Below are 57671 nucleotides of genomic sequence, written 5' to 3'. Positions count from 1 at the left end.
TTGGCATGGTAGAGTGCTTTATCTGCTTCATTTATTGCACTCTCAATTGTCGTTTTATTACATTTAATATTTATTACGCCAAAACTTGCCGTTACATTAATTACTTTATCGTTAAAATGAATTGGGTAACTGGCCAGTGCACTTCTTAGTTTTTCGGGAAGATCTTTAGCTGACGATTCGTCGTTTCTTGCTATTAATAAAGCAAATTCTTCGCCGCCAATGCGGCCAAATAAATCACATGGGTTTATGCAGTTTTGCATTATTTTTGCAGCTTCTACTAAAACTAAATCACCACCTGCATGTCCAAATTCATCGTTTATTTTTTTAAATTTATCTATATCCCAATAAATTAAGCTGACGTAGTTATAATTATTAAGTTTATCTTTTAGTTGCTCTTGGCTTTTATTATAGAATCCACGCCTATTTAAGCAGCCTGTAAGTTCGTCGCTCATTGCAAGATGGTTCATTTTTTCAGCTAAATCTGATGCCATCATAAATATTATGAATACGGCCATGCCTACATGTGCAGTAGGGACAGTAATAAAATTAATTAATGTATACAGCGCTATATATTCTTCATTTACTTGGCTGCCTTGCAGTAACGCTATGCTTGCTGCAACAAATAAAAGTAATCCACATAGCGTATAAGTAATACTAGCGCCTATTTCGGCAGGAAGTGATTTTTGTTTATGCCTGAAAATAATAACTGCATTGAGTACAAGTAAAATCACATCATAATACACATACAAGGACATAAATAAGCCAACATGCACATATATAGCTGTAAAATAATAGACAGCAGCAAGAGTAACTATTGCTGAGATAATTAAATAGCGAATTTTTATACCCGAGTTTACCCTAATGCAATGCCCCCACGTACCTAGCAGTACTGAACCTACAGAGAAGCTACTTCCTAACATCCAATATAATGTGTTTGAGTTAAATAATGGTTCTGCCAACATTGTTGCCCATTGGCATGCAGAGAATGCAAATGCGATTGTCCAAAGCATGGCATATTGCTTTTTACCTAACGTATACCACGACATTAAAAATATCACAGACCAAATAATACTGGTGAAAAAGAGGGTAACTAATATATAAAAAATAGGATTCATGTATTTTTATTCTTGTTTGCGTTAATTTTACTTTAGTAGATGAAAGCGGTTTATTCGACCTAACGCCGGTTATTAGTTAGCTAAATTGTAAATAGATATGTATGCAATCATTTCTTAAGTTGTGTATTTGAATAGTGGTATATCCCTTGCTGTAATAACTGTTGTTTAGAGCTTTAAGCTTATATGGCTTTGCTTTGTTTATAATTTTATTCCTAACAGGTATTTAAATTACAATTATTAGTAATTTTTACACGTTTATTTATTTGCTTAATTAAAGAATTCAGCTAGGGCTTATTTATTCTTCTAGGTTAAATTTGTAGCTGTACGTTTAGGTTTTAGGTAAAGCAGAGTTTATGTTGTGTGGCTATCTTCATAAGTGCTTTATAAAAATAAATATTAAACATACGCAGCCCTTTATATAGAAAAATTTAACCCTGAAAGGTCAAAAGGCCCCCGTTTTTAGTAAAGGAAATTACAATGCATTTTTCATCCAAAATATTTCACGACAAATACCTTAAAGGTGTAATAGCGCTGGTTGTGTTACTTATACTAACGCGAATAGCCGCGCCTTATGTAGTTCAGCACTACGTAAATTATCAGCTAAAACACACACAAGGTGTTACTGGGCATGTTGGTGACGTAGATTTGTTTTTATATCGCGGTGCCTACGCAATTGACGACGTTGAAATTTATGCTGTTGATGCAACTTCAGCTCCTAAGCCTTTGCTGAGTATTCAAACTCTCGATTTTTCACTTGCGTGGTCAGCCCTTTTAAAAGGGAATTTAGTAACAAACATGGCGTTTACGCGCCCTAAAATAGTTATTTATGATAAAGACCCCAATGCTTCTGAGCAAAATAAACAAGTAAAAGACGAAACTACTTGGGTAGGTCTCGCCAATAATTTAGTACTGTTTTCTATTGATACCTTAACAATTGAGCAAGGCAAGTTAACTTTAGTTAACTCAACGAATAGTGGTGAAAAACCCACTTTTATATCAAATATCAACGCTCGAATTGAAAATATAACCAACGCGCAAAACCTATCAAAAACACTAGTGACTACTCTAAGCGTAGAAGGTGCATTAATGGGGGAGGCCGCATTAAAGTTTGATGGCAAATTAGATCCCTTTAGCAAACAAGCCAATTTTGATTTTAACGCAGAGGTACAGCGTTTCTCTGTTAAAAACCTCGATACTGTATTTAAGGTATACACGCCTTTTGATATTGAAGCGGGTGGCATTGATGGCGCTATGGAATTGGTGGCTAAAGACAATAACTTAAATGGTTATGTAAAAGCGGGCGTTCAAAACTTGAGTGTGTTCTCGTGGCGCGAAGATATAGAAAAAGATGACGATGGAATATTTACGGCCATATTTGAAGGCAGTGTTGATTTACTGGGCTCTATACTCGAAAACGATGAGTCTAAACTTGTTGCTGCACGTATCCCTATAGAGGGGCAATTAGATAATACGGATGTTTCGACTTTTCAAGCTGTGATTTCGGTATTAGAAAACGCATTTTTTGATGCGTTTAAAATGAAAGTAGATAACGTTATTTCTTTTGAAGATACGGATGAAAAATCTGATAACGAGGAGAATTAAAGCTCTTTGGTAATGTTCGTTTTAGTTAAATACTTAAGCTGCACCCACTTTTTAAACTTTAAGTGGGTGCTTTAGTACTTTTCTCAGATTAGTTTTTGCGGTTACTCAATAGCTCTTTAAGCTCAGCAATTTGGGATTGTAGTTCGTTTACTTGCCCTTGCGTTGCAGGTAATGAGTTGTCGTCTGCGAGCTCTTCTCGCGCTTTGCGGTGCTCTTCACTCATTACTTCTAAAATGGCACCTACCATCATATTTAAAAATACAAATGCGGTTAAAAATATAAACGTAAGGTAATAAATCCAGCTTAGTTCGTACACCGCCATTGTTTCATACATTATGTCGGTCCAATCTTCAAATGTTGCCACCCTAAACAGAGTAAGCATGGAGATTGAAACATCTTGCCAAAGTACGGGGTTTATTTCAGCAAACATCATGCTGCCCATTGCAGCGTATATATAAAAAATAACAAACATTAATAGGGCTATATAACCCATTTGTGGAATGGCTTTAAGCAATGAATTAACTAATAAGCGCAGCTCTGGGATCATCGATACCAATCGCAGTACTCTAAATATGCGAAGTAATCGAGCAATTAACATAGTAGAGCCAGCAGCAGGATATAAACTGCCCAATACTATGATGGTGTCGAATATGTTCCATCCTTTAGAAAAAAAATGTTTTATGCCTTTACTTGCAATAAAGCGGATTACTAGTTCAATTAAAAAGAATGCGGTAATGCCAACGTCCATCCAATTTAGAGCAAGCTCTACGGTAGGATGTAGTGAGTAAGTGTGCGCACCTACTGTCAGGGCAGAAACAATAATTACAGCTATAACAAATGATTGAAATATCTTGCTTTTGTCTATACGCTGAAACAACTTTTGTAACTGCGACATCATAGAAATAGATCCTTTGGAGATTAAGATTTTATGGCGCTAATATACAATAATATTGTAATAATTTAACGCTTTTTCGATATAGAAAGTGTAAGGAAATTTAATGTTTATCAATAAACTAAAAAGTAGCGCATTACTTATTGTTGGATTATGTGTTTTAGCAGGTTGTAGCTCTGATGCGCGTTTTCATGAAGTTCAATCGGCGCGCCTTGATGAGTGTAACTATAAAGCTGACAAAGAATATTACGAATGCTTAGATAAACAAGATTCTAACTACGAAGAGTTTAAAAAACAGCAACAAGCAGAAACTAAATAAGTAACCTTTATATTATGACTAAAACTCAAAAGCAGCGCGATAAGCACATTAGACTAGCACTTACTAATGCATGCGAAGCAATAAAAGAAAGCGTAATTGGTTTTGATTATCTAACGCATACCATTGATTTAAATAATGAGGCCAATACGTTAAAAGTACAATGCTATTTTAATGATGATATAGCCCTTGAAAGTGCAAAACCGCAACTTAACGAATTAACAAATATAATACTCAAAGAGCTTACTAGTATTAAGTTGAACGCAAAACCAGCACAGATTTCATTTTCCGCCAATTAACAGAGCTTTTGTTGGTTTGATAGCACATGGACGTTATAATTAGATAAATTATTTTTAGGGTTTAAATTATGGCTGTTCCTACGCGTTCGCAAATTTCACCAGGTACCACAGTAAATATTGTATTAAAAGAAGATCAACGCAGCGGCACATTAACTGAGGGTGTGGTTGAGCGCCTTTTAACAAAATCACCAAATCACCCACACGGCATTAAAGTACGTTTAGAAGATGGTCAAGTTGGCCGAGTAAAAGAGATTTTATAATGGCAGCGTTAACAGAACAGGCTTTTTGGGAATTAGTAACAACGCCTGATTTAGGGCTCGATCCGCAAAGTGTGAGCGATAACCTAAAAACTAAACTTAATGATTTAAGCGATCAGCACCTTATTGATTTTGATAAGCACTTTGGCATACATATGCGCAAGTGTTTTACCTGGGATTTATTTGGTGCCGCTTTTGTGATGGCTGGATGTAACGACGATTACGGTTTTAGCGAGTTTAGATGTTGGTTAATTTCGCGTGGTAAAACAGTTTTCGAAAACGCTTTAGAAAATGCTGATTCGTTAGCGCAGTGTACACCTGTTTATTACTTAAATGAGCAGCCTTACCCGTATATTGATGAGTATGATTTAATAGCCGGTTTATTATTTGAAGAACGCAGCGAAGACGAATTACCGTTTATTCCATCAGGCAGCGATGAACCCAAAGGCAAACGTTTTAAAGACAAACCTAAGTTTTTAAAGCAAAGCTACCCGTTATTATTTGCAAAGTACTGGCAATAAAATAAATAGTAATTTGTGCGCTATTTAAACAATTTAATGAGTTTAATTTCCCTACAAGTAAGCGCATTGATATAAATCGTTTTGTTGTTTAAGTACGTATTAACTAAAGTACTTAACAGCAAAATGGTTTGTAATGCAGTATCTAGGATGAATCTTTGTGGATTTAAATGTGTTCAATCTAAGGGATTTATTTGTGGCACGAGGTTTGTAACCTAATGGGATCGGTAATTGCTCTTGCGTTATCTTACTGGCTTACACACATGAAAGAATCAGTATAGTCGAGCAAAGCTACCTTAGCTGCTCGTGTCTTAGTTCCTGAATACGACTTCTCTCCTTTTATAGTAAATCTCTGTTATAGTTGTTAAAAGTTATAAAAGCTAGGTGATTAGGCATTTTGCTATTATTTAACACGCTGACTCACGAGGATACACCCACGAAATGAAATATTTAACACTCGCTTTATTAACTGTCGCTTTTACAAGTGCAAATGCTTTTTCTGAGCCGAGTAATAAAACACGATTTATACCGCTTTTAAAGTCAAAATTTGGAGCCTACGAAGTTGTGTCGAGCAACTCAGGGTTATGCGTTAACAGCAATTTGAGTTTGACAGATGAAAGTGATTTAAGTGCTGGTTTTAAACTTGGTGAGCAAATTGTATTTGGATCGCTCCACAATGGTACCCGAACCATTAAAAAACCAAACTTTTGCTTTATAACCAGCACTCTTAAATATAAAAGTGATGGCCTTGAAAACGGCTTAAGAATGAGCCGTTGTGAAAGCCCTGCAAACGAAAAAACAATCAGTCAAAGTATCAAATTTTTAGCTGATAACACACTCAAATACACATTGAGCGAACCCAATGTAGAGTGCACATTTAAAAAAGCTGATGAGAGTAAATAAAGCATCTAGTAAGTAGTAAGTAGCAAATCATTCGCAGTATATTTTAGGGATATCGCGCCAACGCGTAGTGTACTGCGGCGACAAAAAATCACGGTTCATGTGCCACCGGTCATTTAATTTACTACTTGCAAGGCTTAGCATTCCTTTTCCGTATCGATTGTTAATTGTGTCTAAGCATTGCATAAGTTTCGGATTATCAGGGCTTTTATTAAATAAGTCATTTTGCTGAAACTGTTCTGATATTAGCTCTACCGCACCCACACCACATTTATAAAACCGTATACCGGGTTGGTAAATCTTATTAAATACCTCAGATACAGCATTAGCCATCACGCAGGTGTCGTTAGTGGGTGAGGGGAACTTATAAACAAAAGACTTTTTATAATATTTATTTTCGTGCGCGCCACTGGCTGCAAAAATATAAAGCTGGTGAGTGAGCGAGTGTTGCGCTCTTAATTTATTAGCCACTGTGGTTACATGGTTAATTAGCGCTGTTTTAAGTGCTGTTGGCTCACATATGCGCTCTCCAAAACTACGGGTTGAATAAATCTCCCGCTTATCTTGTCGTACATCATCCCAGTTTAAACATGTTATTCCGTTAAGCTCGCTTACTGTACGTTCAACCACCACACTAAATGCACGGCGCATTGCTCTAGGGTTTTGCTGAGCAAGATCCCAGGCGGTGTGTATATTCATTATTTTAAGCTTTTTAGCTAGCCGCCGACCTATTCCCCACACATCTTCGCAGCTCATTCTTTGTAAAATAGCTTGGCGAGTTTGTTCGCTATTTATTACAGCTACACCATTAAAACCACTGAGCTTTTTAGCGGCATGGTTAGCGGCTTTTGCTAAAGTAGGAGTCGGGCCAAAACCTACACCTACAGGAAGCTTTGTTTCGCGCCATACTGTGCGCCTTATTGTATGACCGTATTCATGCCAGTCTTTAATTAATGATGTGTAGCCATCAAAGTGCAAAAACGATTCATCAATACTGTATATGTGCTGTGTATCGCAAAAGCGAGCGATGATATTCATCATTTTGTCGCTTAAATCAGCATAAAGCTCGTAATTGCTAGAGCGAATAACAACGTTGTTTTGCTCAAGTAAATGCTTAACTTTAAAGTACGGGCCAAATTTAGGAATATTTAAGCGCCGAGCAATAGGGCAAATAGCGCATACACAGCCATCGTTATTGGTAAGTACAACCACGGGTTTTGATCGAATAGCAGGGTCAAATACTTTTTCGGCGCTGGCATAAAACGACACAGCATCAACTAAGGCATACATTTTAGTAACTCTGGGCTTTGCCTGTGCATTCTTATTGATAGCGTTACTACGCCTTCGAGCTGAAACTCGTCTGCAGAGGTGAGTTGTACAGGCTTATGTAAAGAAGACGCTGAAAGCAGCCGTGCATTGGTTTTATCAAGCAGTTTGCATACAAAAAGACCATTTAAGTTAGCAACAATAACGTCACCATTTTCTGCAGGCTCTGCACGGTCGATAACTAATAAGTCCCCTTCAAAAATTCCGACTTCTTGCATAGAGTTGCCCGATGCTAGGCCAATAAAGGTAGCATTTGGGTGCTTTATTAAAAGCTCATCAAGGGTTACACCTAGCTCGGTGTACTGCGCTGCGGGCGATTCAAAACCACACACGCCTGCTTCTATATAAATGGGAATGACAAACATAACACAACCTAAAACGCATATACTGTATAAGTGTACAGTATATGCGTTTTGTGTAAGTTATGCCAAGAAATGTATAACCGATCAATCCATATTTTTGATCATTTGCTGTGCGATATCTAAAAAGTCTTTGATTTGCTGAGGTTTTAAGTTTTTACACATTTGATTATTTATTTTCTGCTCTGAGGCTAATAACTTATCAAAAAGAACTTTGCCTTGCTCTGTGAGCGACAAAATAAAGCAGCGCTTATCGTGCTCACTTGCCTGTTTATTTATTAAATTTAAGCCAATAAGATCTTTAATTAAACGTGCTATTTGCGCTTTGTCGCGCTGCGTTTTAGTAACAATATCGTTAGCCGTACAGTTATTTACGTTCGCGATAATATGTATGCAGCGTACGTGCATAGCATTTATACCAAGTTCGCCTGCGTTAATTGCTTCACGAATTGTGACGCGGTAATTTTGCATCAATTCAAACAGCGTATTTGATAAAGGTGTATTCATAAAACTCTCAATGTAGTTGACAAAGTCAATTAACTTGTTATAGTTGATTTTATCAACCAATGGGGCGTTGTGCAATGTCTGCTTTTATAGCAGCTAATTATTATACCAATCTGCTTATATATGGGGTCTATTTAAGGTTAAGAAAATTACGCTAGAACTAGGCTAAAATTTTTGTATCTAGTTGTTCTAAATAAAAAATTTTAACAACGTTATAGTGAAATTTAATTAATTAAATTGATCAAAGATTTATGCAAGTTGGTATTAAAGTCCAAGTTTTGTAAAATGAGGTAATGTATGGGTAAACAAATTCGCAAAGCTAACATATTAAGTACGCAGCAAATCACACCACATCTACAACGCATTGTTGTAGGCTCTGATGATTTTAACGACTTAACCTCACAGCACATTGGTAACTATGTAAAAGTACTGATCCCAAAAAATGGTGAAGTAGATTTTAACTTAAAAACAGCGTGTATGCGATCTTACACAATAAGGCATGTAGATGCACAAACAGGCGCGTTAACACTTGATTTTGTTATAAATATGCACCAAGGTCCGGCAACTGACTGGGCTAAAATTGCAAAAGTAGGTGATGAGGTAGGTATTGCAGGCCCAGGCCCTAAAAAGCTAGATAATTATGGGCATTCGCATTATGTGTTGTTAGGGGATTTAACTTCGGTAAATGCAATAAAGGGGTATATACAGCAATTACCTTTATTTTCAAAAATTGATGCCTTTGTACATGCGCCCACTGAGCAAGACATTATTGATTTAGAAACAAGCCGCGATGTTAATTGGCTTGTTACCGACAACGCTGACGAAGCGCTACTAAGCGCGCTTCAAAATTTGCACATTACAGCAGAGCCTCCTATTGTATTTATGGCATTGGAAGCTGGGCTTGTTCGTAAAGCAAAAGCACTGCTAACAGAGCAATTTAATATACCACGCGGTAATATTGTTTCCTCAGGGTATTGGAAAAAAGGCGTGGATTCAGAAGGCTATAAAAAGCTGCGCCAACGTGATGCACAGCTTGCTTGAATACCTTAGAGCAAAATAACATATACCTATTTTGCTCTAATACCACTGCGTAACTTGAATTGACCTAATAGGAGACCCATTTAAGTGTTTTATGCTAATGATGTAATACATTGTTAGCATGCATTTTTAGGAGCTGCTATTTTGTTAAATTCCATTCCTTTTTCGTTATTAGAACTTGCCCCCATGATCAAAGGGGACAGCGTTACTAACACTCTTCATAAAAGTACTAAATACGCTCAACGTGCTGATGAGCTTGGCTTTAACCGTTTTTGGCTTGCTGAGCATCATAATATGCCAGGTATAATTTGTGCGGCCACTTCAATTTTGGTTGGTCACATTGCAGGTAATACCAAAAAGATACGCGTTGGGTCAGGCGGTATTATGCTGCCAAACCACTCCCCATTAGTTGTTGCTGAACAATTTGGTACATTAGAGAGCTTATATCCAGGGCGAATAGATTTAGGGCTAGGGCGTGCCCCAGGTAGCGATCCTGTAACGAGTCGTGCATTAAACAACGATATGAGCCGCGCAGAAAATTTCCCAGGTGAGGTAACTGAACTGCAAACATTGTTAGGTCCTTACAATGGTACGCATCCTATACGTGCTATACCGGGGGAGGACACAAACGTTCCGATTTGGTTATTAGGCTCGAGTTTATTTAGCGCGCAACTAGCGGCGCAAAAAGGGTTACCGTATGTATTTGCAGGGCATTTTGCACCGCGCTTTGTGCACGATGCAATAGCGTTGTATAAGCGCGAATTTAAAGCATCAAGCGTACTTGATAAGCCATACGTAATGCTTGCACTGCCTTTAGTGGCTGCAGATACCGACGATGAAGCGCAATATTTATCGACTACTTCTAAGCAACGTGTACTCGAACTTATACGCGGTAATGAGCTGTGGCTAAAACCGCCTGTTGAAAGCATGGACGGGTTGTGGAGCGAACAAGAACGCGCTCATGTAGAGAACTTTTTAAGTCTAAGCGTAGTAGGCGGACATGTAAGTATTAAACACAAGTTAGAGATGATAGCTAAACAGCTAGAAGTGGATGAGTTTATATTTACCAATGATGTATTCGATAGTGAAAAACGCCACCGTGCACTCGAAATTTTAATGGAAATAAAACACTAAAATATAGTTAGTTAAGCAAGCGTACACTCTGGGCTTGTTAATATACAGACATCATCAAAAGTTAAACTTTTTTAACTTATTTTATTAACTTTAAGTGATGTCTGTATTTGTTATTTAAATATTCAAAGTAAATTTGATTGCTATTTTTAGTAAATATTTTGCTTTATATACCGTTCTGTTTTTTCAATTGAACTGATTTAAACAATCAATTTTAAGATATCACTTTTGTTTTTTATAATGTAGCTATTAAACCAGACATCATAAAATTAAAGGCAGGTACACCGTGAACTCTCTAAACACCGCAACAGCTAATTCAGTTAACAAAACAGCGCAGCCAAAAGTTGCTCTGATTGCTGAAGGTGGCGGGCAGCGAGGGATATTCACAGCTGGCGTACTTGATGCTTGGTTAGAGCAAAGCTATGACCCTTTTGATTTATTCATTGGTACTTCAGCGGGTTCGCAAAACTTAACTAGCTACTTAGCGCGCCAAAAAGGCTACGCTAAACGCCTGATCAGAGGGCTTTCGCGTAATAAGCGTTTTTTTCAGCTTGGTCGTGGATTAGTGGGTAAGCATATAGTTGATTTAGATTGGTACTTTGACAAAACCACTGAAGTAAACAGAGCTATAGATTTCAAAACAGCGAAAACTAGTTTAGGTGAGCGTGAACTACTTATAACAGCCACAAATGCACGAGACAGAAAAGCTTATTACTTATCGCCTACAGGTGATAGTGGTCAATGGCGTGATTTGTTAAAGGCTTCTAGCGCACTTCCGTTTTTATACAAACAAGGTGTAAAGTTAACACCTTGGTTAAACGCAAAAGCAGCGAATGAAACACATATTGTTGAAGAGCAAGCACAGAGCGATTTTTATCTAGACGGCGGTTTAGCCGCTCCACTCCCCGTGCGTGAGGCTTACAACCGAGGTGCTCGTAAAATTGTTGTAATAAGAACGGTTGACGCTAATTTTCAAGCGCAATCTGCATGGGTACAAAAGCTAAGAACATTTGCTATAGCATCGGGCTATTGTCCAAAAACATTAGACTACTTAATACAGCACGAGAAGGCTTATTTAGATGAGCTTGAGTTTATTGCAAATCCACCAGATGATGTAGAAATAATCCAAATTTTTGCAAACGAAAAACTGCATAGCAAATTATTAGGTAGTTCTAATAACGATTTACGTTTTGATCATAAATTAGGCTTAGCTGCAGGTCGGTCTTATTTAGCGCAGCAAAGCCAATTTGAGATCAGCAATACGCATAACTATACGCAAAGCGAATATAGTTACAATTAAACCAAATTCTTATACCTAGATTGCAAATAGTACTGCAACTTAAAATTGCAGTACTATTCTTCATTTAAATGACACCCACCTAAATTTGTATGTTTATTAAACCCTAGATTCTGGCGCTTCAATTCTTTAAAACTATAAATGGGTGTCATTCTAAATTTTTAAATTAGCTAAAATTATTGTGAACACTTAAATAATATAAATGGGTGTCATTTTAAACCTAAAAATAAACCTAAGTTGATGAGAGTAATATGCTCGTTTCACTATTTAAAATACCGTCTATTTCTCTTACTTGCCTAAGTACTCCATCAAACTCACTTAAATTCGCGGCCTGTATCTCTGCTACCAAATCCCAAGCACCATTGGTAGTGTGCAATTTTGTAAGTTCGGGTATACCACGCATAGTTTTAATAACTTGAGAAGTTGATTTACCAATCACTTCCACCATCATAATTGCACGAACGGCTTCGGTTTCTATGTGTTCATGCACTCTTATAGTAAACCCCAAAATAGCGCCTGAACTCACTAATCGATCTAATCTATTTTGCACTGTCCCGCGTGACACATTTAAAGAACTTGCTAAAGCAGAGATAGAGGCGCGACCGTCTTTTCGTAATTCAGCAATTAAAGCGTTATCAAGGGAATCGTAAATATAAGGAGTCATAAATCAAACCTTTTAGAGCATGGCCTACTAAAATACACAATTTGTATATACCTGCATAGCAAAGTGATAAAAATTAATAAAGTTTGTATAACTAATTGCCATATTAAATAGCATGCGGCCTCGCTAAACTTGTTTTAAATTAACTAATACATTTATTTAAGAGGTTTCAACATGAGTCATTTTATAGCACAGCCAAAACAAGGCGTTCCGTTTGTTAGCGTTCAGGCAATGGCTAAGCTTATAAATAGCTTAGGTATCGAAAACGTTTTGTTAGAGCTAACACATAAATTAGAAACCGACTTTGCCCGTTGGAAAGAGTTTGATAAATCACCTCGCTATGCAGCACACTCACCAGAGGGTGTAATAGAGCTAATGCCTGTGAGTGATGGCCAGATGTTCAGCTGTAAATATGTAAACGGTCACCCAAAAAACACCTTTCGAGAACTTCAAACAGTCGCTGCATTTGGTATTTTAGCCGATGTAGATAGTGGTTATCCGGTAATGATCAGCGAAATGTGCCTACTAACAGCGCTACGTACAGCGGCTACATCGGCGCTGGTGGCTAAGTATTTAGCACCAAAAAACTCAACAACACTTACATTAATTGGTAATGGGGCACAGTCTGAGTTTCAGGCACTGGCATTTAAAGCTGTATTGGGCATAACACATATTCGTTTATACGATATAGATGCAAACGCGTCTAAAAAAGCATTTACTAATTTAAGTGCTTACGGGTTAAACGTAACTATTTGTAATAGCGCACAGGAAGCTGTGCAAGGTGCGCACGTTATTACAACCTGCACTGCCGATAAAACCAATGCTACAATTTTAACAAACGACATGATCCCACAAGGTGTGCACATTAATGCCATAGGTGGCGATTGCCCAGGTAAAACAGAGTTAGATGCTAAATTACTCGAGCGCGCTAATGTATTTGTAGAGTACGAGCCACAAACTCGAATAGAGGGCGAAATACAACAAATGAGTGAAAGCTTTGTTGTAACTGAGTTTCATAAAGTCGTTAATAAGCAATCGCTTGGCCGTACTAGCCAAGACGAATTAACTATTTTTGATGGTGTAGGCTTTGCGAGCGAAGACTTTACAGCGCTTGTATTTATACGCGATCAACTTATTAAAAGCGGTGAATTTACATTGCTCGATTTAATTACACAGCAAGCCGATCCGCGCAACTTGTTTTCGGTACTTAATACAGAGCAAACATCAGCACAAGAGCACGTAGCATGAGCCACGTAAATCAAGCTCCGAGTGCGGTTGTTATGGTACGTCCGCATCACTTTACGTCTAACCCACAAACAATGCTCGACAATGCTTTTCAAAGTGAATGCTTAGCACCAAATCAAAGTGAACAAGCATATAGCGAAGTCACAAATGCAGTAAAATTATTAAAAAATGAAGGGGTAAAAGTTCACCTTTTTGAAGATGAGCAAACACAGACTCCCGACTCTGTGTTTCCAAATAATTGGTTTTCTACTCATCAAAGTGGGGAATTAATAATCTACCCAATGTTTGTAGAAAACAGAAGGTTAGAATATCGAAAAGATATTATTGATTTTTTAACGGATCACTATAAAGTGACGGTTGTGACTGATTATGCGCATTTAGCGAAAGAAAATTCATTCCTAGAAGGCACGGGCTCACTGGTTCTCGATCATCAATATAAACTGGCTTATGCAGCAAAATCTAAAAGAACAACTCAATCGGTTGTTAATACAGTTTGTAATTTGCTCGCATTAAAACCCGTTATATTTAATGCATATGATGAAAAAGGTACAGCGGTATATCACACTAATGTATTAATGTGCGTTGCAACTGAGTTTGTAATGGTTGGCTTAAACATGGTGCCAAGTGAGGAGCGTAAAGCGCTAGTTACTCATTTTTTACAAAGCCACCACGAAGTAATTGATTTATCACTCGATCAAATTAATAACTTTTGTGGCAATGCTATTGAGCTACAAGGTAAAAATGGTCGTATTTTAGCCTTATCGCAAACTGCGTTTAATGCACTTACACCGGCACAAATAACAGTTATACAAAAAACGGCTAAGCTTGTGCCATTACCAATACCTACTATTGAGTCGGCTGGTGGCTCAGTTAGGTGCATGATTGCAGGAGTTCATTTGCAAAATAAATAATGTATAGTTTTAAGGCAGCTTAGCTGCCTTATTTGCATTAAATTTTTAGTCGATGTCGTAAGCAAATGCCGTTATACCCAAAAAAGGGTATTAATATAAAAAATATAAGAAGGAATTAGCAATGTTCGATACCGTCGTCAAAAGCGTAAACAACCTTTTGTGGGGAGAAGGTCAGGTACTTATTTATATACTCTTGTTTACAGGGATATGGTTTTCAGTACGACTAAAAGCAATTCAAATACTTAAATTTAAACATATGTTTAGCCTTTTAAAAGGCAGTAGCAAATGTAAAAAAGACGACATTTCATCATTCCAAGCATTGTGTACAGGGCTTTGCGCACGAGTAGGCACTGGTAATTTAGCCGGTGTGGCTGTGGCAATTTCACTTGGCGGCAGCGGTGCAATATTTTGGATGTGGGTAATAGCCATATTGGGTATGGCTACAGGCTTTGCCGAAAGTGTACTTGGGCAAGTATATAAAGTGCGCGATAGTGGCGGCGAGTTTAGAGGGGGCCCTGCGTATTATATTCAACAAGGTTTGGGTAGCCGGGCGTTTGCAATTGTGTTTGCTGCGTGTTTGTTTTTAGGTTACGGCTTTACGTTTAGCGCAATGCAAACGAACACAATTACCGACGCACTTAATTACGCGTTTGAAGTTCCTACATTTTATTCAGGCCTGGTTATTACCGTGCTAGCCGGCTCAATTATACTCGGTGGCTTTAAAGCAATTGCCCGGTTTGCAGAGCGTGTTGTACCAATAATGGGCATTGTGTTTGTACTTGCTGCGGTAATTATTACGATTATAAATTTCACGCAAGTACCCGCCATGCTTAAAGATATATTTTTATCAGCGTTTGGTTTACAAGAAGCAGGCGCCGGTGCAATGGGCGCTGCCATTAAAAACGGTATTCAACGTGGTTTATATTCTAATGAGGCCGGTGCAGGTAGTGTGCCGCATGCTTCAGCAAGTGCCAGCCCTATTCCTAATCACCCTGTAACGCAAGGTTACATACAAATGCTAGGCGTATTTTTCGATACAATCGTACTGTGTAGCTGTACCGCGGTGATCATTTTATTAGCCGATATAGACATAAGCGGCGAAATGGAAGGCATTCGTTTAACACAAAGCGCCATGACTGCTCACTTAGCACAAGGTGGTGTTTATTTTGTCGCAGCTGCTATTACCTTATTTGCTTTTACATCGGTGGTGGCAAATTACGCCTATGCAGAGAGCAACTTGCACTTATTTAAGCTCGACAACAAAGTAGGGCGTGGCATTTACACTTTGCTTTATTTATCAATGATGTTGTGGGGCGCGTCGGCCACATTAAAAGAAGTATGGGATTTAGCCGATATTGCCTTAGGGTTAATGACAGTGGTTAACGTTATCGCTATTATACTGTTAACGCCGACTATTTTGTCTGTTACGAGCGATTACCACGCACAAAGAGACAAAGGTTTAGAGCCCGAATTTAAAGTAAAAGATGTAAAGGTACAGGGCAAATGCGAAGACGGCATTTGGGATTAACTCACGTATTTTAAGCACACTTAACTATAAAAAGCGGTTTTATGTCAACATAAAGCCGCTTTTTATTTTGCATAAGTATTCACTTTCAGTGTTGTAAAAATAACTGAAAAAACCAAAATTAAAGGCATAATTTTTTAGATGATCGAGATTCACGCAGGGAAAACAGCGGCTAAAATTATTAACGAACAGGGCTTTAAACCTGAACTTTTCACCTCTTTTTTAGGTGCAAGTGGCGGTCCTAAATGGTTTACATTATTTGGGTTAGATAAATATATTTTTGGTGAATTTTTTAAAAACCGTACCCAACCACTTAATTTAATTGGCTCATCTGCCGGCGCTTTTCGCTCTGCGTGTTTTGCACAAAACGATCCCGTTGCTGCCATTGAGCGATTAGCAAAATCGTATTCGCAAACTAGGTACTCAAGTAATAAACCAACACCAAATGAAATAACAATAAAAGCGCGCGCATTACTTGAAGATGTTTTTGGCGATAACGGCGTAACCGAAATTATAAATAACCCAACATTTAAAGCACACTTTATAGTGGCAAAATCAAATGGCTTTATTGCCAGCGAAAATAAATTAATACAACTACTGGGTTTATCAAAAAGTTATATGCTAAATCGCGTTAACCGAAAATTATTAGGTTCGCAGTATGAGCGTTTTATATTTGGCCCAGCAACAAGTGACTTATCAATTACCGACAGCTACAATTTTAAAACGCAAAACATAGCGCTTACTCAAAATAATTTAAAAGATGCATTACTTGCATCGGGCTCTATACCACTTGTTATGCAAGGCATAAAAAATATTGTAGGCTCGCCGGAAGGAATATATCGCGATGGCGGAATAATTGATTACCACTTTGATTTAAAAATTAATAATCCAGGACTTATTTTATATCCGCATTTTAATAGCGAGCCAAAAGCAGGGTGGTTCGATAAAAATTTAAAACGCAAAGTATCACCACTTAATTACGATAACGTTGTGATGATTACTCCATCAAAAGAATTTATAGCCGGCTTGCCTTACGGGAAAATTCCAGACAGAAACGACTTTACCGAGCTCGATGCAGACACGCGTATAAAATATTGGAATACCGTGTTTAGTGAAACTGAAAAGTTAGCTGAGGCGTTTGATAAAAAGTTAAACGACAAATAAATATAAAATAGACTATACAGATAAACTATTATTTTAGAAATCAATGAAAAGTTGGATGCCTTAATATATTAAGGCACAGATATATGTATAGATAAAAGTTCTTTTAAAACCGGAATATTATCTCTAATCCAATTTAAGTTTTCGGAAATATTCTTGCTAGTATCTACATCCATGATTAAAGAACCATTTTTATAAGGAGCTCCTCTATATCCACGAATTGCGACAAATCGTTTATGAAAATCATCTAATAAGTCATAAACACCAGAAGACTTTGGGAAAAGGAAAAATGAAGAGTTATAGCTTGTATTGAAATCATTAAATGTTTCTTGTTTGACTGTATTTTCCAGAGTTTCTTTGTAGAGCTTCATCGTAGTATCAAATACATCAAATCTTTTGTTGAAAAGATCTAGCTTAAGTTTGTGATGCTCGACATCATATTTTAATTTATTAATATTATATTGTTTAAAAGAAATATAGCCTACTAGTGTGGGGACTATTATGAGAGAAACGTTTCGAAGTATTTCAAGGTAATAGTTAAAATCACACAATATAGATCAGCCTTAAAGGATTAATAATATTCTGAGTATAAGTGACACTAGAGGACATAGTAAATAGTTTATTTTTAATGGTACAACTCTAGCCCATAAATTACGGTATGGAAAAACATAGTAAATCATAAAAATATTTATTTATGAATAACTTAGCGCTACTGTCCTTGTTGACAGTTTGGCTTAGGTATACTTTTAACCTTCATAAAGAAGTGTAATTTATGGTTTATTAGAGGTACAGTTTACTGATAAAATCGAGCTATATTAAGGTAAAAAAGGATTTATATGTCTTTTAAAGGAACTCGGTGGTTTTACGAAGATTCACCAGAAGAACTTAGTTCATTAGACGAGTTATGTGAGCATTTGCATTCATTGTTGTCATCATCGACTGTAGTTGACGATGACCGTGATCCCGATGGGCCCATTCTAATAGAGATGAAACATCTAGTCGAACGTCTAGGTAGTTTAAAAATTGAAATTTATTCCGATGAACATCCACCCCCGCATTTCCATGTAATAACACCTAATTCAAAAGCATCGTTTAGACTTGATAATTGCGAGCTGCTTGAAGGAAACTTACCTAATAAGTATAAGAGAAAAGTTGAATATTGGTTTTATGAAAAAAACGCAAAAAAAGCTTTAATTTCATTTTGGGATAAAACAAGACCTACTAATTGCACTGTGGGGAAATATGCTATACCTGATTGAAATAATAATTTATTAAACTTTCATAAATCATAATTAGAAAAACTAAAGGAAGATAAATATTGAACCCGTTAAAAAAAAGCAAAGCAAACTTTAAAAGAAAGGTTGCTAATAAAACAGGTATACCAACAACTAAATCTGGTAGAACGAGGAAAGCAAATAAATTAAAACAGTATCTTATATTAGGGGTTATTATATTTTTACTATATAAATTTAATACCTGATAAATTTAAAAGAGTTAGGGTTATATTCAGTATTAGTAATATAACAACTGTCAGTTTTATTTTAAGCTACGTTGAAGTTCTGACAGTTGAGTTCGCTATTCCTTAATTAATACTCAGCTACCAGTTCTATCCGATATTTCACCGATAATATTTAGTAATTGATCTTGAAGGTCAGATAAATATAAATCTTGTGTTTTATTATTAGCTTTCAGTGTTTTATACATCGCTTCGGATTTCCTTGCTGACCACTTATAACGCTGAACTAGCTGAACATCCGAGGGTTTAACTTTCCCCCAAGGAGTAGACATTGTATGATCTTCCATTGATATTTTACAGTCTGCCCATGCTCCTTTTTCAGGTAAATATCCACGATAAATAATAGCGACTAGTTTTTCTACTGGCGGGCTCGCCTTTCCAGCTATAACGTATCGTCTGATTTGTCGCTCACTCACACCTAGTTCATTCGCCGCTTTTGCATAGTCGTAGCCGAATAGTGAGAGTAACTGTTTGTGAAATTCCGATTTAAACATTGTGATTTTGTTCCTATTTATTAAACACAATGAAGATGTTACTTAAATGTAAATGTGCAATATATGTAAATTTTCGCTCCCCCCCTATTAGTATACGGGGGGAGGGGTTATTCTTAGCATCATCGTTATTCGAATTTCCGTATTGGTTTATCAAAGGCGCAAGCGCGGGATTAGTGTAACTAATTAGCTCGTTTACGCTTCGCTTAGATACGGCCAACAGGCAACTGAGGAATATTAACATTATTATGTGGCCTTTCATGAAACAAGTTTCATAGGTTCGTACGAACACTAACCTTTGGTTCGTATAATTGAAGTGGATTATTGCGTAAAATAAAAAGATTACGAAATAAGTTACATACCAGATAATCAAGCCGCTACGCTCAGGCTTCGCTTGGCGGCTTGATTTTATTGGTTATAAAGAAGTTAATAGAGAGGTTGTTTCAATATCGTCTTTTTCCTCAATAGGTTTGTCATAGGGGTTAGGACTGCATAAAGCACGATATGAAATAGCACTATTTTTTATTACTACATTACATGGACTAAAGTACTGAATAGTAAAACCCATACTTGCTAGTTCATATGAGTCGATGCTAAATACACCATACTTATCAGTGATAAATTCAAATATGTATTCACGGTGTGTTCGCTCTGGCCGTTTAACTTGTTGGATACCAGTAACAAAAATATCAGTAGCACCATAAGGTAAATTTAGAAAAACAGGGTTACTATCAGCAATCTGAATATCAGCATTATTACTATTAGAACTAGTATCTTTTTTAATACTTTCCAAATTTTGATTAGTGGGTTTTTTATCAGTTTCCACAGAAGTTGGAGAACTGGAAAAATACCATAACCAATACAATATGCACAAAAAGATAGCAGTAACTGGAAAGGCAAAAATAGGACTGAAAAGGAAATTTTTACCTTGTCCTTTTGTAATACCGCCCGTGGCTGTTGACTTGTAGCACTTGTGAACTTCAATTGGGATTTTTTTCCAAACGATCGTACTGGATTTGTTTGGGGTTTTTCCATCAAGTTTAGGGTTGTGTTCAAAGATTCGGGGCCTTCGGTTGTAGTATGGAATTGCTGCAAGTCCATCGAAGTATTTATGCGCGTATGCGTATTGGCTGACGTTTCTAATGTATTTATGCACACTGGTAATATCTGGGGTACAGACGATAATATCCCAATTGTATTTTCTGTGTCGCATGAAACACTCTTTAAGTGTTTTGGGGTAAATAATGTGGCCATGTTCGTTGAATAACTCCCTTCCTAAATCATCAGTATCACCACTGGTTAAATTTTCAGGTTTGAACTTTTCCAGTTGCTCGTAATGGTATGAATACCAGTTATCGGGTATCAAATCTTTATAGTTATTTATATGTTTGTAGTTACAAGACTCAGGTTTAAATGTAGCTTCTGTTGGATAAACGTCTTGTACTTCGTCTATCAAAACTAAAGCGCCAGTTGGCATCCAGTGATACCAGTTGCGCCAAAGTTTTTGACCTTCTTCATTTTGTGAAGATAATCGCCATAATTGTGCTGATTCAGGGAATGTTTCTTGAAGCTGAGTTTCAATTTCTTCAATAGGGAGTATGCCCTCAATATTAGTTACAACTAATCGACCTTTTCTTAAAGCCGGTAATACCTCGAACCAAGTTGCACTAGCAGATTTGAAAGAACCTGGCGCACCGTGAAAAATTGATGAAGCCATTTTAGATAAACCTCAAAACGTAACGAGCTATAAGGGCTTGAACAATAATGTTCACACCATCAAAAAGGCGCATATCAACAAGTGCTGCTTGAACATCTAAGGGTAATGCATTTGCAGCCGTAGCGATTTTAGAACCTATTTGAAAATTTTCAGCAACAGCTTTTGCAATACCCCAAGCAAGTTTTGTTGTTTCAATTTGAGCATTAATTTTGAAAAGCGTTACTTGAGTAATTACCCAATTTGATAATCGCCTTAAAAAGCTTGGTACATCTTGTTCTAAGAAAGACCATACATCAGTGAAGAAGTACCCGATTGCTTGAGCCGTTCCAGCTAAACCTTGATAGTCATCGGCCATTACACCAAACGAAGAAATTAAAATTAATAAAGTAAAAATTAGCTTATTCATTCTTTATTGCCTCCAAGTAATATAAATAGGGCAGTAATAGACGCTGCTAATAATATTGCAGGTGCTATTAATTTAAAAAAATTAGAAAAACGTGAGACGCCTAAATCAACTTCAACACCTTTTATTACTTGTAACCTTTCCTCGTAATCAGCTGATATATTCGGATCAAAAGTAAATAATGTTTCAGACTCATCTTGAATTTGAGCTAAATAATTTTCAAACTCTAAGTTCTTTTCTTCTATTTCTTCTTTAAGCTCATTAATTCTTGAATTAACAAATACAGTTGAAAGGCCTTTATCTTTTCGTCCTGCACTAATACCGAAATCTAAAGGCTCAGTATTATCAGCTGTTCTTTTGGTATTTGCTGCAATCTCAGCTAAGGCTTGATTATCAACGTTTCCCCCAGAGGAACCCGAACCACCATTAGCAATGTCACTTAAATAGTTATTACTAATTTGTATTTCAGAAGCTATTCTATTTAATCTTTCATCATTAGAGTTACTAGCTGAAATCTGATTTTTATTAATCGCATCTAAATTTATATTTGTTGTATTAACACCATCAATCACTTCTGTTTTTACTTCAGTGTCTAATTCTTCAGGGATTGGTTTGTCTTCTGGCTCTTCAGTTTTATCTGGCTCTGTTGGTTCTGTGGGGTCAATTGGGTCAGTTGGTTCTGTTGGGTCAGTAGGTTCACCATCCGATTCACCTGTACATTCATCTGGTTCACGAGCGCCAAATGAAGCGGGGAAATAATAACCGCCATTTTCGTCAGTTTCAATTTCACATTGACGACCTGATTCGACGTTATAGCAAACAGTGTGTGTGCCAGCTCTAAAGGAGAAAGTAAAAGGATCATTTTCAGTAGCAGGTGGGCAATCATTATCAAAATTAGATGGTACTTTTGCACAGTCGAAAGGGGGAATTGATAAGTCGGTAGGTTCATCAGCTTTATAAACTGGTACAACGTGAGCAGGGTAACCCTCAGGAGGACAAGTAAATGTATATGCTTTTGGCTGGGGTGAAAACTGTACGGTATACCTTGAACCTTCTTTTTGAACATAACCGCCAGCTACAGCACTATAAGTTTGATAATTTTCATGTAGCTTGTATGCGTAAGCATTAGTGTTAAATACGCATTCATAATAATAGTTAACATTATTTCCAAAATCAGGTTTAAAGCTTTTTTCTGCTAAATCTTCACATGCTAAACGGTTTGAATCAAAAGCTGATATTGCTGAACATCCAGCACCACCAAAACCGTTGATCTGTACTGTAGAAGAACAAAATTCCTCAGCTACGTTAGGTGATTTTAAATCAGTTAAGTCGGGTAATCTTGGAGCATCAGCAGATGCAAAAAAAGCGCTTATTAGCGCCAATAAAAATATTAGTAATCGCATATAAGCGCCTTTTAGAAATAGGCGGTTTTACCCGCCACTGTTAACTGGTTCTTACGCCACTTGAAAAGCCCTCGACAAAGCACCAAACAAGAAAAGACGCTAAACCAATTGAAGTAACCATTTTAGTTACGTAACTTTGAAACAATCATGCCGATAGCAAAACCAATAGCAGCAACAGTAATTACACCTGTAATAATCGCTGTATAGTTAGTCGTACCATCAGTTACAGCAGCGTTTATTGCTTCTGAATGATCAGCGGCAAAAGCAGATGTTGAACCAATAAACGAAGTTACTAAAAGACCAGCTTTAGCGCGTTTTGTAGCTAAGATATTTTTTAAATTTTTCATTAGGGTATTCCTTAAAAAGTTAAGTTTTTCCCATCACTCGTACTACACGACCGATGCAATGAGCAGTTATAAAAGCGACTAATGCCGCTGTATTTATTAGGCCGAAAGTGGCCAAGTCAAAAGCAAATAATTCATTAAGAACATTTACTAATCCGTTTTGCTGTAGTTCTAAGAACTCAGCTTGAGAAACAATGATGTAATCACAATCAGTACCTGAAACAGCTTTTAAAGTATTTTTTGCATTGATAACTACACATTGAGACATAATTATTTAACCAGTTGAACGTCTGAAACAATGTTACGAGACATGTTTTCTGGGTCAGGTTGTAAAACTAAATCAACTTCGCAGATGCCATTTTCAGAGGTTATTTTTTTAAACTTGTTGTACAGTTCTTGGTTATCCAGCATCGAAACACTTTTAGGTTCATAACCACATTTTTGAATATTGTGGTCGCCTTGAATAAAATCTTTCTCTTGTACCAAGTACGAAACAGACGAAAAAGCGTAATGCTTTGGTGCGCCCGACTTACTCGAAACGCCTTTACCAGTTGCGGCAGATAATAAAATTACTTTCATGTTGTTAACTCCATTTGGTTGGGTGGGGTAATACAGGCCTTATTAATAGAGTCGGGTATATCCCAAGGATTTAGGCCTTTGGTTAATCGATTTATAATTTCATCACTTGATAGTTCTTGTATGTGACGCAAGTAATTTACAAATTTACTGTAAGACTGAATGCAGTAACGCTCTAAACGTTCGGCAACTAAAGCCCCGTTGTTTTGTCTTTGTCTGCTGGTTGTTTTAATTTCAAGACGCTCAGCAGTAATAAAAGTAAAAGCGGGATAGGCAGCAGCAAAAACGGCATCGGTATTGAGAAGTGCATCCAATGAGATAACACGGTCAATACTGCGAAGCTCAAGCTCAGCACGAACCCAATTAGGCTGTGATTCACTTTCCATCTGTTTACCTTTTTCATACATACGTGCCATTTTTCCATTTTTTCGGCTTCCTACGTATAAAGTGTTACCGCCATTAGCTACACAGTCGTAACGCTTTTGCCAACCGTGTTTTTTCTTAAATTCCGCTTGTTGTTGGTCTGATAATTTTTGTAATTCACCAGTTTGGATAAATGAGAAAGAGGGCGCTTGATTGGTTTTACAAAAGCCGCCTTCTTCTAAATTTTGGAAGTAATCAAGAACAGTTCTGCTACCTTCATAATCATCGTAAGCAATATCTAAACGAGTAATTTTTACATTAGGCATTTTTTGTAACATTGAGTGAAGTTTAGGAATATCTAAACCAGCACAACCAGTGCCTGTAAATGAAATCATTATGCCGCCATTATTCGCACCCCAAGCAATAACGCCAGAGTTAATATCGTGGCGATATAGCGTGGCTGATTTTTCATAAGTAAACATACCACCAGTGTTATCACGATAAGACCAACTCAAAGTATCACTAGTTAAACGGTCTGCTTCGGTTGCTACTTCTGTATTTAAGAGGTGCATGAATTTAGAAATGTCACCTTCAATTAATGATGTTAAAGTTTTATAACGCTTTGTTTTTCTGACAATATTCTTAAGAAAATGTTTTCTTTCATCTTCTGGAATCTCTTTTATTGAACTGTATTGGCGGTACTTTGAAGAGCCTGCAAGATTACTTTCAAATAGCTCGTTATAGTAATAATCAGAGTTAAAAATTACAGTTTCACTTACATCAATCTCTAAATCATCAGTGGCAATAAGTGAGGTATGGGTATCAGTTACAAAGTCATCTGTAGGATTATTGGTGAACATTTCAGCACATAACATTGCGTTATAAGCTTCTTTGTAAGAAGAAAAGTCACCATTATTAAAAGCTAACTTAGCATCAAAGCGACATCGAGCAACTTCATTTGGAGAAAAAACGATTGTTAAATAATCTATTTTTGTGATGTTTTGAATTGGATTTTTAAAATTCTGGTTCATAGTCGAACACTCCAGAATCAAAAAGCTCTTGCCAATTACTATCGTCTACATCAATTATTTCAAAAGTTTCACCGTTACAGTAGTCAATGCAAAAAGCCATTGCTTCTGAACGTGATGAATACATAAGCGGGTGTTCAAGTTTATTGAAACCTAATGCGTATTCATCTGTGCCTTGAATGTATTGAAGATAGAATTTCAATTCGTAAATCCCTGTATACTGACAAACTGTCGTTCTTGAATGTTACGAGATTGTAGCGTTCGAGTTTGACAGTTGTCAAATATTTATTTATCACGTTTGACAGTTATAATTAACAGAGTGAGGAGATTGCTATGAATTTTAGTTACGAACTAATTGAAAAATATAAAGAATCCAAGAGTTATAGTCAGGATAAACAAGTTATCGCTGATTTTTCAGAATTTAACTCTGGGAACATGTCACAAATAAAAAAAGGTAAGCGCAGTTTAACCGCGAACCAGTGCATAGTAATAGCTAATGCTATAGGTATGGATCAAAAAGAAGCACTTTTGAAACTTGCTATCGAAAAATCGAAAAGCACAGAAGAAGGTAAAATTTGGTCTGATATTGTAAAAAAGATTAGTGCAGCATGTGTAGCGCTAACACTAGTTGCAGGATTAGCGAATGCACCAACTGAGGACGCATTTGCGTAATAGCGATAGCCCATAAATTACGTTATGTTAAATTGCATGAATTTTAATAAAGCGAGCGTGATTATACAAACCAGCTCGCTTTTAGGAGAGTAATTTGGAGGTTAATTAAGCTCTGAATCAACCCAAAACTTGGTACCTTTTAATACAGCTTGTAGTGCAAGGCCATTTTCGGTTACAGAATATACAGTCACTTGATCTGCAATCGCTTCGGCAACCAGTGCACCGCCTTTATCTTCATATTTTGCTGCTGCATCAGCGTTTCCGCCAAATGCCCAACCATGTTCAATAAATCTATTTAGTGCAGCTTGGTTATGAAAAACCATTACAACGTTAAAATCTTTTACACCTAAACCAAGCCCTAAACCGGCTTCGCCCATATTCATGTAAGTCGATTTACCTGTAAGGTTATTCTTAACTACGCCGTAACCGCCACCAAAACTGGCTAAAACAACATTTACGTTCGCGTTATCAAAAACAGCGTAACCAGCCGAATTAGCAATTTGTTTTTTAACATCAGGTTTTTCAGCGTATAATTTATCTAATGTATTTGTTTTCATACTTTGTACAAGTGAACGTTTTTCGCTTGGTGATGCGCTACCTGTAGTAGCACACCCAGTTAACGCAACAGTTAAAGCAAGTATGCTTAGTGTAATTAGTTTTTTCATAATGTTTTCCTTAATAAGATATAGCAAGCAACAACCATAGAATAGTCACAGTATTAAAATAATTAGAGCTTTACTATGTCCAATACTAGACAGTATCGGACTTTAACGTTATTCTGTAAGTCTATTATTTAATTGAATATTTATACATTATGCTTGTTGCTTTGGTTGATACGTTAAAACAATTAAGATATCAAATTGCCCATCTAGATGACGGTACTCTAAATTCAGAATACCCAGAACTTGCATCCTTTATACAGGAAGTTGGCTTGACTGTAACTGAATCAAAAGCCGATCTGACATTCTTATATCAGTTTTTATATGTTTATGGCAGAAAATCAGAAGCCACTTATAGTCGTTTTCGAAATGAGCTTGAACGCTTTTATTTATGGTCGTGGTTAATAGCAGAAAAATCAGTATTCGATTTAAAACGTGAAGATATTGAAGCTTACGTTGATTTTATGGTTGAACCTGATAAAGAATGGGCTGCAACTTCAGTGCAATGGCGTTATAAAGATGAGCAAGGAATTCGTAGATTAAATCAAAATTGGCGCCCTTTTATGCTAAAAGAATCGACTGCCAGCCAACAAACTTTATCAGCCATGTTTACTGCCTTAAATGTATTTTATAAGTTTGCCCTACTCGAAGAAAAAACATTTGCGAACTTTGTCCCTGTTGTTAAAAAAAATAGCCCGTATTTAGTTGTTCAATCACAGATTCAAATTCCTGATACATTAAGTGATATTCAATGGGAATACGTTTTTGGTGTAACGCGTGATTTATGCGAACATAACCCTGATTTAGAGCGAAACTTATTTACGCTTGCCTGCTTAAAAGGTCTTTATTTACGAATTTCAGAATTATCTGAGCGCCCACAATGGTCTCCGGTAATGTCTCATTTTTGGCAAGATAATGATGGATTTTGGTTTTTACGTATAATGGGTAAAGGTAATAAATTACGAGATGTAACCTTAAGTGATGATTTTGTTGAATATTTAAAACGATACAGATTATATCGAGGGCTACCTGCCCTTCCTCGGGTTGATGAATCTGAGCCGTTAGTTCATAAAATTCGCGGTCAAGGTGGCATGACCGTAAGGCAAATTAGGCGTTTAGTTCAACAAAGTTTTGATTATGCTCAGCAATCATTACTTGATGATGGTTTTAAAGATGACGCTGAACAACTTGGCGCTGCAACTGCACATTGGCTTCGTCATACTGGTGCTACACATGATGCGCAAACCAGACCGCTCAAACATTTATCAGAAGATTTAGGCCATTCTAAAATTGCGACTACCGATCAAATTTATATTCAAACAAATATTAAAGAGCGAGCAAAATCAGGACTTAAAAGGAAAATTTAATGGAGTATTTAGTAATAGCATTTATAGGCGGACTATTTTTAATTTATTCTTTAACACTTCGCCAGTTAGAAAAAACAGAAGTAACAGGTCCAATGTTTTTTGTTGTCGGCGGAATATGTTTAGCTTTTATGCTACCAAACGAAGGACATAAAATAAAAGAAGGCGTTGATCTTTTATTACCATTTATAGAGCTTACGCTAAGTATATTTTTATTTTCAGATGCAGCTAAATCAAAGCTAAGTGTATTAAGGCATAGTTTTCAGTATCCTAGTTTACTGTTGTTTGTTGCCCTACCCTTAACTTTATTACTCGGTATTGCTGTTGCTTTATTTTTCTTTGCTGAGCTTTCACTTATTCAAGCGGCGTTGCTCGCTATTATTTTAACACCTACCGATGCGGCATTAAGTAAAGGGTTACTAGCAAGTACACAAGTGCCTGAAAAAATACGCGAAGGAATAAATACTGAAAGTGGTTTGAACGATGGATTATGTGTGCCCATATTTTTAATATTTATATTACTCGCTAAAAATCCTGACTCAGCTATTACTGCAACACAAACATTAAGTGTGTTTGGCCGAGAGCTTGGCCTGGCTCTATTAATAGCTATTACAAGTATCGCTGTTTTTATACCGAGTTTAAACTTTGCAATGAAACGTCATTACTTTGCACAAAATACCAGTCCATTTTTATTACTCGGTTTTGCTATGGCTGTTTTTTCTGTCACTCAGTATTTTCATGGCAGTGGATTTATTGCGGTGTTTATTGCAGGCTTATTATTTGATAAATTTTCGACTGAAGAAGTTAGAACAGAATTAATTGAAGACTCAGAGCACATTGCAGATTTTACATCGCTAATGATTTGGTGCTTGTTCGGGTTTGTTTGTGCTTACTTAGTTATTCCGAAATTAAATACTGAAATTATAATTTACGCTTTGTTAAGTACAACATTGATTAGAATAATTCCAGTTATGTTGTCACTGCAGTTTACGGCATTGAATATTAAAGAGCGTTTTACATTTGCGTGGTTTGGACCAAGAGGATTAGCATCAATTGTTTTTACATTGATGGTGATTGATACGCAAATAGAAAACAAATATCAAATAGCGACAATAGCAATGACGACTATTTTGTTTAGTGTATTTATACATGGTATTAGCACTAAACCTATTGCTGATAGTTTTGTTAAAAAATAATTATTTAAACTAGGTAAATTAAGAATACGTATTAAAAAAGGCGTAACGTTTATTTTCATCACTGATGAATTTAATCGTTGCGCCTTTTTGTATTTAATAAATAATTTACTAAATTCGTATTTAGATAAAACTATTTAAGTACTCTTATATAAGTGATCTTATTTAAGCACTCTTATTTTATAAAGTTATTTAAGAACCTGTGCTAGTAATTCAATTGGGTGTTTTGGTTTAAATTGTTCAAAACGTTTAACTTGGCTACGACAAGAAAATCCCGTAGATAAAAGTTGCTCTGGTTTATTTTTATCTACAATTGGTTTCCAACTCATTTCGTAAAGTGCACGTGAGTTATCTTGATTTTGTGCTTCGTGGCCATAAGTCCCCGCCATTCCACAGCAACCTGTATTTGTTGTTTTTAATGTTAAACCAATATCACTGAAAATTGTTTGCCAAACATTTGCCGCTTTTGGCAGTGCAGTTGTTTCAGTACAGTGACTCAGTAATGTAAATTCGGTATCTGTATTTTGTTTTGCGCTTAGTGATTTAAACGATTGTGTTTGTAACCATTCATGGGCAAGTTGCACATTAAATACACCACGGTTATTTTCTAAAATTGTATTATATTCATCGCGGTAGCACATAACGAGTGACGCATCTAAACCGACTAGGGGTGCATTAATATCATTTAATTTATTTAAAAACTCAGCTGCATTTTTAGCTGTAACTTTAAATTCATGCAAAAAACCTTTTACGTGTTGCGGTTTACCATTTGGTTTAAAAGGTAATAGCATTGGTTTTTTGCCAAGTTGGGTTATTAAAGTAATAAAACTTTCTACTAGTTCGGCTTCGTAAAAGCTCGTAAATGGGTCTTGTACTATTAATACATATTCACTTTGTTGCTCTACATTTAATTTATTTAATAAATCAAAATCAAATTTTTGTGTTTTAGTAATACGCTTTGAAAGTGCAGGAATACTTAACTGTGGTGTATCAACATAGCCAACTGTTTTTTTAATAACATTGCTTACTAATGATGTTTTAACAATTGGGTTTATAACTTTTGCAAACTTTGCCATTAATGGCGCGCTGTTTTCTATGTTACCAACAAGGTAATCTTTTAGCGGACGCGCATAATAACTATGATAATAATTTAAAAAGCGCGAACGAAAAGTAGGAACATCTACTTTAATTGGGCAAGCAGTTGTACATGCTTTACATGCTAAACATTCATCCATTGACGCTTTTACTTCGTGAGAAAAGTCGTAAATACCTTTTCGTTTTTCGCGGCTGTGAACAAAACGTTCCCACCAGGTGATTACTTCACCTTTGTTAAGCTGCTTTTCTACTTCGAGTAAATCTACATTTTTTGACTCTTGTAAACGAAGCCATTCGCGCATTAAACTTGCGCGTCCTTTTGGTGAATTACGACGATCGCCAGTTACTTTATACGATGGACACATAGGTGAATTTTCATCGTAATTAAAGCATATGCCATTACCATTACAGGTCATTGCATTGTTAAAACTGGTTTTAACTTCTATTGATATTTGCTTATCGAAGTGCGATCTCTTTTGTCCATCAACACTAACTAGTGAGTCTTCACTATCGATAGGAGTGCATATTTTACCGGGGTTGATGCGGTTGTTAGGATCAAAAGCTGTTTTTATTTTACGAAGTTGCGTATATAAATGCTCACCAAAAAATTCAGGACTATATTCACTTCGGTAACCTTTACCGTGTTCGCCCCACATTAAACCACCGTACTTAGCGGTTAGTTTTACTACCTGATCTGAAATAGTTCTAAGTAGTTTTTCTTGTTCTGGGTCGCACATATCAAGTGCTGGGCGTACGTGTAAAACCCCCGCATCAACATGGCCAAACATACCATACTGTAAATTATGGCTGTCGAGTAATGCTCTAAATTCGACAATATAATCTGCTAAGTTTTCAGGGGGTACAGCGGTGTCTTCTGCAAAGGCGAGTGGTTTTTGACTGCCTTTTACATTACCTAATAAACCCACAGACTTTTTACGCATTGCGTAAATTTTTAGTATATCGCTTTTATCACTGGTTAACTGATAACCAATAACGCCATTAGTTTGATTTGCTACGCATTCGTCTAGAAGCTTACAAAGTGTGTCTACTTTGTCTTTTATATCATCGTTTGATACTGCATTAAACTCGACCATGTTAAGGCCTTGCATATCTTTATTTGGTACGTCGGTTATTAAGTCCGATACTAAATTCCAAATGATGTCTTCACGTGCTAAGTTTAAAACTTTGCTATCAACGGTTTCTACCGATGTTGCGCGTGCATCAACTAAAAACGGTGAATGACGAAGTGCTGAATCAAAACTATCGTACTTGATATTTATAAGGGTTTTAAATTCAGCAATCGGTGTTAGGTTTAATTTAGCTTCAGTTACTATACCTAATGAGCCTTCTGAACCTGTTATTAGTCGGCTCATATCAAAAGTTAGTAAGTCATCACTTAGCACATGCTCTAGGTCGTAGCCGGTTAAAAACCTATTTAACCGTGGAAACTTAGCTAAAATAGCAGCGCGTTCATTAACTGAAATATTTAAAACTGTTTTATATAAACTACCAATTAGAGAGTCTTGCTCGGCTATAATTTTTGCTTTGTCGATGTTTATTGGTGAGGTACACATAGGTGTACCATCGACTAAATAAGTTGTAAGCCCTAAAACATGATCGCTTGTTTTTCCGTAAACTAACGAACCTTGCCCAGAGGCGTCAGTACTTATCATGCCACCAATAGTTGCCCTGTTACTAGTAGATAAATCGGGTGAGAAGAAAAAACCATAAGGTTTTAAAAAGTCATTAAGTTGATCTTTTATTACGCCGGTTTGAACGCGTACCCAGCCTTCTTCTACATTTATTTCGAGGATTTCGCGCATATAGCGAGATAAATCTACAACAATACCTGGTGTTAACGATTGACCGTTAGTACCTGTTCCACCACCACGAGGGCCAAAAGTTAAAGATAAAAATGGGTCGCGAGATGCAGTTTGCAGTGCGAGTTGAATATCTTTTTCATTTTTTGGAAAAATAACACCTTGGGGTATTTCCTGATATACACTGTTATCGGTTGAAGCAGTAATACGCGTTGCATAACTTGCATCGGTATCTCCACTAAAACCTTGGCTTGCAATGGTATTTAGGTAATTTGCGACAAGTTCTGTCGCGGCATCTTGCTGTGTAATTGTTGCTATCATGACGGCGATATTTTAGGGCATTTGACTAATTATATCATGGTGATGGCGAATAGAAATTGAAGATTTTACAGTTTGTAACACTCTTTTAGTCGATTTTAATGCAGCTTAAATTATACTCAAGTTAACGAGTAATGAGGTGTGTTATATGAAAAAATTACTATTACAGATCAGTGGCGTGCTATTTATTTTACTAGGGTTATTTTTTGCGGTTGTACCAGGACCATCACTTATATTTTTTATGGCGGGTTTATTGTGTTTTTCGTTTTATTACCCTAAAGCGCGACATTACTTATCACTTTGCCAAAAGGCGTTAACTAAATCATGTGCTTATTTAGATAAAAAATTAGCCCGTTAATTTAACTTTTAATTGGGTATAAAAAAATGCCAGCAATACATTGCTGGCATTTTTTATAGCTTACCTATTTATTACTTTGCTAATTTTTTAGCTAGGTATAACCATGTTTCTATTACTGTGTCTGGATTGAGTGAAACAGAGTCAATGCCCTGCTCTACTAACCATGCTGCAAAGTCTTCGTGATCTGAAGGACCTTGACCACAAATACCTACGTACTTGCCTTTTTCTTTAGCTGTTTTAATTGCCATAGAAAGTAGTTTTTTAATTGCTGGGTTACGCTCATCAAATAAATGTGCGATTAAACCTGAATCACGATCAAGACCAAGCGTTAACTGTGTTAAATCGTTAGAGCCGATAGAAAAACCATCAAACATTTCTAAAAATTCATCAGCAAGTAATGCATTTGAAGGCAGCTCACACATCATGATTACTTTAAGACCATTTTCACCCCGTTTAAGGCCATGCTCTTCTAGTAATTCAATTACGCGTTTACCTTCTTCAAGGGTACGTACGAATGGGATCATGATTTCAATGTTTGCCATATCCATGTCGTTTCTTACGCGTTTTATAGCTTCACATTCTAATGCAAAACAATCGCGGAAGTCTTCAGAGATATAACGTGCGGCGCCACGAAAACCAATCATTGGGTTTTCTTCTTCTGGCTCGTATTGCTGGCCACCAACTAGGTTTGCGTATTCGTTTGATTTAAAATCAGACATACGCACAATTACACGCTCCGGTGCAAAAGCACAACCAAGCGTTGAAATACCTTCAACCAGTTTTGTTATGTAAAACTCTACCGGTGATTCGTAACCGGCAATCATGTCAGTAATTTCTGCTTTTAATGCATCGGTTTGCGCATCAAAATTTAATAACGCTTTAGGGTGAACGCCAATCATACGGTTGATAATAAATTCAACTCGCGCAAGGCCAACACCTGCATGCGGTAAGCGTGCAAAGTCAAAGGCGCGATCGGGGTTACCCACGTTCATCATTACCTTCATTGGTAGTTCTGGCATTTTATCAACGCGTGACGTTAGTATTTCAAAATCTAAAATACCTTCGTAAATAAAGCCGGTATCGCCTTCGGCGCACGATACTGTTACTTCTTGTCCCGCTTTAATTAAATCAGTTGCATTACCACAACCAACAACTGCTGGAATACCAAGTTCGCGTGCAATTATTGCCGCGTGACACGTACGGCCACCACGATTTGTAACAATCGCTGCTGCACGTTTCATGATTGGTTCCCAATCAGGGTCGGTCATATCGGTTACTAAAATGTCGCCTACTTGTACCTGGTCCATTTCTTTAATTGAATCAAGAACACGTACAACACCGCTACCAATTTTGTGACCAATTGCACGGCCTTCAACAAGTACATTACTTGTGCCATTTAATTGAAAACGTTCCATTACGTTTGAGTCTTCGTTTGAGCGGACAGTTTCTGGACGTGCTTGAACTATATATAGTTTGCCGTCGTTTCCGTCTTTTGCCCATTCGATGTCCATAGGACGACCGTAATGTTTTTCAATGATTACAGCTTGTTTGGCAAGATCTTGCACTTCTTCATCTGTAATCGAAAATTTATTAGAAAGCTCAGGGTCAACATCAACGATGTCTACTTGCTTACCATGTGCTTTATCTTCTGAGTAAATCATTTGTATGGCTTTAGAACCAATATTACGACGTACTACTGAAGGTTTGTTTTTAAGGAGTGTTGGTTTATGAACATAAAATTCATCAGGGTTAACCGCGCCCTGTACAACCATTTCACCTAAGCCATAGCTTGATGTAATAAATACAACGTCTTCAAAACCAGACTCTGTATCAATACTAAACATTACGCCAGATGCTGATTTATCTGAACGTACCATGCGCTGTATACCTGCTGATAACGCTACACCACGGTGATCGTAACCTTGGTGAACACGATATGAGATTGCACGGTCATTAAATAATGAAGCAAATACGTGTTTAATAGCGACCATGACTGAATCGATACCGACAACGTTAAGGAAAGTTTCTTGTTGGCCTGCGAATGATGCATCTGGCATATCTTCAGCGGTAGCTGATGAACGTACTGCAAATGAAACATCTGCTGCAGTATCGCCATGGAGTTGGCTATATGCGTCGCGAATGGCTTGATCTAGGTTTGGTTGGAATGGTGTGTCGATTATCCATTGGCGGATATCGGCACCGACTTTAGCGAGTGTATTTACATCATCAACATCAAGTGTATCTAGGATGTCATGAATTTTGGCGGTGAGTCCTGATTGATCTAGAAACTCATTAAAAGCATCTGCGGTAGTTGCAAAACCACCCGGTACTTGTACACCTGCGTTTGCGAGGTTTGAAATCATTTCGCCAAGTGACGCGTTTTTACCGCCAACTCGAGGAACATCTTGCATACCAAGCTCTTGATACCAGAGAACGTATTCTTGCACGGATCTTTCTCCAAAAAAAACAAATTGTAGGTCTAACTGTGAGAGTTAAGAAAGAAAACCTTTTATAAAGGTCGTCATCATTCTACACTGGCAACAGTCCTCACGTAAACCGTGGGAAACCCATTTTAGGGATTTAAACGCAATAAAAAGGTTAATTATGAGAACTGCTTTTTATATATCAGATGGAACAGCAATTACTTCAGAGGTATTTGGGCATGCGACTTTGTCGTTGTTTCCTATCGATTTTAATCATAAAACAATTCCATTTGTAGAAACTGAAGAAAAAGCGCACGAAATTAAAGCTTTAATTAATGCAACCGCTGCAAAAACAGGTGAAAAGCCTTTCGTGTTTTTTACTTTTGTAAATCACAATTTAAGTGAAATTATAAAATCGGCTGATGCAGTTACGTATGATTTTTTAACTACGTATAGCGAAAAAATAGAAAAAGAGCTCAATGTAGCCCCTGTTCCAAAAATGCATCGTACGCATTCTATCCACGAAAAAAGTTATGATTTTAGAATTGATGCGGTTAACTATGCTCTTATGAATGATGATGGTGGAAATATTAAAAACTTTTCCGAAGCAGACATCATTTTAATTGGCGTTAGCAGAAGTGGTAAAACACCGACAAGCTTATACTTAGCACTGCAGTACGGCATTAAAGCGGCTAACTACCCTATTACAGAAGAAGATTTAGATAATGAAGATTTGCCTAAATGTTTAGTCCCTTATAAACATAAGTTATTTGGACTGACGATTGACCCTGAGAGGCTTGCGGCTATAAGGCATCGACGTATGGCTAACTCTAAGTATGCTTCAATTAAACAGTGCCGTATTGAGGTGCGCGAAGTAGAAATGCTGTATAAGCGTCACAATATAGCTTACTTTAATTCTACGCATCATTCTGTTGAAGAGATTTCTGCAAAAATACTGATAGAAACAGACTTGGAGCGACGTAAGTACTGACTTACTCATCAAATTTGAAATAAAAAAACCGCAATTAAGCGGTTTTTTTTGTATCAATAAATATTATTTACGTGCGTCTTTTAGTAAATCAGCGACTAAAAAGCCTAACTCTAATACTTGGTCGGCGTTAAGGCGTGGATCACACTGTGTTTTGTAACGCTGTGCTAAGTCATCGTCAGATAAACCGTAAGCACCGCCTGTACATTCTGTTACGTGCTGACCTGTCATTTCTAGGTGAACACCACCTGCGTATGAACCTTCTGCTTTGTGTACAGCGAAGAACTGACTGATCTCGCGCATGATATTATCGAAGTTACGCGTTTTGTAACCTGAAGTCGCTTTTTCAGTATTACCGTGCATTGGATCTGAGCTCCAAATTACTTTACGGCCTTCTTGTTGAACTCTTCTTACTAGTGCTGGGAGTTTTTCTGGCAGTACGTCTGCACCCATACGCGTAATTAGCGTTAAACGACCAGGAATATTATCTGGGTTTAATGCGTCAATTAAACGAATTAGGTCGTCAGGGTCCATACCTGGGCCAACTTTAACACCAATTGGGTTTTTAATGCCTTTAAAGAATTCAATATGTGCATGGTCTAGTTGGCGTGTACGTTCACCAATCCAAACAAAGTGAGCAGAACAATCGTACCAGTCACCCGATAAATGGTCGCGACGTGTTAGTGCCTCTTCGTAACCAAGTAGTAAAGCTTCGTGAGAAGTGTATAAATCGGTTTCTTTTAAGCTTGGCGCAATTGTAGAGTTAATTCCGCACACTTCCATAAACTCTAGTGCGTCTTGAATTTTATCTGCAAGTTGTTGGTATTTTTCTTTAAGTGGATTTGCAGCAACAAAGCCCATGTTCCAGCGGTTAACCTGGTGAAGATCGGCTAGGCCACCTTGTGCAAATGCACGTAATAAGTTTAACGTAGCAGCACTATGATGGTATGCAGTCATTAAACGTTGTGGGTCTGGAATGCGCGCTTCTTCTGTAAACTCAATATTATTAATAATGTCGCCACGGTAAGATGGTAAAGATACGCCATTAATTGTTTCTAAGTCTGCTGAACGAGGTTTAGCGTATTGACCAGCCATACGCGCTATTTTAACTACAGGGCATTTACCGCCATAAGTTAATACAACAGCCATTTGTAAAATTGTTTTGAATGTATCGCGAATATTAGCGGCATTAAAATCGCTAAACGACTCGGCACAGTCACCACCTTGAAGTAAAAATGCACGACCTTCGCACACGTCTTCAAGTTGTTTGAATAGGCTTCTTGTTTCTTCTGCAAAAACTAGAGGCGGAGCCGTTTTTAATTGGCCTTCTACTGATTTAAGTATTTCTTGATCTGGGTACTGTGGCTGCTGCAGTATTGGCAGCTCTCTCCAGCTATTTGGGTTCCACGATGACATAATTTTTCCTCATTCCTACATTACCTGTTAAGAAGAAATTAACGTATGCAGACCCCTATGTTCAAGGACTAAATTCACTATTTTCCAATTATTTAGTTATGAGTTAAGTATAAAAGTAATTTTATTTAACTCAGGTGATTATATAACAATCACTTTAGTTTTATTTTAAATAAACTAAAGTGATTAAAAACATACAATTAGAGTTAATTAGTTTCAATTTTAACACATTGAGAATAAATAAAGCACAAGGGTATATTATATGTATTTTATATAAGAACACATCATACTTAAATTGCGTCAAATGTAATCTTAACTTTACGGGCTAAATTAATTATTAACTAATAGGGACTATGTGCAGGCCTAAATATATGATATGGGGTTTTGTGTTGCTCATTTATATGCACTTTAAACCTAGTAGAATGGCGCTGTTGATTATTCTGATGCCAGAATATACTTACAACTGACACAAGGTTAATCTGCTGATTCAGCACTCATCTTCCCACCCTGCCGACAGCGTTATTTAGCAAGTTGTCATAACTAAAAACTTAACTGCCAGTGATGCCTTAAATGACTCTCATGCAAAAAGCATGTACGACATGCTGAGCTTTTGGATGATAAACCCATAGACAAAACACGTTATAATATTAATAACTAATTAGAGAAACAACCAAGCTAACACTATTATTTAGAACTTAACCGCACCAAGTTCATTTTACATCCCTCATTTATTACACTACATAGGCAATTAAGCTCTAAGCGGACTAACTCTTTAATCAATAAAACAGTACTAAATTACAGGAATAAGTAGAACCACTTACTCCAGAAAGAACACATCATACATTATTTGCTTTTAATGATATCTGAACGCCGAGTATTATTTTATTAAATATTTACTCAATGCAAAGTGCATGCAATAATATGGAGTTAGTAAGATGTGTTCTTTGAGGTGTGCCGTGGTTACTAAAGTGCAAATTAGGAGTCAGTTTGATTTAATGAACGAATTAACTTTAAGGTTAATTGAGGAATTAAACGAATGTGAGTTTTCCAGAGCAGAGTACTATCAGTTACCTGATGTAAGTAATTTAGATGAAAATAAGGTTCCTGAGTCCATACTTGTCTCTAAAATAACTGGAGCGCCGGCTCAAAAGGCAATTTTAAACTCCTTTTCTGACATTTATAAAAAATCGGGCTTAAGCAGTCGCGTGTTAAAAAGGCACCCTGGTTTACTTGTTATTAAAAATGCAGATAAACAAGCTTTAAATAATCGTATAGCACAAGTTAACAAAGCTAAAGCTAGCTTCAAAGAGTGTATATTGGCAATTGATAATAACGATGCCCGATTTGAGGCTGTTCATAATGCAATACCAAATTTAATAACACTTGCTGCTTATCGTAAGATTCACAGTGAGAGTGAATCACCATTTTCCGTTAGGTTTACTTGGATGCACAAGCACGCAACTAAAACATTGACTAAAAAAATGGCCCTCGAAATGCTCGACAAATCGGCTAGTTATCGAAATCCAAGAATGATAGATCAACAAAAATGGCAATCACTTGTAGCTCAAGAACAATTACGGGTTGCTAGTTTAGGTGAAAAGGAAAAATTAAGAATTCGTCGCCCTACTCGCGTAAGCCCTCAAGTTAACGTGAGATACACAGCACAAAACCGCTATCATGTGAGCGCCGCATTACCATTTATTCTGATTAATCCAGAACCAGACGTTAAACTAGGTATCTTACCTGATTATAAGAAACCCGAAGCTCATCCTCGAAAACGTGAGTATGATTTTTTAGTTGATAGGCTATATTTAGAACAAGTTGACCGATAGCTATTATGTTAAAAAGGCCACATATTGTGGCCTTTTTAGTAAATATGTACAGTATTTAAAATAACGTTTATTATTTTTCTACTATCTCTTCTATTTTATCTTCATCAATTAGCACTGCATTTTCAACAATACGTTTACCGCCTTGAATCTCAATGCGTTTGTTGTGTTTGTTCAATGTAAGTATTTCATCGCAAAACTGATCAGAGGGGTGCATTTCGTATGTGTAATCAATAATGTTACCAGTTTTGTCATCTTTGACGTTTGTAATGCTGTATTCTGATATAGCACCTTTTTCAATCAGATCTTTCATTGTGGTGGTCATATCACGACGAAGCGCTTTTAATTTATTTTCCGTAATATCATCAGTTGAATAAATAGATCCATATTTTTCCATAATAGAAAGTAATCTAAAATGATACGTTTTACCTGGAGCTGCATAACGCCAAAGGTGATACAAACGAAGCATCATCCAACGCGACAATCCCCGTTTTAATTCTTGTGCACTGTTAAAGTAATATCCTTTGTATTCAAGGTTATCAATCATGTTATGAACAAACGCGTTTAAGCAGGCCACACACTTTACATTGCCACCTTGACCTTTTTTGCCACTAAAGTGAAGTGACGATAAAAAGTTCATATTTGACTCGTAAAACGAATCATCTATATCGGAGTTTTTAGTATCGGTTGCTGAATATTTAAATGAAAGTTTAGAACCTTGCAATGCTTCAAGTGACTCTTTAATTGCAGGATAGGGCATTGACTGCCCTACCGCTTTGAGCTCTTGCGCTAATTCGTTCATAGAAAAAACAACCGCGTATTGAATACCGGACTTAAAATTAATTTTAACTATTTTGCCTTTAGAAGCTAAACGAATAAGTGCTCGTTCTACTTTTTCTTCTCTGTCCGATGGCCAAACAAGATACTCAATATCTTCACCATCTTTACGAGTACTGACAACAGCAGGGGTAATTTTTATCTCACCATCGTATAAAATACCATCTACTTTCTCTGATATTTTACGCGTAATGATTGTTTTTTTAGGCGCTTCTTCAAGTGGCAATTTTTTATAGCCAGAGCGAACAAAACGGCCCCACAAATCATAATGATTAAACGTGTTTGAATATGCACGTAAACCATGAGCTGCATTTTCAATAGAAATTCGCACGTCTTTGTTGTCTGTAAATAGTGCTAAACTTTCGTTATCAATTGCACTTTCCACCCCGTGGATTTGGCCCCTGAGTGTATCGGGCAAATTATCTACCGAGATGTTGACCTTTCGGCTCATTGTTCTTATTTCCATTTTTATTGCGACATCTAATAACAACACATTAAACAACAAAAGTTAAATGTTTAAGTTAGTATAAAAGTGATCTGACTTTAAATAAAACGTTTAGATCACTATTATACTAAGTAATGTACATAACTTACGATTTCAGATCATATTTTTACTAACTAGGTCATCTCAAATCGGTTTTTTACTAACTCAGCTGTTATTTTGTCCATCACAATGGCTTTATTTCAAAATTTAGCACGACAAATTCATACGAAAATTAATATCCCTGTGGATAAAGGCTTATCGAGTTAGCATAGATCTGATCTGTACCAAGTACAGATCAGATCTATACTAATTAAACGGACCTATTGACGCTAAGGTTAGTGCATAACTTTATAATTTACTTAGTAAAAAATTGATCTCAAGGGCTCTTTTTGTTCATAACCTTATGCACAACCTGTGTATAACTTGATTTAAAAAATAAGGCTTAGTAAAAAGGTGATCTGCAGGTAGATAAAGATCTGATCTTAACCAAGTATAACGCTGATCTGCTTTTTTTTTATATTGTTTATATTAATCATAATGTTATGTGTTAATTTAAGGTCCTTAACCTTTACTACCTTATATATTTAACCACCTTTAAACTTCTTTATTTATACTAAGCAATATTAAAAGTGTAAAAGTATTTTTAAATGTCTTCTTTTTAAAATGCATGTCGTCTTAAATAGTTGTTTACAGCAATTTGAATGGACATTATACTAACTGCCTAACTTTGAGGAAGAAAGTATGCCTATCAATAATAACGCGTTAAGTACCTACCGGCTTTTAAAAGCAACTGCCGAAGTAGCTGAAAAATCATTAGAAGGTCGTATTCAGCACTATCGTGCTCATCTTAAATCAGAAGAAAAAGAATTAAGAACTTATACGCAAAAAGCAGCTGCCGATTTATTAGGTTGTAATAATCGTACTTTAAAAAGACGTCATGACAACGGTGACTTTGATGATTTAAACATAAAACGCGGCGCCAATGGTCATTATGCTTACACATTAGTAAACATTTTTGCTATGGCTGATATTATGGATATTAAACCAGATCATCGTACTGATGATGACAAACTGCAAGTTATTGTCATTAATTCTCTCAAAGGTGGCTGTGGCAAAACAACCAGCATGGTTAATATTGCAGCAGCGCTGGCAACTACCAATATTAAGCGCTATCGCATTGGAATAATTGATTTAGATCCACAAGGCTCTTCTTCAAGCTTTTTTCCTTCAAGTGAACATGACCCAATTACTGTTGGTGATTTAATGCGTGATTGTATAGATTTAGATGAGGGCGAAACATGGCCTGAATTTGTTTCATACTCATTTTTACCAACGCATATCCCAAATATTCGTGTACTACCATCAGGTATGGACGATTTTTACTTTGAGCATGAAACTGCAACATTGCTCAAAGACACCTCAAATTATGAGCAAACTCGTCATTACCATAAGTTACTTGAAAAAGTAATTAACCCTGTTAAAGACGAGTTTGATATTATATTAATAGATACAGCTCCAACTCTTAACTTTATGTTTTATAATGCATTAATGGCTTCTACTGCGATGCTTATCCCTGTTCATCCAGAAGCTGTAGACTTTGATGCTAATAATAAATATTTAAAACGACTAGGCGAGATTTACCATACCGTTGCGGCACTTGGCCATGAGGGATGGGACTTTATGCAGTTTTTAGTAACCAACTATGTAAAAGGTAATCACTCACAGCGCGATATTGTTAAAGATGTTCGTAGTGCATTCGGTCGCCAAGTTATGAGTTACCCAATCAACCACAGCTCGGCGATTACTGCTAGCTCTTCGTCTTTCAATACTATTTTTGATCAAAAAGCGTCAGACAGCTTAGCAAGCCGTGAATCACTAATGCGCGCTCAAGAAAATATTAAAGATGTGGTCGATGAGCTAGAAATGCTTATTCGTTCAAATTGGCAGTCAACTCAATCAACACTCAATACCCCTAAGTAAGGATGTTAAATAAAAATGGCTAAAAAACGTAAAAATGACACCCGCTTAGATCCATTTGCAACAGCTGTAGGAAGTAGTAGCCTTGACGCATTACTTGAACAAGCAAATGCTGGTGATGTAATTCGCATGCCAGCACCGAGCGATCCTGAGCGCCAAATTACACTTGTTTGCAAAGTGATCGCACACGCTGACATTGAATCTACAACAGGTGTGTACGGTAAAAATCGCCGTGTACAAGCACTTCTTAACGAAAAGTCAGTATCGGATATTCTACCTGCCATTGCAGAGGATGGCCGTAATCAGCACCCTGCACTGCTTTGGGATCAGGGTGATAAAAGCTTAGTTTTAGCGGGTTCTCGCCGTCGTATGGCCTGTATTTTAGGTAACGCCGATTATTTAGTACTTAGTTCAAGTGACTTTACTGAGCAAGACGCTAAAATTTTAGCTGTATCTTCAGATCAATATATCGCTCCAAGTTTATGGGAGCTGGGACAAGCTTACCAGCAAACTAAAAATGAGCTTATTGAACAAGGTAAAAAAGGATCTTACAGAGAGATTGCTGCAATTGAAGGTGTATCACACACCGCCATTGCTGATTCTGTTAAAGCCTATGAACAAATACCTGCTGAAGTTATTGCACTCTACCCTACTGCGAATCACGTGGGTCGCGAAGTGGCTAAAAAGCTCATGAGCGCAAAGGAGAGAGACCAAGAGGCGTTTAATCAACTTGTTAGTGACCTAGCTAGTGATGAAGAGCTAAACGCCATTACAAGTGACGACAAGCGTGCAATGGCAATCACCAAACGCCTAACTGCTGAGCCTCAAGTTGCTGTTAAGCGTGAAGCTGTACTTGAAAATAAGTTTGTATCGGTACAACGCAATTTAAAAAGTGGTGATGTGTCTATCAAAATCGACAATAAAGTGATGACAGACAAACGCTTAGAACAATTAACTAAGCTATTAAGTGCCTTTAATTAGTTAGTTAAATAATGATCTGTCAGACATGTCTACTTAGTTAAATACTGATCTGACAGATTGTTTTGTTAGTAAAAATCTGATCTTTACTAGGCTAATCCTACCTTTAATAATCATATTTCCTCTTCAAGATCACTTTTTTACTAACTAATCGCCCCTTTTAGCTATTTGCTCTTGGTTTATTATTATTGTTAGTAAAATTGTGATCTATAACGTGTGGTTTAATCTTTATATTTGTATGTAGTGCCTAATATTTTGCGAAATTTTATACTCATTTTTACCTATAAACCGATTTTTTACTAAGTTATCAGCTCCAACCAGTTTATATCTTGTTAATAGTGCTTTAGCTCAGAGCACATAAGGCATATACTGGCAGAATTATTTTTAAAATTTAATGCTTAGAGTGACATGTCTGCTAACTTATCAAAAAATGATTTAATGGCTATTTTTGAAGAAATTAAAAATGAGCAGGCTACCCAGTTTCCTCTTTCTGAACGCTTTATTAAAAAACTTTTCCGCGAAAATGTCTTAGATAAAGGCAAAGAGTACTACAAGAAAGGTCAAATTACCTGGCTAGAGCATACCCCTAATTTTTCTGTTGTAGACTCTACCGTGCAAGTGGATAACGGATCATCATTTAACCAACGTATTGAGATCAGTAAAGTACCAACTGGTTATTCTGTTGATACACACTGTACGTGTAATGCAAAAACCAAATGCCGACATTTAGCTGCTATTTTGTTTAAGCTTAAAATAGAGCACTCTGGTGAATACGGTGAAGATTACTTCATTAATGATTGGTTTAGTGAATTAAGCGCTCTTAAAAGTGGTGATCAACATACACCCTCGCAAGTATTATTATTTGTATTAGATATTGAAAATAACAAAGTATTTTTAACACCTAAAATAGCTAATTTTGAGACTAAAAAAAATTACACGTTAGGCCGAAACCTCACTGAGCAACAGTTAAATAGTTTCGTAACGCCAAATGATTTACTCGAAAGTGATTTTAGATTATTTAGTTGGATACGTTCACAAAATGCAGTAGGAAGTATTGAGCTAAAAGGCCAATGGGGCTTTAGTGCCCTACAACAATTGATAGCTACTGAACGCTTGTTTTTTCAGCGCTCTCGCGTGCCAATTAAAGCGCAATCTGGCCAAGCATTGAGTTTTAGTTGGGAGCAAGATAAAGATCTATCACAATTAGTTATTAAGCTCGAGCAAACTCAAAACTGGGCTTTATTAAAAACAACACCGCCTACTTACCTCGATTTAGATCATTTAAAAGCGGGTCGTCTTCGTACACCATTGAGTGCAGACGAAATAGCGCATTTACAGACTATGCCTGCTTTGCATGACGCTAATTTTGACAGAATATATAAACAGCTTGCCGATAACTTTGGCGCAGGTGTTATACCGCACCCTACTAACTTGCAGCCAACGTTACCTAAGTTATCTAGTAACGCTGTTTTAAAAGTAACAATGGGCGAGCAAGGTTTATCACTTTCGCTGCTATTTAAGTATAAAAATAAAAACTATTTAGCTGGTTCTGCCCCAGCAAGTACTATAAATAGCGCATTTGAAAACACCGTAACTAACGAGCTAATCAATCTAGGGTTTGAATTTTGTAAAGGGGGTTTACAAAGTGAGCTTGTATTTACAAAGCAATCTCCTATCCATTTGCATTGGCTAATACACGAAGTATTTCCCGGCTTTAAGCAGCGTGGTTGGCAAGTCAGTGTAAGTAAAGTAACAAGCCCTAATCCACAATGTGAAGTGAGTTTACATGTACACCGTGCAGCAGGGCATCAAATGCACTGCAAAGTATTGTTGTGTGACGCAAAAGCAGCGCTGTTGTTTACTAATGCTGATTCGCTTTATCAGTCATTGAATCGCCAAAGTGAACTGTTTTATTACTACCCGCTTGGTCGTCAATTTGGGGTTATTAATAAGTCTGCCATTAACTTATTAAACGAATTTAAAGAACGCTTTGAATTTGTAAAAACACGTGACGAATTTAATATTCCGCTTTCGTATTTACCTGAACTAGTAAAGCACACAGCTATTAACGTAGAGCTTCACGACGATTCACTTGAGCTATATTTACAAGAGTTAAATAATACCGATAAGGCAATGCCTAAGGTTTCATTACATGGCTTAAATGACTCTGTAACACTTCGTGAGTACCAACAGCAAGGCGTTGATTGGCTTAGCTTTTTAAAACGTCATCAATTAGGTGGTATTTTAGCTGACGACATGGGGTTGGGTAAAACACTCCAAGTTATTGCATTTTTAGCGAGTACATTTAACCGCCCTCAAGCAGGCCCTACACTTATAGTGTGCCCAACTAGCTTGGTGAGTAATTGGAAAAACGAAATTACTAAGTTTGCTAAAAGTTTAAAAGTTACCACTATTTTTGGATCAAACCGTAACGATCCTTTACAACACTTAGCACAAGCGCAATGCATTCTTACTACATACCCGCTTTTAAAGCGTGATATTGCATATTATTCGCCATTATATTTTGAAAATATAATCCTCGATGAAGCACAATACATTAAAAACGATACCGCACAGGTTTCACGATTAGTTAAACGCTTAAATGCCGACTTTAAACTTTGTTTAAGTGGTACTCCAATCGAGAATAATTTACTTGAGCTTAAATCGTTACTCGATTTTGCTATGCCATCGTTACTTGGGTCTCAAGCCCACTTTAAGCAGCACTTTCAAACACCTATTGAGCGTGAAGCTGATATGCAGAGGGCTGAGCAGTTAAAAGCGTTAATTATGCCCTTTATAATGCGCCGCACTAAAGCACAAGTAGCGCAAGAGTTACCTGAAAAAACAGAGCTTACAAAAGAGTTTGAGTTTGAGCCTAAGCAAAAAGAAATGTATCAAGGCATTACACGTTCATTAGAAGAGAAGCTAATAGACTTATTTGCCGAGCAGGGCGCCCAAAAAAGTAAGCTTGCATTTTTAGAGGCACTTTTAAAGTTAAGGCAAATTTGTTGCCACCCTAAATTAATAGATCCAGATACTCAAGCAGGCTCCGCTAAGCTTGAATGGTTAACAACACACTTACCGCTTATGCTAAGTCTGGGTCGTAAGATTATTATATTTAGTCAGTTTACATCGGCACTCGATTTAATAGCCCAACGCCTTGAAGAAATAAACATTAACTTTAGTATGCTTACAGGGCAAACGCGTCAACGAGATAAAGTAATCGACGAGTTTACCAGTGGTAAAACATCCGTGTTTTTAATTAGCTTAAAAGCCGGTGGAACAGGCCTTAACTTAACACAAGCAGATACCGTTATTCATTTTGATCCATGGTGGAATCCCGCAGTAGAAAAGCAAGCGACTGATAGAGCCTACCGTATTGGTCAAACTAATCCTGTATTTGTTTATAAGCTCATAATGAGTAACTCAATAGAGCAAAAAGTATTTAAAATGCAGCAAGACAAGCAAGCCCTTGTTGATGCATTATTTACTGATAAATCAATGAGCTTTACAAAGTTTGATGAGCAGCAAATGTTGTCATTAATTAAAAACTAAAAAAGATCTAAAAAGTTTTGATCTTTTTATGAACTTAATTAAAAAGCGGACGTCTATCATTATGCTTGTTGATTAATTGCAGTTAACACAAGCATCATGTTGATTTCCCATTTAGTTACTAATTTTAGTAATGATTGAGCCAGCCCATTTTGAGTTGGCTTTTTTTATGTCTAAAATTTAGCGCGCAGCACTTATTTTAAAAGTTTTTTTTTTATGAACTTAATTCAAAAAGACGCGTCTACTATTATGCTTGTTGATTAATTGCAGTTAATACAAGTTTTCATGTTGATTCCCTATTTAGTTACTAATTTTAGTAATGATTGAGCCAGCCCATTTTGAGTTGGCTTTTTTTATGTCTAAAACTTAGCGTTCAGCACTTATTTTAAAAGTTTTTTATTTTTTTTGAACTTAATTAAAAAAGACGCGTCTACTATTATGCTTGTTGATTAATTGCAGTTAATACAAGTTTTCATGTTGATTCCCCCTATTTAGTTACTAATTTTAGTAATGATTGAGTCAGTTCATTTTGAACTGGCTTTTTTTATGCCCATAATCTGATTTGTTTAAATCAACCCGAATAAAAATAAATGATCTTCCGCAAATTAATTTGAATTAATTATTTTGTTATCCGGTCTACTCTAATGCCTGTTGCTATATAGCCTCACCTAATAATATTAGTTATTTTGGTGATTATGTATTTAAGTTGCAGCTTGCTCGGGCACATGTTGATTATCCCTTTGATTACTTAACTTAGTAATATTTGACCAGCTTATTTTAAGCTGGTTTTTTTATGTCTGTAATTTCTTAACTCCCCTACTTCTGTTGTTGGTTATTGGTTATGATGGCATGTCTCTAAATTTTATAAGTTTATTTTATGCTCACTCAAGTACTCACTAATATTGATTGGCTAAGCGCTGGTGCTGGTGTTGCTTTAGGCGCCCTATTTTACGGCGCTGTATCAACACGGCTTCGCAAAAAGCTACATCTACAAATAAGCGAACAGCAGCAACAGCTTTCCCTGTTACAAAACCAATTTGATAATAAAGAGTTGCAATACAGCGCCTTGCTAGAAGATCATGAACTGCTAGAACATACTCACCAAGAGCAGCGCGATGAAGCGCAGCATTTTAAAACGCGTTTTAGCGAACAAGAAAAACAAAGCATTCAATACAATCACTTTTGGCGTAAAGCCGAAGGCGAGCTGGCAGCGCTTCGTGAACAATACAATCAGCGCGATGTTGAATATAATAATATGCGCACTACCCTTGAGCAAAAACAGCAAAACTTTAGCGAGCAACTCGCGCAAATTGAGCAAAGTAAAAATACGCTCAAAAAAGAGTTTGAAAACCTAGCCAATAAAATTCTAGAAGAAAAATCACAAAGCTTTAAAACCTTAAATCAAGAAAGCATTGAGCAATTATTAAAACCAGTTCAAGGCGAGCTAAAAGGCTTTAGAGAAAAAATGGAATCAATGCACGTTGAAGACATAAAACAACGGACTGCGCTTAAAACCGAGCTACTGCATTTGCAAGCTAAAAGCCAAGCTATAACAGATCAAGCCGACAAGCTCAGTAACGCCCTACAAGGGCAAAAGAAAACCCAAGGTAATTGGGGCGAGCTTATGCTCGAAAACGTATTAGATAGTGCTGGCTTACGTGCAGGCGTTGATTATAAGCGCGAAGTGTCGTTTAACACTGAAAATGGCCGCTTGCGCCCTGATGTAGTTGTGTACTTACCACAGGGTCGCCACTTAGTTATTGATGCTAAAACTTCATTAAATGCCTATACACGCTACGTGAACGCTGAAAATGATCTAGATGCTAATCAAGCAATTAAAGAGCATGTAAACGCCGTTACAGCGCGTATTAATGAACTTGCGAGTAAATCGTACGACCGCTTACCAGGTATTAACTCGCCAGAAGTAGTGGTTATGTTTGTACCAATAGAATCAGCTTTTGTAGAAGCACTCAAATATCAAAGCGATATTTACCAACAAGCAATAGAAAAAAATATACTGGTAGCTACACCCACTACCCTGCTTACTAGCCTTAATATTGTTAAACAGCTTTGGCGTTTTGAAGAGCAAACCAAATATTCAAAAGAGCTGGCAAGTCGAGCGGAGCGTTTTTATAACAAGCTCAATGGTTTTTTATTGAGTATGGAAGGTGTAGGTAAGCAGCTTGATAAAGCAAAAGAAAGTTATGATAAAGCATTTTCGCAGCTATACCGTGGTAAAGGTAATTTAATTAAACAAGCATCAGAGTTTAAAGAGCTAGGTGTGTCGGTACAAAAAGAGCTGCCTAGTGAGAGCGTAGAACGTGCCCAATTAGAGTTAGATTAACCCTGATTTATTTTTTATTTAGTTTATGTAAGTTAAACCTTAAGGGTATTTATGAATAATAAGATTGTAGGAATTGTTTTAATCGTTATAGGTATCGCTTTAATTATGTGGGGATACGACGTGTATGATGCGGCGGCTTCGCAGCTTAGCCGTGCATTTAGTGGCGACACACCAATAGAAGCATGGGCGGGTATTATTGGCGGTGCCATCTGTGTGTTAATTGGTATTAAAAAGCTCAAGTAACCTGAACTTGAATAATTGATCTATTTAAGCAACTATTTTCAGCGCTAACTACGTTGAATTTAGTTGTAATAGGCAGCACTGCACAGTGTTACTTGGCAAGATAAAACTCTTACAGGGCTTGCCAGCAATTGCATTGTGAAAGAGAAAAATACGCCGTGTATTGCAAGGCAAACCTTCAATAATAAACGCTTCTGTAATATTTCCCAATTATTTCAACTACGCTCGGTTAAATTAGCCAATTATTGCCGCAATCGCTTTGCTAGTGAAATTATTTGTGCATCTTTAATTTATTGCGGTTTTGTCTACTAATTTGTACACATTTAATAAATTTAACCATTTTATGTTGTATAAATGAGTATTAAAGCGTGCACCAATTTGGAAGTATGCTTTTTTATCAAGCTATTAAAGTGCACTGTTTTGTGCATTTAAAAGGACTATACGAGTAAAGAAAATAATCAGTTTTAAATGTTAATTCAAACGTCTGTTCAGTGTTTGTTAATTTAACTATCTTATTGATAGTATTGGTATTTATTGTCTTCTTCTTGCTTGGGTTTGGTTGTTATTTATACTAGCTTATAGCGTAGATATTTAACCTACTCAAGGAGAATAGTCACATGGTATCTCGCAGAAATTTTATTAAAGCAGGGGCTGCTTTAAGTTTAGGCTCTATTTTTAGTGCTTCAGCTTTGGCTGAGCAACTAAAGGTAAAAATGTCTAACGGCAGTGTTATGCAAACTAAAGGATCAATAGATAAAAGCGCTGCTCTACCCACAAACGATGTTACTAACGCTAAGCATTACCGGCCGGAATCAAGAATGGGCTTGGGTGGCCTTGCCGCCGGGAATGGCTTTAATACTATATCAAGCGATACAGAAATTTTAACAATGCTAAATGCAGCATGGGATTCTGGTATTCGTCATTTGATACGTCACCTTTTTACGGTTTGAGTTTAAGCGAAAGGCGCTTCGGTGATTTACTTCGAAACAAAAAGCGTGAAGATTATGTTTTATCCTCAAAAGTAGGCCGCCTTCTTACCCCTTCAGCAGAGCCTGTAGAAAATAGTTGGCATTGGGCTGATCACTCACCGTTTCATTATAAGTATGATTATTCAGCCTCAGGCACGCGCCGTTCAATAGAAGATACTTTGCATCGTATTGGAGTAGCTTCACTCGATATTGTCTATATTCACGATTTATCACCACAAAACAGCGATATGGGAGATGACTGGCTTAAGTATTTTGATCAAGCGGCTAAAGGTGCTATTCCTGAGCTGACTAAAATGCGTGATGAAGGAATAATTAAAGGCTGGGGTTTTGGAGTAAATACACCTCATGCTGTTTATAAAGCGCTTGATATGTCAGACCCAGATATTTGCTTATTAGCGCTGCAGTATTCAATTTTAGACCACAAGCAGGCACTTGATAAAACCTTTTCTATGCTTGATAAACGAGGTATTTCAGCAGTCATTGGTGCGCCGCTTAATGGTGCTTTTTTAGCCGGTCGTAACCGCTTTAATTACTCGCCTAAAATTCCAGGGCCTATGCAGCAAAAGTTTAATGCAATAAGCGACATTGCATCTAAACATGGGATTGATATTAAAACAGCTGCACTGCAGTTTGCAGAGGCGCCTTCAACGGTATCCTCAATTATTCCTGGGGCACGCACGGAGGAGCAAATTAAAGCTAATGTAGCCTCAATGAAGGTTACTATTCCGGATGCGTTTTGGAGTGAGTTAAAAGCTAAAAACTTGATTGAACAAAACGCGCCAGTGTAAGTTGGCTATTTAGGTGTGCTACTTAAATGCGCCAGTGTAAGCACACCTATTTATAACTAATGTTTAATTAAGCCACACTTGAGAGGGTTGATTGTTGAGTGCTTGTATAAGCCCAATTAACACACTCTTGCGCTAAAATCGCGATGGTATCTAAACATGTATCGGGTGAATTAAATACTTGTTCATTTAAAACTAGCGGTATTTCGGTGCAACCAAATAGTACTGTATCGGCACCGTGGGCTAGCATTAGCTCATAACTTTGTTTTAAAAGATTATGTCCTGAGGTTAAATCTCCTGACTTAACCGCCGTTATACCTTGCATTATAAATGTTTGCTGTTGCTCGTTAGGCTCAATAAATTCAATATTGTGCTTACTAAATGCCGTCTGATATATCCGCATATTGAGCGTGGCTGTGGTCGCTAATATCCCTACCTTACGTTTGCCCGTTGCCTTTGCGCGCTTAATAACGCTTTGTACAATACTAATGGTATGCACATCAGCATTTTGCGTTAGTGCGTTGTACCAATAATGCGCGGTATTACACGGTATAACAATGCAACTTACACCTAAGCTAGTAAGTTGGTTAAAACCCTTTTTAAGCTCAAAAAATGGATTTTCATCTTCAATACCCATTAAAAATTTTGTTCTGTCAGGAATTTGCGGGATATTCCTTATAAACATAGGTATGTGCTCTTGATCACTCTTAGCAGGTGATAACGCAATTACTTGATTCATAAATGAGGCGGTAGCCAAAGGCCCCATTCCTCCCAATACTCCTAGTGTTCTAAGCATTGTTATATTCCGATAAGTTGTTACTGTATGGGTTAAATTTATCGTGTTTTTTTTGTTTTGAATAATGCTATTATTTTACTGCCCATGCTTAAATTGCATATCTTGAGTGAGTATTATGAATATAGAGAGTAAATGGTTAGAAGATTTTTTGGCCTTATCTAATACAAAAAGCTTTTCGCAGGCCGCAAGGCTTAGGCATATAACGCAACCTGCTTTTAGTCGACGAATTAAAGCATTAGAAGAAGCCGTAGGTGCAGAGCTAATAGATAGAGAGAACTTACCAATTACACTTACCTCAAGCGGTAAAATATTTCATATAACAGCGCGTAATCTAATAAACCAAATGAATAACTCAGTGAGTATGTTAGAAGAACTCTCCTCTGAAGAAATTCACTCAGTAAAGGTTGCTGCAGCGCACTCATTAGCTACGTTTTTAGCGCTAAAGCTGTCGAACTTTCATAGTAAAAGTGATCGCAAAGTAGTCCTCAATATAGAAGCCATTGATGTTGATAAAGCCACTGCTACGCTCGAACAGGGCGCATGTGACCTACTTATTGCTTTTGATAACGAACGATTAAAGTTACCTCCGTTTAGTCATCAAAAAATAGGCAGTGCAGAGTTATTGCCAGTGAGTGCCTGCAATGCAAACGGTAAGGCAATATACAATTTAGAAAGTGATGGGTTTGTACCTCACTTAGCTTACAGTTTAGATTCTTATATGGGTAGGCAGTTAGAGCCGATAATATCGGGCTCTAAACTTAAAAAAGTATTTGTATCGTCGATGACAGAGCTTTTAAAAATACAGGCTTTAGAGGGTAATGGCATTGCTTGGTTACCAAACTATGTCATTACTAAAGAGCTAAAAGAGAAAAGTTTAGTTGTGGTTGGCCAAAAGCATCATTGCGTACCTATTACATATTATGCGTATCGGTACCATGCAGCGCTTCACCCTGGCGGCGAGAGCGTCTGGAATAAATTAAAAGAGCTAAATGTATAACGCAAAAAATTACTGTAAACCCCCATTACAGTAAAATGGGCGTTATTAATTTAACGCGCTCACAGTAATATGAATCTGTATTTTAATTATATTCCTATTTTATTATGGATTTTTACTTCCATAATAATTGGGTGTTTTGTCCCTTTTTTTATTTGCTTAGATAGTGACGAATTATCCATATCATGCAGTGCTGCGGCTTTGGCAAATGAGCCTTGTTGCACTACATCTACAAATAACGTTAATTGATTAGTTATCGACATATCACTGTCCTAAATCCCAGTAAGGTGTATCGCCATAATAGCCACTTGCAAAATCAACAAACGCACGTACTTTACTGGGTAAAAACTGTCTGTTTGCATACACCATGTAAAGCCCCATTGGCTCGGGTTCGTAGTCATTTAAAATGCGCACTACTTTACCTTGAGCCAGTGCTTCCCCTGCTATAAATGTTGGCTGCATAGCAATACCACCACCCGCAATGGCTGTATTTAGTAGCAAATCACCATTGTTAGCCACAAAGTTACTTTCAAGCTTTAGCTCGCTTTTTAACTCATTAACCCCAAATAATCGCTTTGTGGGTTCGCTGTGGGAATAGCGTAAATAATTATGTGACTGTAAATCTAGCAGTGTTTGTGGCGTGCCATGGCGTTCTAAATAGTCGGGTGATGCAAACACCGCTAGGTGTATAGGTGCAATTTTTTTAGCTATCAACGTTGAGTTTTTTAATACACCAATGCGCAGAGCAATATCAATACCCTGCTCTACTATATCTACATATTGGTCGGTGAGCCGTAAATCTAACTTTAAATTTGGATACTGATTTTGAAAATCAACCAACAAACCTGCTAAATGCTTAGTACCAAACGACATAGGTGCACTAATACTAAGCACACCCGATACACTTTCGCTTAAGTTGTTTAGTGAGTTTTCCATGTCTTCAATATCAATAATCACTTGCTGACAACGCTGATAATATTGATTTCCAGCCTCTGTAACACTTACTTTTCGCGTTGTACGGTGTAATAAACGCGTGCGTAGATTATCTTCCAGCGCAGAAATATATTTGCTGACTAACTGCGGGGAAATATCGAGCTTATCGGCCGCTTTTGAAAATGATCCTTCTTGCACAACGGCTAAAAAGGTCTTCATGGTGGTGAGCTTATCCATATTTAACAATACTTTGTTGATAATGTATAAATAAGTATCATATTTATCGTCAAATTAGAAACTTATATAGTGTTTATAACACGTCTATTTGTTTAAGGTTTTAGTATGACTCAGCCTGCTTTATTTATATCTCACGGCTCGCCAATGATGGCTGTACAGCAATCGGCTACGTCAGATTTTTTTGCATCATTAGGTCAAACGCTTAGTAAACCACGAGCTATTGTGGTGTTTTCTGCCCACTTTGATGAAGCGCACGATATAGTTATTACATCCGGAGATGCGCCGCATACTATTCACGACTTTTATAACTTCCCCAAGCCCCTGTATGAAATTCAATACCCAGCACTAGGAGACCCTAAGCTTGCTAATACTATTAGTGAGTACTTTTACAAAGCGGGTATTAAAGCGGTGCAAAATGCAGATCAAGGGTGGGATCATGGTGTGTGGATCCCGCTGTGCTTAATGTACCCAGCAGCTAATATTCCCATTGTTCAGGTGTCTATTAACACGCGTTTGGGCGCTCAGGCTATGTATAAATACGGGCAGTTACTTGCACCACTGCGCTACGATAACGTATTAATTATTGGCTCAGGCGGTATTAGTCACAATCTACGTGAAATATTTAAAAACCCTGCTACACCTAATCGTGTTCAAATGGTTAATGAGTTTACCCATTGGGTTGAGCAAAAATTAATAGCGCAAAACACCCAAGCGTTACTTAACTATTTAAATGAAGCACCCAATGCTTTATTTAATCACCCTACCCAGGAGCACTTTTTACCTCTTTTTGCAGCGCTTGGAAGTAGTGACGGTAAAGCCAAAAAAATACATGAAGATATAGAAATGGATATTTTAGCGCTTGATGCGTATAAGTTTTATTAAATTGAGCGTTCGTTCAAAGTAAGTTAAGCTGTAAGCAAGTACTCTAAACCAACTTAATTTATTTTATTGCGGAGCAAACATGGCAACTACACTTGCATTTGACGTATACGGGACGCTAATAAACACTCACGGCGTACTGTCCTTACTCGACGACATGATTGGCGATAACGCCCAAGCATTTTCAAATACATGGCGCGAAAAGCAATTAGAGTATTCATTTAGACGTGGATTAATGCAAAATTATATTCCTTTCTCGCTATGTACAAAACACGCACTCGATTACGCCTGCTTAGCGCACAAAACCGAGCTAAGTGAAGATCAAAAGGGGCAACTGCTAGAGCTTTATAAAACGCTTCCTGCGTTCGATGATGTAAAAGCAGGCCTTGAGCAATTAAAAGCGAAGGATTACCGTTTGTTTGCATTTTCAAACGGCGCTGCCGACGCAGTTCATACCTTATTAGAAACCGCTGGCATTAGTGAGCTTTTTGAAGGGGTAGTAAGTGCCGACGACGTTAAAACCTTTAAACCAAACCCAGGGGTTTATAGCCACTTTTTACGCGAAACTAATTCAACAGGCGCAAACACGTGGCTTGTATCAAGTAATCCGTTTGATGTAACCGGTGCCATATCGCATGGTATGCGCGCGGCGTGGATTCAACGATCTAAAGAATCTATTTTCGATCCGTGGGAAATACAGCCAAATACTATTGCAACCGACTTACTCGATTTAAAAGCAAAATTAGAAAGCGTTAACTAATTTTCTATTCCCTCTTTTGCTCAGGTATTAAGTGCCATGAGTGTAAAGGGGGTTTACGTTTTAACTATTTACTCCCGCCTTTATTAGCTCAATCACTGTATTCATACGTTTTGCCAACGGCCTATTTCGGTGATGGCACACATAAATACTTTCGCTAATTGGATTAGCTAAATGGTGCGTTTTAATAAGCGCAGGTTTATTAAATGCGCTAACGGCATGCGCAGGTAAAACCGTAAAACCTAGCCCTAAACTTACCGGCTCCAGTATTAAACTTATCTGGTTAGAAAACCCCGTGCGTTTAATTTGATCAACATGTTCAAACTCACTGTAGTTTTCGCTTAGTAATAGCTGCGCGTGGTGTTTTGCATCGGGGTGGCCAATAAAGCCAAGCTCACATAAGACCTCCCACGTTGGGTTTTTAATATGTGCGGGGGTGACAAGTAATAAGGCTTCTTTACCAATTTTGTGGCTGGTAACTTCGCTAAGCGTCGGAGCTTGAGTTAAAAAAACTATGTCGGCACTGTGGTTTGCCACAGCTTGCTCTACACTTGTATTGGGTGCAAAGCGATAATCAATATTAAGCTCGGTATGCTTTGCCTGCAGCGCTAATAATTGGCTATAAAATTGTAGCCCACAACTACCAGGCGATTGTATTTTTACCAAGCCGCTGTAAGGCGAATCATCTTTTAATTGTTGTTCTAAAAATTGCCATTCTTTTAATAACAAACTGCCTTGCTGATACAAATTTTGCCCATGTACGGTAAGGGTAAATTGTTTGCCGTGACGCTCTAATAGCGCGCAGTTTACTTGTTGCTCAAGCTTTTTAATATGCTGGCTTACGCCAGATTGGGTCATAAAAAGGCGTTCGGCGGTTTGGGTAAAGTGATTTACCTCAACCAACGTACAAAACGTGTTTAACCATGCAGGGTTTATCATTACAAAACATACTCAAAATGATGATTAATGATAATTTTACTTAATATTGTTCAGTTCGTAAACTAACTCCTTCAACTAGCCACAAGATAAGTCACAAGTTAAAGAGGAAGCATTATGAGTCATACATATCCACGTAGTTTTTCGCACATTGGTATTTCGGTTCCCGACGTTGAAAAAGCAGTCGAGTTTTACACTAAGGTTATGGGTTGGTACACAATAATGGAACCGACTTTAATTACCGAAGACAAAAGCCCAATTGGCGAAATGTGTACAGAAGTATTTGGCGAAAAGTGGGAAAAATTCAAAATAGCGCACCTATCTACAGGGGATCGTATTGGTGTCGAAATTTTCGAATTTAAAAACCAAGAAAACCCAAAAGACAATTTTGAATACTGGAAAACAGGCATCTTTCATTTTTGTGTTCAAGACCCTGATGTAGAAGGTTTAGCTGAGCGTATTGTAGAAGCTGGCGGTAAAAAACGTATGGAAGCCCCTCGTTATTACTACCCGGGTGAAAAGCCGTACCGCATGATCTACATGGAAGACCCGTTTGGTAACATCCTTGAGATTTACAGCCACAGCTACGAGCTTATTTACAGCGCAGGGGCTTACTAAAAGCACTTAGCTTAAAAAAGCATTTAGCTAAAAACAAAGACCGCAGTATTTATTACTGCGGTCTTTTTGTTTCAGTTATAGAGTTTTTAAATACACTTCACCGTCTTCTTATTCTCTATAACTTGTTTTTGCTTAGCTTGTGCAGCATGTTTTTCCCTGAGTTGAAAATATTATCAACCTCCAGAAAAGCACTACCAATCGAACTGTGTCCTAGTGAATTTATGAACAACATAATGTATTTGTCAGGAACTTTTGCTCTTATCCACAAACAGGCTACATGTCAGTACCGCTGAGATTAAAAAACA

The 57671-nt window shown here is 37.1% G+C and carries 57 protein-coding genes (2 of these 57 cut by a window edge); 31 read left to right on the top strand and 26 right to left on the bottom strand.

Annotation, left to right across the window (positions count from 1 at the left end):
* A protein-coding gene (locus H5088_RS07195; protein WP_259398098.1) for a GGDEF domain-containing protein crosses the window boundary here: on the bottom strand, positions 1-1046 show its 5' portion. It extends 46 nt beyond the left edge of the window; 1046 of the gene's 1092 nt are visible here — the first part of the coding sequence; it begins with the start codon at positions 1044-1046; the stop codon falls past the left edge of the window.
* A gap of 546 nt (positions 1047-1592) precedes the next feature.
* On the opposite strand from H5088_RS07195, the gene H5088_RS07190 reads away from it, so the two are divergent.
* Positions 1593-2717, top strand: a complete 1125-nt coding sequence (locus H5088_RS07190) for a DUF748 domain-containing protein (RefSeq protein WP_024597577.1) — start codon at positions 1593-1595, stop codon at positions 2715-2717.
* An 88-nt stretch (positions 2718-2805) separates the two neighbouring features.
* Here H5088_RS07190 and H5088_RS07185 read toward each other — a convergent pair whose 3' ends face one another.
* Positions 2806-3615, bottom strand: a complete 810-nt coding sequence (locus tag H5088_RS07185; protein WP_182752554.1) for an ion transporter — start codon at positions 3613-3615, stop codon at positions 2806-2808.
* A gap of 100 nt (positions 3616-3715) precedes the next feature.
* On the opposite strand from H5088_RS07185, the gene H5088_RS07180 reads away from it, so the two are divergent.
* The 5 genes from H5088_RS07180 to H5088_RS07160 all read left to right on the top strand — a co-directional run bounded on the left by H5088_RS07180 (position 3716) and on the right by H5088_RS07160 (position 5902).
* Positions 3716-3928 carry a hypothetical protein gene (locus H5088_RS07180; RefSeq protein WP_007583226.1) on the top strand — a complete coding sequence of 71 codons (213 nt, stop codon included), beginning with the start codon at positions 3716-3718 and terminating at the stop codon, positions 3926-3928.
* A gap of 14 nt (positions 3929-3942) precedes the next feature.
* Entirely contained in the window at positions 3943-4224 is a 282-nt protein-coding gene (locus H5088_RS07175) for a hypothetical protein (RefSeq protein WP_076924672.1), read from the top strand.
* Between the two features lie 68 nt (positions 4225-4292).
* Complete coding sequence (locus H5088_RS07170; protein ID WP_007583223.1) at positions 4293-4484, top strand: YwbE family protein; 192 nt, start codon at positions 4293-4295, stop codon at positions 4482-4484.
* Complete coding sequence (locus H5088_RS07165; RefSeq protein WP_024598177.1) at positions 4484-5002, top strand: DUF4240 domain-containing protein; 519 nt, start codon at positions 4484-4486, stop codon at positions 5000-5002. Before H5088_RS07170 ends, H5088_RS07165 begins: the two co-directional genes overlap by 1 nt.
* A 438-nt stretch (positions 5003-5440) precedes the next feature.
* The gene (locus tag H5088_RS07160; RefSeq protein ID WP_182752553.1) at positions 5441-5902 is read left to right on the top strand and encodes a hypothetical protein; all 462 of its coding nucleotides are present in this window, start codon (positions 5441-5443) and stop codon (positions 5900-5902) included.
* A gap of 27 nt (positions 5903-5929) precedes the next feature.
* On the opposite strand, the gene H5088_RS07155 is transcribed toward H5088_RS07160, so the two are convergent.
* From H5088_RS07155 to H5088_RS07145, 3 genes are all read right to left on the bottom strand, one after another.
* A complete protein-coding gene (locus H5088_RS07155) occupies positions 5930-7189 on the bottom strand; it encodes a Y-family DNA polymerase (protein WP_024597582.1) in 1260 nt (419 codons plus the stop codon).
* A complete protein-coding gene (locus tag H5088_RS07150; RefSeq protein ID WP_004334808.1) occupies positions 7177-7590 on the bottom strand; it encodes a S24 family peptidase in 414 nt (137 codons plus the stop codon). Before H5088_RS07150 ends, H5088_RS07155 begins: the two co-directional genes overlap by 13 nt.
* A gap of 81 nt (positions 7591-7671) precedes the next feature.
* On the bottom strand, positions 7672-8091 hold the full coding sequence (locus tag H5088_RS07145; protein WP_024597583.1) for a MarR family winged helix-turn-helix transcriptional regulator: 420 nt from the start codon (positions 8089-8091) through the stop codon (positions 7672-7674).
* A gap of 294 nt (positions 8092-8385) precedes the next feature.
* Here H5088_RS07145 and H5088_RS07140 point away from each other — a divergent pair, with 294 nt between their 5' ends.
* The 3 genes from H5088_RS07140 to H5088_RS07130 all read left to right on the top strand — a co-directional run bounded on the left by H5088_RS07140 (position 8386) and on the right by H5088_RS07130 (position 11557).
* Positions 8386-9129 carry a siderophore-interacting protein gene (locus tag H5088_RS07140; protein WP_182752552.1) on the top strand — a complete coding sequence of 248 codons (744 nt, stop codon included), beginning with the start codon at positions 8386-8388 and terminating at the stop codon, positions 9127-9129.
* 141 nt (positions 9130-9270) lie between these two features.
* Positions 9271-10260: an LLM class flavin-dependent oxidoreductase gene (locus H5088_RS07135; RefSeq protein WP_007583209.1), complete on the top strand. Its 990-nt coding sequence runs from the start codon at positions 9271-9273 to the stop codon at positions 10258-10260.
* Between the two features lie 283 nt (positions 10261-10543).
* Positions 10544-11557: a patatin family protein gene (locus H5088_RS07130; protein WP_182752551.1), complete on the top strand. Its 1014-nt coding sequence runs from the start codon at positions 10544-10546 to the stop codon at positions 11555-11557.
* 229 nt (positions 11558-11786) lie between these two features.
* Here the strand turns inward: H5088_RS07130 and H5088_RS07125 are convergent, their stop codons facing one another.
* A complete protein-coding gene (locus tag H5088_RS07125; RefSeq protein ID WP_004334897.1) occupies positions 11787-12218 on the bottom strand; it encodes an Lrp/AsnC family transcriptional regulator in 432 nt (143 codons plus the stop codon).
* Positions 12219-12389: 171 nt separating this feature from the next.
* Between H5088_RS07125 and H5088_RS07120 the strand changes: the two genes are divergently transcribed.
* The 4 genes from H5088_RS07120 (at position 12390) to H5088_RS07105 (ending at position 17060) form a co-directional block, all read left to right on the top strand.
* Positions 12390-13463, top strand: coding sequence for an ornithine cyclodeaminase (locus tag H5088_RS07120; RefSeq protein ID WP_024597587.1), 1074 nt, complete (start codon positions 12390-12392; stop codon positions 13461-13463).
* A complete protein-coding gene (gene ctlX, locus H5088_RS07115; RefSeq protein WP_024597588.1) occupies positions 13460-14371 on the top strand; it encodes a citrulline utilization hydrolase CtlX in 912 nt (303 codons plus the stop codon). Before H5088_RS07120 ends, ctlX begins: the two co-directional genes overlap by 4 nt.
* A gap of 121 nt (positions 14372-14492) precedes the next feature.
* The gene (locus tag H5088_RS07110; protein WP_076924661.1) at positions 14493-15899 is read left to right on the top strand and encodes a sodium:alanine symporter family protein; all 1407 of its coding nucleotides are present in this window, start codon (positions 14493-14495) and stop codon (positions 15897-15899) included.
* Between the two features lie 138 nt (positions 15900-16037).
* Positions 16038-17060, top strand: coding sequence for a patatin-like phospholipase family protein (locus tag H5088_RS07105; RefSeq protein WP_182752550.1), 1023 nt, complete (start codon positions 16038-16040; stop codon positions 17058-17060).
* Positions 17061-17128: 68 nt separating this feature from the next.
* Here H5088_RS07105 and H5088_RS07100 read toward each other — a convergent pair whose 3' ends face one another.
* Positions 17129-17608, bottom strand: a complete 480-nt coding sequence (locus H5088_RS07100) for a hypothetical protein (RefSeq protein WP_138583983.1) — start codon at positions 17606-17608, stop codon at positions 17129-17131.
* Between the two features lie 285 nt (positions 17609-17893).
* Here H5088_RS07100 and H5088_RS07095 point away from each other — a divergent pair, with 285 nt between their 5' ends.
* Positions 17894-18316: a DUF4160 domain-containing protein gene (locus tag H5088_RS07095; RefSeq protein WP_182752549.1), complete on the top strand. Its 423-nt coding sequence runs from the start codon at positions 17894-17896 to the stop codon at positions 18314-18316.
* 334 nt (positions 18317-18650) lie between these two features.
* Here H5088_RS07095 and H5088_RS07090 read toward each other — a convergent pair whose 3' ends face one another.
* From H5088_RS07090 to H5088_RS07050, 9 genes are all read right to left on the bottom strand, one after another.
* Positions 18651-19067: a helix-turn-helix transcriptional regulator gene (locus tag H5088_RS07090; protein WP_182752548.1), complete on the bottom strand. Its 417-nt coding sequence runs from the start codon at positions 19065-19067 to the stop codon at positions 18651-18653.
* Between the two features lie 412 nt (positions 19068-19479).
* Positions 19480-20781 (bottom strand): zonular occludens toxin domain-containing protein, encoded by a 1302-nt coding sequence (locus tag H5088_RS07085; RefSeq protein WP_182752547.1) that lies wholly within the window; start codon positions 20779-20781, stop codon positions 19480-19482.
* A 1-nt stretch (position 20782) separates the two neighbouring features.
* A complete protein-coding gene (locus tag H5088_RS07080; protein ID WP_182752546.1) occupies positions 20783-21187 on the bottom strand; it encodes a DUF2523 family protein in 405 nt (134 codons plus the stop codon).
* Positions 21184-22587: a hypothetical protein gene (locus H5088_RS07075; RefSeq protein WP_182752545.1), complete on the bottom strand. Its 1404-nt coding sequence runs from the start codon at positions 22585-22587 to the stop codon at positions 21184-21186. The genes H5088_RS07080 and H5088_RS07075 overlap by 4 nt, the downstream gene beginning before the upstream one ends.
* A 122-nt stretch (positions 22588-22709) precedes the next feature.
* Positions 22710-22934: a hypothetical protein gene (locus tag H5088_RS07070; protein ID WP_182752544.1), complete on the bottom strand. Its 225-nt coding sequence runs from the start codon at positions 22932-22934 to the stop codon at positions 22710-22712.
* Positions 22935-22953: 19 nt separating this feature from the next.
* Positions 22954-23199 carry a hypothetical protein gene (locus tag H5088_RS07065; protein WP_182752543.1) on the bottom strand — a complete coding sequence of 82 codons (246 nt, stop codon included), beginning with the start codon at positions 23197-23199 and terminating at the stop codon, positions 22954-22956.
* Positions 23200-23201: 2 nt separating this feature from the next.
* Positions 23202-23510, bottom strand: a complete 309-nt coding sequence (locus H5088_RS07060; RefSeq protein WP_182752542.1) for a hypothetical protein — start codon at positions 23508-23510, stop codon at positions 23202-23204.
* Positions 23507-24901, bottom strand: coding sequence for a replication initiation factor domain-containing protein (locus H5088_RS07055; protein WP_182752541.1), 1395 nt, complete (start codon positions 24899-24901; stop codon positions 23507-23509). Before H5088_RS07055 ends, H5088_RS07060 begins: the two co-directional genes overlap by 4 nt.
* On the bottom strand, positions 24885-25100 hold the full coding sequence (locus tag H5088_RS07050) for a hypothetical protein (protein WP_182752540.1): 216 nt from the start codon (positions 25098-25100) through the stop codon (positions 24885-24887). Before H5088_RS07050 ends, H5088_RS07055 begins: the two co-directional genes overlap by 17 nt.
* A 131-nt stretch (positions 25101-25231) precedes the next feature.
* On the opposite strand from H5088_RS07050, the gene H5088_RS07045 reads away from it, so the two are divergent.
* Positions 25232-25570, top strand: a complete 339-nt coding sequence (locus H5088_RS07045) for a DUF3693 domain-containing protein (protein ID WP_182752539.1) — start codon at positions 25232-25234, stop codon at positions 25568-25570.
* 101 nt (positions 25571-25671) lie between these two features.
* Here H5088_RS07045 and H5088_RS07040 read toward each other — a convergent pair whose 3' ends face one another.
* The gene (locus H5088_RS07040; protein WP_182692819.1) at positions 25672-26235 is read right to left on the bottom strand and encodes a YSC84-related protein; all 564 of its coding nucleotides are present in this window, start codon (positions 26233-26235) and stop codon (positions 25672-25674) included.
* Between the two features lie 149 nt (positions 26236-26384).
* Here H5088_RS07040 and H5088_RS07035 point away from each other — a divergent pair, with 149 nt between their 5' ends.
* Positions 26385-27596 (top strand): tyrosine-type recombinase/integrase, encoded by a 1212-nt coding sequence (locus H5088_RS07035; RefSeq protein WP_007377559.1) that lies wholly within the window; start codon positions 26385-26387, stop codon positions 27594-27596.
* A complete protein-coding gene (locus H5088_RS07030; RefSeq protein WP_182752538.1) occupies positions 27596-28789 on the top strand; it encodes a sodium:proton antiporter in 1194 nt (397 codons plus the stop codon). Before H5088_RS07035 ends, H5088_RS07030 begins: the two co-directional genes overlap by 1 nt.
* Before the next feature lie 185 nt (positions 28790-28974).
* Here the strand turns inward: H5088_RS07030 and H5088_RS07025 are convergent, their stop codons facing one another.
* A complete protein-coding gene (locus tag H5088_RS07025; RefSeq protein WP_182752537.1) occupies positions 28975-32022 on the bottom strand; it encodes an FAD-binding and (Fe-S)-binding domain-containing protein in 3048 nt (1015 codons plus the stop codon).
* Positions 32023-32167: 145 nt separating this feature from the next.
* On the opposite strand from H5088_RS07025, the gene H5088_RS07020 reads away from it, so the two are divergent.
* The gene (locus H5088_RS07020) at positions 32168-32377 is read left to right on the top strand and encodes a PGPGW domain-containing protein (RefSeq protein ID WP_024596520.1); all 210 of its coding nucleotides are present in this window, start codon (positions 32168-32170) and stop codon (positions 32375-32377) included.
* A 71-nt stretch (positions 32378-32448) separates the two neighbouring features.
* Here the strand turns inward: H5088_RS07020 and ppsA are convergent, their stop codons facing one another.
* Positions 32449-34824 (bottom strand): phosphoenolpyruvate synthase, encoded by a 2376-nt coding sequence (gene ppsA / locus H5088_RS07015; RefSeq protein ID WP_007378803.1) that lies wholly within the window; start codon positions 34822-34824, stop codon positions 32449-32451.
* 157 nt (positions 34825-34981) lie between these two features.
* Here ppsA and H5088_RS07010 point away from each other — a divergent pair, with 157 nt between their 5' ends.
* Positions 34982-35791 (top strand): pyruvate, water dikinase regulatory protein, encoded by an 810-nt coding sequence (locus H5088_RS07010; protein WP_182752536.1) that lies wholly within the window; start codon positions 34982-34984, stop codon positions 35789-35791.
* Between the two features lie 63 nt (positions 35792-35854).
* Here the strand turns inward: H5088_RS07010 and H5088_RS07005 are convergent, their stop codons facing one another.
* Positions 35855-37204: a class II 3-deoxy-7-phosphoheptulonate synthase gene (locus tag H5088_RS07005; protein ID WP_024596521.1), complete on the bottom strand. Its 1350-nt coding sequence runs from the start codon at positions 37202-37204 to the stop codon at positions 35855-35857.
* A gap of 953 nt (positions 37205-38157) precedes the next feature.
* Between H5088_RS07005 and H5088_RS07000 the strand changes: the two genes are divergently transcribed.
* Entirely contained in the window at positions 38158-39033 is an 876-nt protein-coding gene (locus tag H5088_RS07000; RefSeq protein WP_165723776.1) for a DNA replication terminus site-binding protein, read from the top strand.
* 70 nt (positions 39034-39103) lie between these two features.
* Here the strand turns inward: H5088_RS07000 and H5088_RS06995 are convergent, their stop codons facing one another.
* Positions 39104-40318 (bottom strand): hypothetical protein, encoded by a 1215-nt coding sequence (locus H5088_RS06995; protein ID WP_024596523.1) that lies wholly within the window; start codon positions 40316-40318, stop codon positions 39104-39106.
* Between the two features lie 774 nt (positions 40319-41092).
* On the opposite strand from H5088_RS06995, the gene H5088_RS06990 reads away from it, so the two are divergent.
* The 7 genes from H5088_RS06990 (at position 41093) to H5088_RS06965 (ending at position 51219) form a co-directional block, all read left to right on the top strand.
* On the top strand, positions 41093-42331 hold the full coding sequence (locus tag H5088_RS06990; protein WP_182752535.1) for an AAA family ATPase: 1239 nt from the start codon (positions 41093-41095) through the stop codon (positions 42329-42331).
* Positions 42332-42346: 15 nt separating this feature from the next.
* Complete coding sequence (locus tag H5088_RS06985) at positions 42347-43309, top strand: transcriptional regulator (protein ID WP_182752534.1); 963 nt, start codon at positions 42347-42349, stop codon at positions 43307-43309.
* A 405-nt stretch (positions 43310-43714) separates the two neighbouring features.
* Positions 43715-46861: a DEAD/DEAH box helicase gene (locus H5088_RS06980; protein WP_182752533.1), complete on the top strand. Its 3147-nt coding sequence runs from the start codon at positions 43715-43717 to the stop codon at positions 46859-46861.
* A gap of 874 nt (positions 46862-47735) precedes the next feature.
* A complete protein-coding gene (rmuC, locus tag H5088_RS06975) occupies positions 47736-49202 on the top strand; it encodes a DNA recombination protein RmuC (RefSeq protein WP_182752532.1) in 1467 nt (488 codons plus the stop codon).
* 51 nt (positions 49203-49253) lie between these two features.
* Entirely contained in the window at positions 49254-49445 is a 192-nt protein-coding gene (locus H5088_RS06970; protein WP_024596528.1) for a DUF3185 family protein, read from the top strand.
* Positions 49446-50059: 614 nt separating this feature from the next.
* Positions 50060-50392, top strand: coding sequence for a hypothetical protein (locus H5088_RS20295; protein ID WP_259398097.1), 333 nt, complete (start codon positions 50060-50062; stop codon positions 50390-50392).
* On the top strand, positions 50344-51219 hold the full coding sequence (locus H5088_RS06965) for an aldo/keto reductase (protein ID WP_259398096.1): 876 nt from the start codon (positions 50344-50346) through the stop codon (positions 51217-51219). Before H5088_RS20295 ends, H5088_RS06965 begins: the two co-directional genes overlap by 49 nt.
* A gap of 67 nt (positions 51220-51286) precedes the next feature.
* Here the strand turns inward: H5088_RS06965 and H5088_RS06960 are convergent, their stop codons facing one another.
* Positions 51287-52012 (bottom strand): aspartate/glutamate racemase family protein, encoded by a 726-nt coding sequence (locus H5088_RS06960; protein WP_182752531.1) that lies wholly within the window; start codon positions 52010-52012, stop codon positions 51287-51289.
* 115 nt (positions 52013-52127) lie between these two features.
* On the opposite strand from H5088_RS06960, the gene H5088_RS06955 reads away from it, so the two are divergent.
* Entirely contained in the window at positions 52128-53009 is an 882-nt protein-coding gene (locus H5088_RS06955; protein ID WP_182748275.1) for a LysR family transcriptional regulator, read from the top strand.
* An 86-nt stretch (positions 53010-53095) separates the two neighbouring features.
* On the opposite strand, the gene H5088_RS06950 is transcribed toward H5088_RS06955, so the two are convergent.
* Both H5088_RS06950 and H5088_RS06945 read right to left on the bottom strand, forming a co-directional pair.
* Positions 53096-53269, bottom strand: coding sequence for a LysR family transcriptional regulator (locus H5088_RS06950; protein WP_259398095.1), 174 nt, complete (start codon positions 53267-53269; stop codon positions 53096-53098).
* 1 nt (position 53270) lies between these two features.
* Positions 53271-54176, bottom strand: a complete 906-nt coding sequence (locus H5088_RS06945; protein ID WP_165723779.1) for a LysR family transcriptional regulator — start codon at positions 54174-54176, stop codon at positions 53271-53273.
* 105 nt (positions 54177-54281) lie between these two features.
* Between H5088_RS06945 and H5088_RS06940 the strand changes: the two genes are divergently transcribed.
* Positions 54282-55058, top strand: a complete 777-nt coding sequence (locus H5088_RS06940) for a class III extradiol ring-cleavage dioxygenase (RefSeq protein WP_182752530.1) — start codon at positions 54282-54284, stop codon at positions 55056-55058.
* Positions 55059-55137: 79 nt separating this feature from the next.
* Positions 55138-55815: a haloacid dehalogenase type II gene (locus H5088_RS06935; protein ID WP_002959247.1), complete on the top strand. Its 678-nt coding sequence runs from the start codon at positions 55138-55140 to the stop codon at positions 55813-55815.
* A 60-nt stretch (positions 55816-55875) separates the two neighbouring features.
* Here the strand turns inward: H5088_RS06935 and H5088_RS06930 are convergent, their stop codons facing one another.
* Positions 55876-56751 (bottom strand): LysR family transcriptional regulator, encoded by an 876-nt coding sequence (locus H5088_RS06930; RefSeq protein WP_182752529.1) that lies wholly within the window; start codon positions 56749-56751, stop codon positions 55876-55878.
* A 114-nt stretch (positions 56752-56865) separates the two neighbouring features.
* On the opposite strand from H5088_RS06930, the gene H5088_RS06925 reads away from it, so the two are divergent.
* Positions 56866-57366, top strand: coding sequence for a lactoylglutathione lyase family protein (locus tag H5088_RS06925; protein ID WP_002959229.1), 501 nt, complete (start codon positions 56866-56868; stop codon positions 57364-57366).
* A gap of 242 nt (positions 57367-57608) precedes the next feature.
* Here the strand turns inward: H5088_RS06925 and H5088_RS06920 are convergent, their stop codons facing one another.
* A protein-coding gene (locus H5088_RS06920) for a hypothetical protein (RefSeq protein WP_182752528.1) crosses the window boundary here: on the bottom strand, positions 57609-57671 show its end. It continues 318 nt past the right edge of the window; only the last 63 of its 381 coding nucleotides appear in the window; its start codon lies off the right edge, out of view; it ends in the stop codon at positions 57609-57611.

Source organism: Pseudoalteromonas sp. SR43-3, from assembly GCF_014163875.1.
Taxonomy (GTDB): Bacteria; Pseudomonadota; Gammaproteobacteria; order Enterobacterales; family Alteromonadaceae; genus Pseudoalteromonas; species Pseudoalteromonas distincta.
The sequence above is the reverse complement of the archived record's forward strand: the minus strand, read 5'-3'. Positions and strand labels throughout refer to the sequence as shown.

Bases quoted from the DNA above. Each gene is read 5' to 3' on its own strand.
- H5088_RS07175 (WP_076924672.1), top strand. From the start codon at position 3,943: ATGACTAAAACTCAAAAGCAGCGCGATAAGCACATTAGACTAGCACTT.
- rmuC (WP_182752532.1), top strand. From the start codon at position 47,736: ATGCTCACTCAAGTACTCACTAATATTGATTGGCTAAGCGCTGGTGCT.
- H5088_RS07090 (WP_182752548.1), bottom strand. From the start codon at position 19,067: ATGTTTAAATCGGAATTTCACAAACAGTTACTCTCACTATTCGGCTAC.
- H5088_RS07180 (WP_007583226.1), top strand. From the start codon at position 3,716: ATGTTTATCAATAAACTAAAAAGTAGCGCATTACTTATTGTTGGATTA.
- H5088_RS07160 (WP_182752553.1), top strand. From the start codon at position 5,441: ATGAAATATTTAACACTCGCTTTATTAACTGTCGCTTTTACAAGTGCA.
- H5088_RS07035 (WP_007377559.1), top strand. From the start codon at position 26,385: ATGCTTGTTGCTTTGGTTGATACGTTAAAACAATTAAGATATCAAATT.
- H5088_RS07185 (WP_182752554.1), bottom strand. From the start codon at position 3,615: ATGATGTCGCAGTTACAAAAGTTGTTTCAGCGTATAGACAAAAGCAAG.
- H5088_RS06990 (WP_182752535.1), top strand. From the start codon at position 41,093: ATGCCTATCAATAATAACGCGTTAAGTACCTACCGGCTTTTAAAAGCA.
- H5088_RS06940 (WP_182752530.1), top strand. From the start codon at position 54,282: ATGACTCAGCCTGCTTTATTTATATCTCACGGCTCGCCAATGATGGCT.
- H5088_RS06925 (WP_002959229.1), top strand. From the start codon at position 56,866: ATGAGTCATACATATCCACGTAGTTTTTCGCACATTGGTATTTCGGTT.
- H5088_RS07110 (WP_076924661.1), top strand. From the start codon at position 14,493: ATGTTCGATACCGTCGTCAAAAGCGTAAACAACCTTTTGTGGGGAGAA.
- H5088_RS07140 (WP_182752552.1), top strand. From the start codon at position 8,386: ATGGGTAAACAAATTCGCAAAGCTAACATATTAAGTACGCAGCAAATC.
- H5088_RS07025 (WP_182752537.1), bottom strand. From the start codon at position 32,022: ATGATAGCAACAATTACACAGCAAGATGCCGCGACAGAACTTGTCGCA.
- H5088_RS06955 (WP_182748275.1), top strand. From the start codon at position 52,128: ATGAATATAGAGAGTAAATGGTTAGAAGATTTTTTGGCCTTATCTAAT.
- H5088_RS07085 (WP_182752547.1), bottom strand. From the start codon at position 20,781: ATGGCTTCATCAATTTTTCACGGTGCGCCAGGTTCTTTCAAATCTGCT.
- H5088_RS07105 (WP_182752550.1), top strand. From the start codon at position 16,038: ATGATCGAGATTCACGCAGGGAAAACAGCGGCTAAAATTATTAACGAA.
- H5088_RS07005 (WP_024596521.1), bottom strand. From the start codon at position 37,204: ATGTCATCGTGGAACCCAAATAGCTGGAGAGAGCTGCCAATACTGCAG.
- H5088_RS07125 (WP_004334897.1), bottom strand. From the start codon at position 12,218: ATGACTCCTTATATTTACGATTCCCTTGATAACGCTTTAATTGCTGAA.
- H5088_RS07170 (WP_007583223.1), top strand. From the start codon at position 4,293: ATGGCTGTTCCTACGCGTTCGCAAATTTCACCAGGTACCACAGTAAAT.
- H5088_RS07155 (WP_024597582.1), bottom strand. From the start codon at position 7,189: ATGTATGCCTTAGTTGATGCTGTGTCGTTTTATGCCAGCGCCGAAAAA.
- H5088_RS07165 (WP_024598177.1), top strand. From the start codon at position 4,484: ATGGCAGCGTTAACAGAACAGGCTTTTTGGGAATTAGTAACAACGCCT.
- H5088_RS07055 (WP_182752541.1), bottom strand. From the start codon at position 24,901: ATGAACCAGAATTTTAAAAATCCAATTCAAAACATCACAAAAATAGAT.
- H5088_RS07080 (WP_182752546.1), bottom strand. From the start codon at position 21,187: ATGAATAAGCTAATTTTTACTTTATTAATTTTAATTTCTTCGTTTGGT.
- H5088_RS07060 (WP_182752542.1), bottom strand. From the start codon at position 23,510: ATGAAAGTAATTTTATTATCTGCCGCAACTGGTAAAGGCGTTTCGAGT.
- H5088_RS06930 (WP_182752529.1), bottom strand. From the start codon at position 56,751: ATGATAAACCCTGCATGGTTAAACACGTTTTGTACGTTGGTTGAGGTA.
- H5088_RS07045 (WP_182752539.1), top strand. From the start codon at position 25,232: ATGAATTTTAGTTACGAACTAATTGAAAAATATAAAGAATCCAAGAGT.
- ctlX (WP_024597588.1), top strand. From the start codon at position 13,460: ATGAGCCACGTAAATCAAGCTCCGAGTGCGGTTGTTATGGTACGTCCG.
- H5088_RS07020 (WP_024596520.1), top strand. From the start codon at position 32,168: ATGAAAAAATTACTATTACAGATCAGTGGCGTGCTATTTATTTTACTA.
- H5088_RS06970 (WP_024596528.1), top strand. From the start codon at position 49,254: ATGAATAATAAGATTGTAGGAATTGTTTTAATCGTTATAGGTATCGCT.
- H5088_RS07075 (WP_182752545.1), bottom strand. From the start codon at position 22,587: ATGCGATTACTAATATTTTTATTGGCGCTAATAAGCGCTTTTTTTGCA.
- H5088_RS06995 (WP_024596523.1), bottom strand. From the start codon at position 40,318: ATGAGCCGAAAGGTCAACATCTCGGTAGATAATTTGCCCGATACACTC.
- H5088_RS06980 (WP_182752533.1), top strand. From the start codon at position 43,715: ATGTCTGCTAACTTATCAAAAAATGATTTAATGGCTATTTTTGAAGAA.
- H5088_RS07070 (WP_182752544.1), bottom strand. From the start codon at position 22,934: ATGAAAAATTTAAAAAATATCTTAGCTACAAAACGCGCTAAAGCTGGT.
- H5088_RS07010 (WP_182752536.1), top strand. From the start codon at position 34,982: ATGAGAACTGCTTTTTATATATCAGATGGAACAGCAATTACTTCAGAG.
- H5088_RS06950 (WP_259398095.1), bottom strand. From the start codon at position 53,269: ATGTCGATAACTAATCAATTAACGTTATTTGTAGATGTAGTGCAACAA.
- H5088_RS07120 (WP_024597587.1), top strand. From the start codon at position 12,390: ATGAGTCATTTTATAGCACAGCCAAAACAAGGCGTTCCGTTTGTTAGC.
- H5088_RS07040 (WP_182692819.1), bottom strand. From the start codon at position 26,235: ATGAAAAAACTAATTACACTAAGCATACTTGCTTTAACTGTTGCGTTA.
- H5088_RS20295 (WP_259398097.1), top strand. From the start codon at position 50,060: ATGGTATCTCGCAGAAATTTTATTAAAGCAGGGGCTGCTTTAAGTTTA.
- H5088_RS07095 (WP_182752549.1), top strand. From the start codon at position 17,894: ATGTCTTTTAAAGGAACTCGGTGGTTTTACGAAGATTCACCAGAAGAA.
- H5088_RS06965 (WP_259398096.1), top strand. From the start codon at position 50,344: ATGGGATTCTGGTATTCGTCATTTGATACGTCACCTTTTTACGGTTTG.
- H5088_RS07145 (WP_024597583.1), bottom strand. From the start codon at position 8,091: ATGAATACACCTTTATCAAATACGCTGTTTGAATTGATGCAAAATTAC.
- H5088_RS06945 (WP_165723779.1), bottom strand. From the start codon at position 54,176: ATGGATAAGCTCACCACCATGAAGACCTTTTTAGCCGTTGTGCAAGAA.
- H5088_RS07030 (WP_182752538.1), top strand. From the start codon at position 27,596: ATGGAGTATTTAGTAATAGCATTTATAGGCGGACTATTTTTAATTTAT.
- H5088_RS06960 (WP_182752531.1), bottom strand. From the start codon at position 52,012: ATGCTTAGAACACTAGGAGTATTGGGAGGAATGGGGCCTTTGGCTACC.
- H5088_RS06985 (WP_182752534.1), top strand. From the start codon at position 42,347: ATGGCTAAAAAACGTAAAAATGACACCCGCTTAGATCCATTTGCAACA.
- H5088_RS07190 (WP_024597577.1), top strand. From the start codon at position 1,593: ATGCATTTTTCATCCAAAATATTTCACGACAAATACCTTAAAGGTGTA.
- H5088_RS06935 (WP_002959247.1), top strand. From the start codon at position 55,138: ATGGCAACTACACTTGCATTTGACGTATACGGGACGCTAATAAACACT.
- H5088_RS07065 (WP_182752543.1), bottom strand. From the start codon at position 23,199: ATGTCTCAATGTGTAGTTATCAATGCAAAAAATACTTTAAAAGCTGTT.
- H5088_RS07150 (WP_004334808.1), bottom strand. From the start codon at position 7,590: ATGTTTGTCATTCCCATTTATATAGAAGCAGGCGTGTGTGGTTTTGAA.